The 57671-nt window shown below is 45.5% G+C and carries 50 protein-coding genes and 2 pseudogenes (2 of these 52 only partly in view); 24 read left to right on the top strand and 28 right to left on the bottom strand.

The window, feature by feature from the left end; genetic code table 11:
- The 5 genes and pseudogenes from RJD38_RS16200 to RJD38_RS16180 form a co-directional block, all read right to left on the bottom strand.
- A protein-coding gene (locus tag RJD38_RS16200; protein ID WP_065546582.1) for a hypothetical protein crosses the window boundary here: on the bottom strand, positions 1-38 show its 5' end (the start). 337 nt of this gene lie to the left of the window's left edge; the window shows 38 of its 375 coding nt (coding positions 1-38); the start codon lies at positions 36-38; its stop codon lies off the left edge, out of view.
- A 35-nt stretch (positions 39-73) separates the two neighbouring features.
- Positions 74-970, bottom strand: coding sequence for a GntR family transcriptional regulator YhfZ (gene yhfZ / locus RJD38_RS16195; RefSeq protein ID WP_065546581.1), 897 nt, complete (start codon positions 968-970; stop codon positions 74-76).
- Between the two features lie 183 nt (positions 971-1153).
- Complete coding sequence (locus RJD38_RS16190; RefSeq protein ID WP_065546580.1) at positions 1154-2041, bottom strand: LysR family transcriptional regulator; 888 nt, start codon at positions 2039-2041, stop codon at positions 1154-1156.
- 34 nt (positions 2042-2075) lie between these two features.
- Positions 2076-2711 carry an SGNH/GDSL hydrolase family protein gene (locus RJD38_RS16185; RefSeq protein ID WP_065546579.1) on the bottom strand — a complete coding sequence of 212 codons (636 nt, stop codon included), beginning with the start codon at positions 2709-2711 and terminating at the stop codon, positions 2076-2078.
- A gap of 53 nt (positions 2712-2764) precedes the next feature.
- Positions 2765-3051 (bottom strand): annotated as a pseudogene (locus RJD38_RS16180) (UTRA domain-containing protein); the annotation flags it as partial.
- 188 nt (positions 3052-3239) lie between these two features.
- Between RJD38_RS16180 and RJD38_RS16175 the strand changes: the two are divergent.
- On the top strand, positions 3240-3986 hold the full coding sequence (locus RJD38_RS16175; protein WP_065546578.1) for a methyltransferase: 747 nt from the start codon (positions 3240-3242) through the stop codon (positions 3984-3986).
- A 148-nt stretch (positions 3987-4134) separates the two neighbouring features.
- Positions 4135-5526, top strand: a complete 1392-nt coding sequence (locus tag RJD38_RS16170; protein WP_005597760.1) for an MATE family efflux transporter — start codon at positions 4135-4137, stop codon at positions 5524-5526.
- Between the two features lie 81 nt (positions 5527-5607).
- Here the strand turns inward: RJD38_RS16170 and RJD38_RS16165 are convergent, their stop codons facing one another.
- Positions 5608-6225, bottom strand: coding sequence for an HAD family hydrolase (locus tag RJD38_RS16165; protein ID WP_065546577.1), 618 nt, complete (start codon positions 6223-6225; stop codon positions 5608-5610).
- 92 nt (positions 6226-6317) lie between these two features.
- Positions 6318-6770: a GNAT family N-acetyltransferase gene (locus RJD38_RS16160; protein ID WP_065546576.1), complete on the bottom strand. Its 453-nt coding sequence runs from the start codon at positions 6768-6770 to the stop codon at positions 6318-6320.
- A gap of 191 nt (positions 6771-6961) precedes the next feature.
- On the opposite strand from RJD38_RS16160, the gene RJD38_RS16155 reads away from it, so the two are divergent.
- On the top strand, positions 6962-7393 hold the full coding sequence (locus tag RJD38_RS16155; RefSeq protein WP_065546575.1) for a hypothetical protein: 432 nt from the start codon (positions 6962-6964) through the stop codon (positions 7391-7393).
- 22 nt (positions 7394-7415) lie between these two features.
- Here RJD38_RS16155 and RJD38_RS16150 read toward each other — a convergent pair whose 3' ends face one another.
- Entirely contained in the window at positions 7416-8063 is a 648-nt protein-coding gene (locus RJD38_RS16150) for a MurR/RpiR family transcriptional regulator (RefSeq protein ID WP_005597764.1), read from the bottom strand.
- A gap of 175 nt (positions 8064-8238) precedes the next feature.
- Between RJD38_RS16150 and RJD38_RS16145 the strand changes: the two genes are divergently transcribed.
- From RJD38_RS16145 to manA, 5 genes are all read left to right on the top strand, one after another.
- Complete coding sequence (locus RJD38_RS16145; protein WP_005597765.1) at positions 8239-9642, top strand: PTS fructose transporter subunit IIC; 1404 nt, start codon at positions 8239-8241, stop codon at positions 9640-9642.
- A gap of 85 nt (positions 9643-9727) precedes the next feature.
- A complete protein-coding gene (locus tag RJD38_RS16140; protein ID WP_065546574.1) occupies positions 9728-12409 on the top strand; it encodes a glycosyl hydrolase-related protein in 2682 nt (893 codons plus the stop codon).
- 24 nt (positions 12410-12433) lie between these two features.
- Entirely contained in the window at positions 12434-14140 is a 1707-nt protein-coding gene (locus RJD38_RS16135; RefSeq protein WP_065546573.1) for an alpha-amylase family glycosyl hydrolase, read from the top strand.
- A gap of 12 nt (positions 14141-14152) precedes the next feature.
- Positions 14153-14755, top strand: a complete 603-nt coding sequence (locus RJD38_RS16130; RefSeq protein ID WP_065546572.1) for a fructose PTS transporter subunit IIA — start codon at positions 14153-14155, stop codon at positions 14753-14755.
- Between the two features lie 264 nt (positions 14756-15019).
- Positions 15020-16213 (top strand): mannose-6-phosphate isomerase, class I, encoded by a 1194-nt coding sequence (gene manA, locus RJD38_RS16125; protein ID WP_065546571.1) that lies wholly within the window; start codon positions 15020-15022, stop codon positions 16211-16213.
- A gap of 133 nt (positions 16214-16346) precedes the next feature.
- Here the strand turns inward: manA and RJD38_RS16120 are convergent, their stop codons facing one another.
- The 9 genes from RJD38_RS16120 to RJD38_RS16080 form a co-directional block, all read right to left on the bottom strand.
- The gene (locus RJD38_RS16120) at positions 16347-17483 is read right to left on the bottom strand and encodes an iron-containing alcohol dehydrogenase (protein WP_065546570.1); all 1137 of its coding nucleotides are present in this window, start codon (positions 17481-17483) and stop codon (positions 16347-16349) included.
- A gap of 259 nt (positions 17484-17742) precedes the next feature.
- Complete coding sequence (locus tag RJD38_RS16115; RefSeq protein ID WP_065546569.1) at positions 17743-18555, bottom strand: hypothetical protein; 813 nt, start codon at positions 18553-18555, stop codon at positions 17743-17745.
- 132 nt (positions 18556-18687) lie between these two features.
- Positions 18688-19011 carry a cupin domain-containing protein gene (locus tag RJD38_RS16110; RefSeq protein ID WP_065546568.1) on the bottom strand — a complete coding sequence of 108 codons (324 nt, stop codon included), beginning with the start codon at positions 19009-19011 and terminating at the stop codon, positions 18688-18690.
- Positions 18992-19636 (bottom strand): HAD family hydrolase, encoded by a 645-nt coding sequence (locus tag RJD38_RS16105; protein WP_065546567.1) that lies wholly within the window; start codon positions 19634-19636, stop codon positions 18992-18994. Before RJD38_RS16105 ends, RJD38_RS16110 begins: the two co-directional genes overlap by 20 nt.
- Positions 19633-19977: a MazG nucleotide pyrophosphohydrolase domain-containing protein gene (locus tag RJD38_RS16100; RefSeq protein ID WP_006713965.1), complete on the bottom strand. Its 345-nt coding sequence runs from the start codon at positions 19975-19977 to the stop codon at positions 19633-19635. Before RJD38_RS16100 ends, RJD38_RS16105 begins: the two co-directional genes overlap by 4 nt.
- 111 nt (positions 19978-20088) lie before the next feature.
- On the bottom strand, positions 20089-20925 hold the full coding sequence (locus tag RJD38_RS16095; protein WP_065546566.1) for an arylamine N-acetyltransferase family protein: 837 nt from the start codon (positions 20923-20925) through the stop codon (positions 20089-20091).
- 9 nt (positions 20926-20934) lie between these two features.
- Complete coding sequence (locus RJD38_RS16090; RefSeq protein ID WP_065546565.1) at positions 20935-21483, bottom strand: flavodoxin family protein; 549 nt, start codon at positions 21481-21483, stop codon at positions 20935-20937.
- A gap of 191 nt (positions 21484-21674) precedes the next feature.
- Complete coding sequence (locus tag RJD38_RS16085) at positions 21675-23378, bottom strand: leucine-rich repeat domain-containing protein (RefSeq protein WP_065546564.1); 1704 nt, start codon at positions 23376-23378, stop codon at positions 21675-21677.
- A gap of 163 nt (positions 23379-23541) precedes the next feature.
- The gene (locus RJD38_RS16080; RefSeq protein WP_065546563.1) at positions 23542-24063 is read right to left on the bottom strand and encodes a DUF2867 domain-containing protein; all 522 of its coding nucleotides are present in this window, start codon (positions 24061-24063) and stop codon (positions 23542-23544) included.
- A gap of 237 nt (positions 24064-24300) precedes the next feature.
- Between RJD38_RS16080 and RJD38_RS16075 the strand changes: the two genes are divergently transcribed.
- Entirely contained in the window at positions 24301-24804 is a 504-nt protein-coding gene (locus RJD38_RS16075) for a hypothetical protein (RefSeq protein ID WP_065546835.1), read from the top strand.
- A gap of 54 nt (positions 24805-24858) precedes the next feature.
- The gene (locus RJD38_RS16070) at positions 24859-25569 is read left to right on the top strand and encodes a lipoate--protein ligase family protein (RefSeq protein WP_065546562.1); all 711 of its coding nucleotides are present in this window, start codon (positions 24859-24861) and stop codon (positions 25567-25569) included.
- Positions 25570-25649: 80 nt separating this feature from the next.
- Here the strand turns inward: RJD38_RS16070 and RJD38_RS16065 are convergent.
- The 5 genes and pseudogenes from RJD38_RS16065 to RJD38_RS16045 all read right to left on the bottom strand — a co-directional run bounded on the left by RJD38_RS16065 (position 25650) and on the right by RJD38_RS16045 (position 31753).
- Positions 25650-26883 (bottom strand): annotated as a pseudogene (locus RJD38_RS16065) (glycine betaine/L-proline ABC transporter ATP-binding protein).
- The gene (locus RJD38_RS16060) at positions 26876-27775 is read right to left on the bottom strand and encodes an ABC transporter permease (RefSeq protein WP_005597786.1); all 900 of its coding nucleotides are present in this window, start codon (positions 27773-27775) and stop codon (positions 26876-26878) included. Before RJD38_RS16060 ends, RJD38_RS16065 begins: the two are co-directional and overlap by 8 nt.
- A gap of 96 nt (positions 27776-27871) precedes the next feature.
- A complete protein-coding gene (locus tag RJD38_RS16055; protein ID WP_065546834.1) occupies positions 27872-28861 on the bottom strand; it encodes an ABC transporter substrate-binding protein in 990 nt (329 codons plus the stop codon).
- 236 nt (positions 28862-29097) lie between these two features.
- A complete protein-coding gene (locus tag RJD38_RS16050; protein WP_065546560.1) occupies positions 29098-30849 on the bottom strand; it encodes an SgrR family transcriptional regulator in 1752 nt (583 codons plus the stop codon).
- A gap of 286 nt (positions 30850-31135) precedes the next feature.
- Positions 31136-31753: a DedA family protein gene (locus RJD38_RS16045; RefSeq protein ID WP_005597792.1), complete on the bottom strand. Its 618-nt coding sequence runs from the start codon at positions 31751-31753 to the stop codon at positions 31136-31138.
- 487 nt (positions 31754-32240) lie between these two features.
- On the opposite strand from RJD38_RS16045, the gene potE reads away from it, so the two are divergent.
- Both potE and adiA read left to right on the top strand, forming a co-directional pair.
- The gene (potE, locus tag RJD38_RS16040; protein ID WP_065546559.1) at positions 32241-33557 is read left to right on the top strand and encodes a putrescine-ornithine antiporter; all 1317 of its coding nucleotides are present in this window, start codon (positions 32241-32243) and stop codon (positions 33555-33557) included.
- 63 nt (positions 33558-33620) lie between these two features.
- Positions 33621-35912, top strand: coding sequence for an arginine decarboxylase (gene adiA / locus RJD38_RS16035; RefSeq protein WP_065546558.1), 2292 nt, complete (start codon positions 33621-33623; stop codon positions 35910-35912).
- 177 nt (positions 35913-36089) lie between these two features.
- Here the strand turns inward: adiA and RJD38_RS16030 are convergent, their stop codons facing one another.
- Positions 36090-36611 (bottom strand): NADPH-dependent FMN reductase, encoded by a 522-nt coding sequence (locus RJD38_RS16030; RefSeq protein WP_065431374.1) that lies wholly within the window; start codon positions 36609-36611, stop codon positions 36090-36092.
- A 135-nt stretch (positions 36612-36746) separates the two neighbouring features.
- Between RJD38_RS16030 and RJD38_RS16025 the strand changes: the two genes are divergently transcribed.
- Positions 36747-37649, top strand: coding sequence for a LysR family transcriptional regulator (locus RJD38_RS16025; protein WP_005599755.1), 903 nt, complete (start codon positions 36747-36749; stop codon positions 37647-37649).
- Positions 37650-37781: 132 nt separating this feature from the next.
- Here RJD38_RS16025 and RJD38_RS16020 read toward each other — a convergent pair whose 3' ends face one another.
- Complete coding sequence (locus tag RJD38_RS16020; RefSeq protein WP_005599757.1) at positions 37782-38990, bottom strand: NupC/NupG family nucleoside CNT transporter; 1209 nt, start codon at positions 38988-38990, stop codon at positions 37782-37784.
- A 608-nt stretch (positions 38991-39598) separates the two neighbouring features.
- Between RJD38_RS16020 and RJD38_RS16015 the strand changes: the two genes are divergently transcribed.
- The 4 genes from RJD38_RS16015 (at position 39599) to RJD38_RS16000 (ending at position 45930) form a co-directional block, all read left to right on the top strand.
- Positions 39599-41164 carry a DEAD/DEAH box helicase gene (locus RJD38_RS16015; RefSeq protein WP_065546557.1) on the top strand — a complete coding sequence of 522 codons (1566 nt, stop codon included), beginning with the start codon at positions 39599-39601 and terminating at the stop codon, positions 41162-41164.
- 861 nt (positions 41165-42025) lie between these two features.
- Positions 42026-43546 carry a putative glutamine/gamma-aminobutyrate antiporter GadC gene (gene gadC / locus RJD38_RS16010; protein ID WP_081467399.1) on the top strand — a complete coding sequence of 507 codons (1521 nt, stop codon included), beginning with the start codon at positions 42026-42028 and terminating at the stop codon, positions 43544-43546.
- A gap of 14 nt (positions 43547-43560) precedes the next feature.
- Complete coding sequence (gene glsA, locus RJD38_RS16005; protein ID WP_005599760.1) at positions 43561-44520, top strand: glutaminase A; 960 nt, start codon at positions 43561-43563, stop codon at positions 44518-44520.
- Positions 44521-44535: 15 nt separating this feature from the next.
- Positions 44536-45930, top strand: a complete 1395-nt coding sequence (locus RJD38_RS16000) for a glutamate decarboxylase (protein WP_005599761.1) — start codon at positions 44536-44538, stop codon at positions 45928-45930.
- Positions 45931-46034: 104 nt separating this feature from the next.
- Here the strand turns inward: RJD38_RS16000 and RJD38_RS15995 are convergent, their stop codons facing one another.
- Complete coding sequence (locus RJD38_RS15995; RefSeq protein WP_175422461.1) at positions 46035-47066, bottom strand: IS630 family transposase; 1032 nt, start codon at positions 47064-47066, stop codon at positions 46035-46037.
- A 76-nt stretch (positions 47067-47142) separates the two neighbouring features.
- On the opposite strand from RJD38_RS15995, the gene RJD38_RS15990 reads away from it, so the two are divergent.
- From RJD38_RS15990 to RJD38_RS15980, 3 genes are all read left to right on the top strand, one after another.
- Positions 47143-47757, top strand: coding sequence for a trimeric intracellular cation channel family protein (locus RJD38_RS15990; protein ID WP_065546556.1), 615 nt, complete (start codon positions 47143-47145; stop codon positions 47755-47757).
- A gap of 328 nt (positions 47758-48085) precedes the next feature.
- Positions 48086-48628 carry a DinB family protein gene (locus RJD38_RS15985; protein WP_065546555.1) on the top strand — a complete coding sequence of 181 codons (543 nt, stop codon included), beginning with the start codon at positions 48086-48088 and terminating at the stop codon, positions 48626-48628.
- Between the two features lie 41 nt (positions 48629-48669).
- Positions 48670-48888 (top strand): DUF6500 family protein, encoded by a 219-nt coding sequence (locus RJD38_RS15980; protein ID WP_005599766.1) that lies wholly within the window; start codon positions 48670-48672, stop codon positions 48886-48888.
- 32 nt (positions 48889-48920) lie between these two features.
- On the opposite strand, the gene RJD38_RS15975 is transcribed toward RJD38_RS15980, so the two are convergent.
- A complete protein-coding gene (locus RJD38_RS15975; RefSeq protein ID WP_065546554.1) occupies positions 48921-49841 on the bottom strand; it encodes a DMT family transporter in 921 nt (306 codons plus the stop codon).
- A gap of 236 nt (positions 49842-50077) precedes the next feature.
- Between RJD38_RS15975 and RJD38_RS15970 the strand changes: the two genes are divergently transcribed.
- The 4 genes from RJD38_RS15970 (at position 50078) to RJD38_RS15955 (ending at position 55006) form a co-directional block, all read left to right on the top strand.
- Positions 50078-50662, top strand: coding sequence for a YbhB/YbcL family Raf kinase inhibitor-like protein (locus RJD38_RS15970; protein ID WP_005599771.1), 585 nt, complete (start codon positions 50078-50080; stop codon positions 50660-50662).
- Between the two features lie 299 nt (positions 50663-50961).
- Entirely contained in the window at positions 50962-53703 is a 2742-nt protein-coding gene (locus RJD38_RS15965) for a DUF2339 domain-containing protein (RefSeq protein WP_065546553.1), read from the top strand.
- A gap of 202 nt (positions 53704-53905) precedes the next feature.
- Positions 53906-54346 (top strand): hypothetical protein, encoded by a 441-nt coding sequence (locus RJD38_RS15960; protein WP_065546552.1) that lies wholly within the window; start codon positions 53906-53908, stop codon positions 54344-54346.
- A 342-nt stretch (positions 54347-54688) separates the two neighbouring features.
- The gene (locus tag RJD38_RS15955; RefSeq protein WP_065546551.1) at positions 54689-55006 is read left to right on the top strand and encodes a cation diffusion facilitator family transporter; all 318 of its coding nucleotides are present in this window, start codon (positions 54689-54691) and stop codon (positions 55004-55006) included.
- A gap of 103 nt (positions 55007-55109) precedes the next feature.
- On the opposite strand, the gene RJD38_RS15950 is transcribed toward RJD38_RS15955, so the two are convergent.
- Together RJD38_RS15950 and RJD38_RS15945 are read right to left on the bottom strand one after the other, a co-directional pair.
- The gene (locus RJD38_RS15950; protein ID WP_005599782.1) at positions 55110-56447 is read right to left on the bottom strand and encodes a serine dehydratase subunit alpha family protein; all 1338 of its coding nucleotides are present in this window, start codon (positions 56445-56447) and stop codon (positions 55110-55112) included.
- Positions 56448-56761: 314 nt separating this feature from the next.
- A protein-coding gene (locus tag RJD38_RS15945; protein WP_065546550.1) for a diguanylate cyclase domain-containing protein crosses the window boundary here: on the bottom strand, positions 56762-57671 show its final stretch. The gene runs 1034 nt beyond the window's last position; the window shows 910 of its 1944 coding nt (coding positions 1035-1944); its start codon lies beyond the right edge, outside the window; its stop codon occupies positions 56762-56764.

The raw sequence follows: 57671 nt of genomic DNA, 5'->3' as shown, positions 1-57671 counted from the left end.
ACTTCGGCCTGAGTCAGCAAGGCCAAACGTTGTTGCATAGTGCATCCTCTAATTCTGTTCACTCATGTGTCGATTAATAGCTGGGTGTCAGTTGCCCGTTTACCACAGCTTGTTGATGCTGAAGCAGAGGCGTGATTTTCAATAATTTACGCAGTAATAACGTAATGTGTTCGGCATTGCCGTTGACTAACATGACCGCTTCTGACGCTTCAATACAAGCTGGTAAGTGGCTTAGTGATTGCTCTGCAAGGCCATATTTTTCCATGTCGATCGCCTCTGGCAACCACACCACCGCATCGATATCGCCATTGGTTAAATGGGTTAAACTCTCGCCATAGTGAATTTCAACAATCTCAATCTGCTTATCTTTAAATGCTTGGCTGGTCAGAATTTTTTGGTCTGGTGAGTCTGGGTCAACGCCGACCCTACGGATCTGCTCATACTGCCCTTGACGGAAAATTAAACGGTGCTCATGGGAATAAGTATGAGCGCCTAAGTCAATCGCGGTAACTAAGCCTGAAGCCAACTCTTTCGCTGCAAGTTTTGACATGATCGCTACGTCATAGGTGCCATTTTTCAAACATTCGGCGCGAACACTCGCACCACGCATGTGGGCAAAATAGAGCGGTAAGCCGCCAAGCTGCGCTTTTAAACCACTGGCTAAACCTTCATAGTGGCGGGTGTAGGGTAGTGGCATGGCACAAACCACATTATTAATGCCAGCACAACTGACGAGCTCACGATAATTGAGTTGGCTGATAAAGGTACCGTTACGTCCCTGTTTTGATAAGACGACAGCACCTCGCTGTTCAATGGTAGTCAGTGCTTTTTGAATGAATCCGACTGAGACAGAATAATCATCAGAGAGAGAGTCGATCGTGCGTAAACGGTCGCCTTCTGTCGTGGTCATTAAATATTGGGCGATGTTCATGATCGCCGCACCTTCTTTACTAATATATTGAACTGACATAATTTTTTATCTTCATTATTTTGAAGATAAGTTAGCAGTTAGAATGCTTAATAAAAAGACAGCGTTGATTAAAGTGTGAACTAGTTCGATAAAAAGCGGACAATAAACACTCAGAGGTGAGAGGCTCACGGCTGAGTGTTTATTGTTGATAGCGGCGGAGGGGGCACGGAGTAATGGCTATTTTTAGCCCAGTTTTTCTTGCAAAAAGGTTTTCAGTGCCAGCAATGCTGGAGTTAATTGGCGCTTATCAGTCACGACCATGTTGAGTGGGATATGATCGCCTTGCCAATCTTCAAATAATGGGATGAGTTTACCGCTATCAATATCGGGTTGCGTGTCGAGACGCGTTTTATAGCCAATGCCTTTCCCTGCCAACATCCAGCGTCTTACCACATCGCCATCGTTGGCAAAGCGATTACCGGTGGCGATCACTTCGCACTTTTCCCCTTGTTTACTAAAGCGCCATTTGGTGTGGTATTTGACGAGCGTGATAAAGTTGATGCAGTTGTGATTTACCAGCTCTGATGGGTGCGTTGGTTTACCATATTTAGCGATATAGTCAGGTGAGGCACAAGCGATGCGATCATTATTGGGGCTGATCGGTAGTGCCACCATGCTGGAGTCGGGTGGTGTGCCATAGCGAAAAGAGGCATCGAGTGGTCGGGTGTAAAGATCGACCACAGTGTCGCACAGTTCCGTCGATAGGATCAGTTTTGGGTGCAAATCGAGAAACTCATCCAGCAGCGGTAACAGAACGTTGCGCCCCAAATCGGAAGGCATGGCTAGGCGCAAATGGCCAGTGATTTGGTTGGGATCGTGTTTGACTGACTCCACACCAGACTCAATCGCATCAACCGCTTGCTGGCATTTTTCCAACATCAGTTGCCCTTCAGATGTTAGGCGAATACTGCGTGTGGAGCGGATAAACAGTACGCAGCTAAATTGGCTTTCTAAACGTTTAATCGTCGCGCTTACGGCGGCGGGCGTGAGATTCATGATATTAGCCGCTTGGGTGATACTGCCTTGTTTTGCGGTTTCGATAAAAACAGAAAAATCCTGCAGTACTTTCATAATACGCCTTTGCCAAATGGTCAGTGAATATAGATTAAGCGATGATGGTGCGAATGCGCTGATAAAGCGCGTCAGCGAACAGTGGCAACTGATCCGCAGGCCAGTGAACCCCCTCGCTTGCACAAGCTTTCACAATACTACCAGCATTGAAGTAATAGCAACCCAGCTCTTCCGCTTTCGTGCGGTAATGGTCGTCAAATTGATGTGACTTTTCTTTTGCACCCGTAAAGCCGTGAGCGGCGAATCCGATCTCATCAATGGGTGTCGGGCAGACGAGCAATATTGCACGCGCTTTGGTAGGGTTGTGATTAGCAAAATATTGCGCGTATTTGACCAACTCCCCTGCACCAGAAGCGATGTCATGGGCAGTTAGGCCAAATTGGCTCTGCAAATCATTGGTGCCGAGCATGATCACCACCACGTCAGGTTGATGTTTCTCTAAGCATGGCAAAAAGTAACCTAAACCTGAATGCGGGTTATGCAGTGATTCGTGAAAGCCGGTCGTTCTACCCGGTAGCCCTTCATTTATCACGCGCCAATCGTCAGGTAACTGATTCTCGAGCAGCGTTGTCCAACGCACTTCATGTTCATAGCGCCCTCCGTGTAATGGAATATAACCCCACGTATTGGAGTCACCAAAACAGAGCACAGACTTCTGACTTGATTTCATTACTTAACCTAGCGATTGAATGAATACAGTCTGATTGTATTACAAGACTCTGGTTATGAGCGATGACGTTTTGCGGTTAACGTAAATTTGTAATCACTTGATTTGAAATAGTTTCGACTGTATTCAAAAATTGTATCGTCGATTAAGTGGCTACGAGTACGTTTTTTAATGATCAGTTAAATCCGGAAATATCTCAGTTGGCAGCCAAGTTTCTTCCACCGTGAACGGGTTGTCATTCACATAGCGCACACGTTTAACATAGAAGATACAGATCGCCTTCGGTGATGTCTAAATGCTCTGTTATGGCCAGTGATGCACTTTGGTGCTCAAATGCCAACATTCAGGCTGACTTAAGTTAGCGTTTGCCTGCCTTTATTTATTTTGCTTCCGAATCTCATTCTTAAAATGATAAATCCAATGGAATGGTTTTTAAGTTATTGAAAATTAATGTACTTAAACTTGGTTTGATACTTGCTCATAGTAGAAGGTTGATGGATTAACGATAACAAAATGAGACTAGGTGATTGCATGGCTGATTCCGTAAAACTCCTCTCTAGCGAACAGACGCAAGCATTTGATACTGAATATGTCGATGATTCGATGTTTGATTTGGTCATCGAGGCTTTAGATAAGTATCAGATCTCTCAAGCGCCCTTCAAGTTAATGGATGTGGGCGGTGGTAATGGTAAATATGTCGACAAAGTGCTGAATCATTTTGCTCGCGCGTCGGCGATATTAGTGGAACCCGAGCCATCTTTAGCGCAAAAAAATCGACCGGATGAACGTAAGCAAGTGCTGCAATCGACCTTTCAGAGTTTGGCATTACCAAGCCGATTACAGGCGGTTCAGTTTAATTGGGTTCTGCACCATTTCGTTACCGAAGGTTATCAAAATACTTGCCGTGTTCAGCAACAAGCATTGCGAGATGCCTACAAAGTTCTCGCTCCGGGCGGTATTGTGCTGATATTTGAAAATTTCTACGAAGGCGCGCTGATTGAAGATCTACCCAGCCAACTTATCTACCATCTTACCTCGAGTAAAGTGCTGGCGCCGCTAACTGAAAAACTGGGCGCGAACACCGCCGGTGTCGGTGTTTGTTTCCATTCCGCCCGTTTTTGGCGACAACAGTTAACCCAAGCCGGTTTTGCTAATATCAGCGAGCAGCATTGTTACGATTTTAGCGCGCTTTCTCGCCTAAAACGGATCGGTTTAACGTTAGAAAAACAACGGGTAGGTCTATTGGTGGCACAAAAACCACCGCTGCGAGCCTGTTAAGTAAAAATGCGCGAGGTAAGCGGGATTATTAGGCTTTACTCTCAATCATAAGCTGTTTATATTATCGCCGCCTAACGGGCACACCCTAAAATGCACACCCGCTATCCTGCCATCATTGGTGCATTTATATTGGTGTTGAAGAACCTCCATGCATACGACTCCTCGTCCTTTTTCTCGTTTTACTCGTGAATCGGGTGCTTTGATGCATCTGTCGATTCCTATTATTTTGACTCAAATTGCCACTCAAGCGATGGGCTTTGTCGATACGACAATGGCCGGCCAAGTGAGCCCGGCTGATTTGGCGGCAATCGCACTCGGTGCCAGTCTTTGGATACCGGTACTGCTACTGTTACGTGGTGTGATTATGGCGCTCACGCCCGTTGTTGCTTACCATCGTGGCGCGCGTGACTTTGACAGCATCTCAGTGGAATTTTTCCAGATGGTTTGGCTGGCCTTGATCGCCAGTGCCTTGCTTATTGCTTATCTGGTCAGTGCTCAGTCGATTCTAGAATGGATTGGTGTTGCTTCCGAAATCATCCCGATCGCCAGTGATTATGCTTTCGCTCTTGCTTTTGGTGTTCCGGGGATTGCGCTTTTCTATACCCTAAATGGTTTCTGTGAAGGGATGAACAATACCAAGGCTCCGATGATCATTTCGATGATTGGTTTATTGGTTAATATCCCTGTTAACTACGTGCTGATTTACGGCCATTTTGGTTTCCCTGAAATGGGCGCGGTGGGTTGTGGTTGGGCGACCAGTTTGGTTTATTGGCTAATGTCAGGTTTGCTCTTCAGTTACATCAAAGCGCATCATCACTATAAAACCATCATTCGTTTTTCTGATGCGAAACCAAGAGCTGCAGCGATGTATCATCTGCTCAAACTTGGCTTACCGATTGGCATGAACATCGCCATCTGTGGCAGCATTTTTGCCGTTATCGCGCTGCTTATTGGCCGTATTGGTGCTGAAAACGTCGCCGCCGCGCAGATCGCGCTTAACATCTCTAGTATGACCTATGTGATCCCGATGAGCATCTCGTTTGGCATCACGATTCGTGTTGGTTATGCTCTGGGTGAAGGCGATGAACTGGGCGCAATTGATCGCAGTAAAATAGGCATCATTGTTTCAGCTTTAGTGTCACTTATTTCGGTGGCGACTTTCTTGCTGTTTCCGGAATGGATTATTCGCCTCTACACCAGTGACCCGGTTATCAGCGCTACGGCGGCAACGCTGCTTGCGATGACTGCATTGTACCAATTTAGTGATGCGCTACAACTGGGTGCCAATGGCGCACTACGTGGTTATAAAGACACCAAGATCCCGATGTTTTTGGCCGTCGCTTCCTATTGGGGGCTGGCTTTGCCACTGGGCGTGGTGTTAGGGCTGACAGATATCATCGTGCCTGCAATGGGCGAGAAGGGCTTCTGGGTGGGCATTTTGACCGGTTTAACCGTGGCCGCTGTGTTGATGTTACTGCGTTTGCGTTACGTGATTAAAAGCCGTTCGTCATTGCCAGAAAATGCCATTCCGGTCACTTAAGAAACCAAAGATATTAGCAGAGAAAAGCGCGTTATTGTTTTATAGCAGTAACGCGCTTTTTTGATCGGAATGTGTCAGTGATTAGAAACGCAGACCGAGCTTTTTTAACGTCTGCTCACATTGGCTTGAATTTTCAAACTGAATGCCTGCCATGCCAACCGCTTCAGCACCGGCGACATTGTAGGGCATATCATCAATAAACACGGTTTCAGAGGCTTCAAGCGCAAACTGCGCCAGTAATGCTTGATAGATTTCAGGCTGTGGTTTTAATAGAGCGACCTCAGCCGAGACGATCGCGCCGTCAAATAACGGCCAAAATGTGTAGGTTGATTTCAGATGGGAAACGATTTCATGGACGTTATCGGTGAGTGCATACACGCGATAGCCAGCGGATTTTATTCGCTTGATAAGATCCACTGATCCATAGATAAGTAACTGAGTTTGCTTTACGTAGTAGAATAGGCGTTCGCATTCAAGAGCGGACAATCCTAGCGATTGCTGATACTGGCTTGCCGCTTCGCTCTCTGATATAAGCCCTTTATTGAGTTTTAACCATGTTTCAGATTGGAAAATAGCTCTTGCTTGGTCTTCAAGGCCATCAATATCACCAAAAGTCAGCCGAGCAATTTCTAGCGGCGCCCATCGGACAACCACATTACCAATGTCGAAAACCACGTTGTGAATCTTGTGAGACGCCATTATTACTCCCTTGTTTGTGCCTTTCGGTATGTTGCATGGATCTGAGTTAAGAGGTTACATCATCTGGCGTTTTGAAATGCCGTTCAACGTCTTTATTTTACAAACTCAACCGCTAAGCACAGTTCTATTTCGCGCCCTGCGACCAGAGCACCGGTGAGTTCAAAACCGCAGCTTTGATAAAATGCGATCGGGCTATTTTCCCCCGTGACCACGCTGGTAAATAGCTCAGAAATACCAAACTCACCTTGCAACGCGTTAGTGAGAGCACTTATCGCAAGACGCCCATAGCCTTTGCCTTGTTGTGATTGGTCGAGCATCAGTCGCCATAAAGAGAATTTTCCTGTCGTAGTATCGGCATCCACGAGGATAAATCCGACCGGTTGATTATTTGCGTAGATTGCTCTAAACCAAGCAAACGGCATGAAGTTCGCTTCGGCTAATGAGATGGCATTGCTATCAACCTGATTAACCTGCTCAGGCGAAACTACAAGCTGGCAGATTGCATAGAAGTTATCGAGTGTGATCGGTCTTAACTCTATGTTCATGTGGCTGAATTCTCGTTGAAAAATTTTAATATAGAGCAAATAACAATCAACGTGAAGTGTCCGAGGCGCCAGCGAAAGACTAAGAAATCCTTAAATTTTGAATCAATGTGGTCAATATCACAGCGGAAGATTTGTAGGTGGAGCTGAGGTTGGTAGGATGTTGAGTATGACATGTATCTTTAGGGACAAAGATGAAGAAAGGAATCGTTGTTGGTCTAACTTTGGGTATTGGCGTTGTGATGATGGTGGCGAGTAAATATCAGGTATTGGGGTTGGGCAATGCGGCCGCTTTTCCGAAATTACCTGATACCCCCGGCTTTACTGTGTCGACTGAGTTTGATGGTGAATGGGCTGGAAGACGAATCGATGTCTCTAAAAACTGGATCTGCGATAACACAACCATAACCGGAACGGTGGTCGATGGGTTTGCTCATCTAACGTTAACGTATAATGGTACGCCACTGAAAGGGTGGATTGATGAGCAAGGCACGTTAACGCTGTATGCGAGCAATGAACGCTGGGATTATCGCTTCAAAGCCACCGTTTCGGGCAATCAAATACAAGGTGACTGGTTTCTTACCAATGGTCCATGCAAAGGCTCTTGGTATGTTGAGCGAAGTTGATTTGTGCTACACGCCTAATCTTCTAATCTTCCAACAACGCTCTACCAATCACATCGATGGTCTTCAAAATCTGAATCTGCGATTCGCGGCTGTAGGGTGAAATACCGTCAACTTGCTCTTCCAAATCTAAGTTGGTATTGGCGATCGCCGCCAGTGTTGAGCCAACATGGCTGATCGCTAGAACCTTCAAACCTTTGCGCTTAGCGTTGTGCGCCATATCGACCACCGCTTGCGTCTCGCCAGATTTACTGACTAACACCAAGGTGCCTTTTTCTGCTCGTGCGAGCTGGTGAATATCGCTGATCACTAAGTGTGGAATATTGGCCAGCGATAAAAAGCGCGATAGATAAGTCACGCTAACAATCGATGCGCCGCGTGAGTAGAGATAAACCACCGGTGATGCGTTGAGTACCTGTGCTACTTGTGAAATACGTTGTGATTGCGACGCTTCCTCTTCGCCCACGACTGTCTGCTTTCTCAGATCTTGCACCAGCTTGTAGCGCAGTTCGGTATAGCTGGCGTAGCCCATTTTCTTGCACACGCGATTAACTGATGTTGTGGTGGTTAAGGCTTTATTGGCAATGGTTTTGGCCGCGATTTCGTGCAGCTCATTGGCATGAGTGATGAGGTATTCGTAGATCGCTCGTTCAATGCCTTTAAAGGTGTTCATCCAAGGTACTTATTTAGAAAATGGCTAGGGCGCTATTAGGCGTGAAAATGACGCGATTTTCCTTGATGAGGTTCACAAAAGTATCGTCATACATGGCTTGTACGAGGAAACAGTATCTTGATACATAACCGGAAAATATACTGCGCTAGTCAAATAAATATAACGGTGAAAAACCATGGCAAAGAAAAAGATAGTTGCAGTGACCGCTTGCCCTACAGGCATTGCACACACCTTTATGGCGGCGAAGAAAATTCAAAGCTGGGCCGAGAAACACGGCTATGAAGTGAAAGTAGAAACCCAAGGCAGTGATGGGGTTAAAAACAAATTAACCGCACATGATATTGCGACAGCGGATGGTGTGGTTTTAGCCATCGATGTGCCAATCATGGATATGGAACGTTTCGACAATGCCAATCCAATGAAAGTACGCACCCAAGAGCTGATCAAACGTGTCGATGAGCTGCTACCGAATGTGTTCAATTTAGGCAAAGAGAAGAGCGAAGGCGGCCCGCAAGTGGTCGAAGAAAAACGCTCTGCTTACCAAGTGGCGATTGGTCATATCATGACCGGTATCAGTTACATGCTGCCAGTGGTGGTACTGGGTGGCCTATTGATGGCGGTGGCGAAAATCACTGGCGAATTCATCGATATCTCTGGTACGCCAATTCAAACTCTCGATAAGCTTGGTTTCATGACCATCAAGTTTATGTACCCAATTTTCGCGGCGTACCTAGCTTATTCAATTGCTGGTAAACCGGCGTTAATCCCGGCCTTTATTGGCGGCATCATGAGTGATGAAGTGTATAAACGCTTCTTCGATCTTGAAGGTTGGGCACCATCGGGCTTCTTTGGTGCGATTGCGATCGGCTTCTTAGTCGGTTACCTAGTTCGTTATCTTAACGATACCATCAAGGTGAAAACCGAGCTGACCACGCTGAAAACCATGTTGCTTGTTCCGGCAATTACCGGTGTTGTGATGGTGCTGACAATGGAATACGCCATCAACCCATTCTTTGGCGCGTTGAACATTGCCATGATCGATCTATTCACTCAAGCGGGTGATGCTGGTCGCGGTATCTACTCAATGGTTATCGCAGCCGGTACGGCATTTGACTTGGGTGGCCCAATCAATAAAGCCGCGGGTTCGGTAGCGCTTGGCCTAAACGGCATGGGCGAAGGCTTTGACTTGCTGGCTCGTGAGTTGGGTATTGTTATTCCACCAATCGGTGTGGGTATTGCGGCGCTGCTTGATGGCAAATTCCGCAAACCAGTGTTCTCGAACGAAGAGCGCACCGTAGGTAAAACATCGCTCATGCTGGGTATGATCGGTATTTCAGAAGGGGCAATTCCATTCATTCTGAAGAACCCGAAAATGATCCCAATTATGATGCTGGGTGCCATCCTTGGTACTCAAGTGGGCGTACTACTCAACGTATGGCAAAGCCTACCATTGCCAGCGGTTTGGGGTTGGTTCCTCTCTTCTGATCCTATTAGCTACATCATCTCTGTCGCTATCGGTTCTGGCTTTATTGCAGTGGCACTGCTGCTGTGTACTAAGCCTGACAACGCAAACGCATAACACGTCACTTGGGGCGAGCTACTCGCCCCAAAATCATCGAAATAAGTCACAGACCAAATAGTCATCGTAATAAAGAGAGTTTCCCATGGCGAAAGTACATGTCATTCCGCACACTCACTGGGATCGTGAGTGGTATTTTACCCAGCAAGACAGTGACGTGCTTGCCACTTATAACTTCACTAAAGTGATCGAAACGCTAGAGAACCAAGCGAGCTACAGTTGCTACCACCTTGATGGTCAATCGGCGATTGTAGAAGATTACTTAAAAGTACTACCGCACATGCGTGAGCGTCTTGGCAAGCTGATCAGCGATAAAAAGTTGTTTGTTGGCCCTTGGTACACGCAGACGGACACTTACAACGTTGGCGCTGAATCAATCATCCGTAACTTAAAATACGGCATGCACATCGCTGAAGAACTAGGTCATAGCATGAGGGTGGGTTACCTGCCAGATACCTTTGGTCACAATGCACAAATGCCGACGCTGTTTAAAGGCATGGGGATTGATAACATCATTTTCTGGCGTGGTATCGATTACGATCAGCAAGTGCAAAAATCGCATTTCCATTGGCAGTCCGCTGGTGATGACACTATTTACGCTTACAACCTTGTGCATGGCTATGGCGCGGCGAAAAACATCGTGCCGGATGCGGATCATTTGGATAAGAAAATCTTCCCAATGATTGAGAAGATCAAATCACTATCGGGCCTAGATGAAGTATTGATCCCATCGGGCGGCGACCAAGTGAACATCGACCCGAACTTACCAGCAACGCTTGCAGCGGCAACAGAGCGATCGCCTGCGAAGGATATTTATACCATCTCGTCGATGGAGAATTTTGTTAACTATCTGCGCCATAACAGCGAAGAATTTGAAACCTACCGTGGCGAATTTAAAGCGCCGCGTTATACCCGTATTCACAAAACCATCGGTTCGGTGCGCTACGACATCAAAAAGCTCAATTTTGAAATTGAACAGTTCTTGGTGAAAAAGCTTGAAGTGGTAATTGCGATTGCAAAAGCGCAGGGTATCACCGTCCATACGGAACTGGTGGATATGGCATGGAAGAAGATTTTAGAGTGCCATGCTCACGATAGTATTGGTGGCTGCAACAGTGATGCGACCAATGCCGATATTATGCACCGTTTAAAACAGGCAGAAGAGATCTGTCATGGCTTGTACAACTTGGTGGTGAAAGAGATCGCCAGTAATGCGTGCCAAGATAACGAAGTGATGATCTTCAACTCACGCCCAATCCCATACTCTGGTGTGGTGCAAGTGGTGGCTTTTTCTAAATATGAGCAGATTACGCTATGCGATGGTGAGCAATCACTAACATGTGAAATCATCCGCCGTGAACGTTTAGATGGCGGCAAGATGATTGAAGTGACCAAAGATGGTGAGCGTGAAGTGGATGTGCCGCCGTATTACCGCTTTGAACTGAATGTTATCGTGAGTGACATACCAGCACTTGGCTATCAGGTGTTTCAGGTGCCATCAAGTGACACTGTCACTGCAATGCAGCGTGTTGAGAAAAATCCAACAGCGAAAGAAGCTCAAATTGAAAGCCAGTCACTTGCCGTGCGTTTTGTTAATGGTCACTTGAGCCTTGAAGATAAAGCGACGGGTCGCGTTATCAATCAACTGTTGAGCTTTGAAGAACAGGCCGATGACGGTGACTCTTACGATTTCTCGCCGTTAGCTGGTGACATGCCGCTGGTGTGCCGCGAGATGACATGTCTATCCGTGCTACAAGGTGAGCTAGAACAGCGCATGACATTGCGCGCAGAATTGGCAGTACCGCATGATCTCGAGTCGCGAATTGCGGGAGAGAAAGCTGCGCTGGCGAGCTTTGATATTGAGCTAAAACTTATCCATGGCGATCAGCAATTGCATGTTGATGTCACGACGGTTAACCAAGTGTGCGATCACCGCGTGCGTGTAGTGATTAACTCAGATGTGAATACCCAACAGTCATTAAGTACTCAGCCATTTGCACTAATGGCACGCCCAATTGCCCCTGCGGTAGAAGGGTGGCGTGAGCGCTTCCGTGAATGTCCAATTGATATTGAAACCACCGATGGTGCGGTGGCCATTGCTGAAGCTGGCAAGGCGATGATCATCAATGGACGCGGTATCAAAGAGTTCCAAATTTTGCCCGCGACTGATACAGCAGCAGGTGATAAGTCGAACGCGATTGCTCTGACGTTGTTTAAAGCGACAGGTCGCTTAGGCAAAGATGATCTGCTTTGGCGTCCGGGCCGTGCTTCGGGCATCAACAATACCGTGGTTTACACCCCAGATGCCCAGTTGCAAAAATCGATGACGTTTGGTTTTTCGATTGCGCTAACGGTTGATGCGAGTCACCAAACCGTGCGTAGTACAGAACAAGCGTTTCTTGATGCGCCATTTAGTTATCAAAAACAAGCACTCAACAGCTTTGAAAATCGCTTAGAGCGTTTCCAAGTGCGTTTTGATTCACGCCAAGTTGCCAAGCGTTTTGGCTTATTTGAGCTGCATCAAGCGCTTCAACTATCCAGTATCGGTCACTCGTTCTATCACGATAATGCGGTGATAGTGCGCCTTTACAACCCAACAGAGCAGGCAGTGCAATTGGACATCACACCATTTGTTCATTTTGCTGAGGTAGAGCGTGTTAATCATCGTGAACAAAGCCTTGAACAACCCTTTGAACAAGGAATGGCTCAAGAGTGGCAAGTGAAGCCGAATAACTGCATCGATTTACGAATCAGTTTTAAAATTTAGGTCGCAGGTTAGGAATAATAAGAAATGATAAGAGAACAAATCTATACCAAAGTGGCTGCTCTTTACTGCGATGAAAATGGCGATAAAGCACAAGCAGAATCGATTACCGAAGATATTCTAGCGCTGATTGAAAAGTGGCGTGGCAGCGCGCCTCAGTACCCTCAGTGGGTGGATCAAACCACTTCATATCTGATTACTTACGGCGACAGCTTTAGCCGTCAAGGCGAGCCGACGCTGCAAACCATGAAGTGCTTTGCCGATAAGTATCTTAAAGATGCGATCAGCAATATCCATATTCTGCCAATGTTCCCCTACACCTCAGATGATGGCTTTAGTGTGGTTGATTACCGCAAGGTTGATGAGAATTTGGGCGATTGGACAGAGCTCAATGCGCTGGCGGATAACTTTGATTTGATGTACGACTGCGTGATCAACCATATCTCGAAAAGCAGTGATTGGTTCCAAGGCTTTTTAGCTGGCGACGAAGCATATCAAGATTACTTTGTTGTCTCTGATCCTGAGCTTGATTACTCAAGTGTGACACGTCCACGCGCTTTGCCTTTGCTTACGCCATTTACCAAAGCCAACGGCGAAACGACGCATGTGTGGACGACCTTCTCAGATGACCAAATTGATATCAACTTCCGTTCGCCAAAGGTGTTGCTGGAAAGTATCGATATTTTGCTGATGTACGCGGCGAACGGTGGTCGTTCGGTTCGCTTGGATGCGATTGGTTTTATTTGGAAAGTGTTGAATACCAGCTGTATTCACCTGCCAGAGGCGCACGAGATCATCAAACTATGGCGTATTGTGCTAGATGAAGTGATGCCGGGTAGCTTGCTAATAACGGAAACCAACGTGCCGCACAAAGAGAACATCTCTTACTTTGGTGATGGCGATGAAGCGCACATGGTGTACCAGTTCCCGCTACCGCCATTAACGTTGCATGCCTTCCTATGCCAAGACAGCCAAGTGTTGACCGAGTGGGCTAAAGGTTTAACCGTAGAAGCGATGGCATCGTTGCAAGAAGGCCGTAAAACGACCTACTTTAACTTCCTGGCTAGCCATGATGGTATTGGTGTGCGTCCTACCGAAGGCATCTTAACCAATGATGATCGTCAAATGATGTGCGAGCAGGTAGAGCGCAAAGGTGGCCGAGTTAATTACAAAGACAATGGCGACGGTACGCAATCGCCATACGAGTTGAATATCAACTATTTGAGTGCGATTACTGAGCCAGAAGACGATGTGGCGACCAAGGCCGATAAGTTCTTAGCGGCGCAAGCGATTTTGTTGTCGTTTGTGGGTGTTCCAGCGGTTTATTACCATAGCTTGCTCGGCAGTGAGAACGATGTGCAAGGTATGGTGGAGTCGGGTATTAATCGCCGCATCAACCGTGAAAAATTTGAACTTGAGAATCTAGAAGCTGAATTGGCAGAATCAGGTTCGCTGCGTAACCGCATTTACACTGAGATGGTGCGTCTACTGGCCCTGCGTAAGCAGCAAACCGCCTTTGCTCCAACGTCCATGCAACAGGTACTTGAGTTGTCCCCGCAGCTATTTGGTTTGCAACGTGGCGAGGGTGAAGAGAGCATTCGATTTGTGGTCAATCTGTCGGCGACAACGCAAGAGGTATCACTCTTGGCTGGTGGGCGTGATCTTATTTCGGGTCACGAGTTTGCCGCGCAATTTACTCTAAACCCATATCAATTTGTTTGGCTAGCGAACTAACAGGAGCCGATGATGAAATTAGCACAACTTACTTCTCCAGATTTGATCATGCTTGATGCGGTATTTACAGACCGTTTTGCTGCGATTAACGCGTTGACCGACCGAATTGATCAAGCGGGTAAACTGACCAACCGTCAGCAGTTTTTAGACGCCGTGTTATTGCGTGAAGAAGAAGGCCCAACGGCACTAGGTGAATACCTTGCTGTACCACATGGCAAGTCTATTGCGGTGAAAGAGCCGGTGTTTGCTTGCGCATTGGTTAAAGAAGAGCTGCAGTGGCAAGGCTTAGATGGCGATGAGCCAGTGAATATGATCTTCTTATTGGCGATTCCGCCAGCAGAAGCTGGTTCAACGCATATGGCAGTGCTGACCACGCTGACTTCATCGCTAGTGGAAGATGATTTTCGCGAAGCGCTGCTCAAAGCCAACACGGCTGATGAAGTGATGGCGCTGTTTGGGGAAGGTGAAGAAGAGGCCGAGCAAGCCGATATCGTCCGAGAGGTGATTGAGGAAACCGCGCAGCCTGAGATGGCACGAGACATCAGTGCACAAGCTTACCCTATGGTGCTAGGGGCTGGCTTACTCGCTTCTGCGATTTTGTTCTTATTACTCTAATTATTAGTAGACAATCAATTAATGCTGAGGTGATCTCAGCATTAGTTGAAACATTGCGCGAAAATAGAGCGAATTTAACGCAGATTATTTCTCGTCAATCAGTGTGGTATTTCAGCGACCGCTATTCTGGTTGTGTTGATATAAGCGGCGTGGATGGAAAGTAATATTATGCATCCTCGCCACATATCATTGGCATAACTCTCTCCCTAAAGCGTTATCTCGAGTGCTGAAATCATCTCAAACGAATCTAAAGAGAGCCTCTTCATGAGTCATGCTTTATACAAACTTGATAATGTTATTCAAAACTACATCTGGGGTAGCCAAACGGCGATCACCGAGTTGTTTGGTATTGGCAATCCAGATCATCAACCCCAAGCGGAAATTTGGATGGGTGCGCACCCAAATGGTTGCTCAAAAATTGCCAGTAACGGCATGCTACTGTCTGATCTTATCGCGCAAGATCCAGTTTCGGTATTAGGTGACTACACGGTTGAACGTTTTGGCGAACTACCATATTTATTTAAGGTGTTATCGGCAGATAAGCCATTGTCAGTTCAGGTTCATCCAAGCCGCAGTAAAGCGATCCAAGGTTATCAAAAAGAAAACTCGCAAGGTATTGAACTGGCGGCTGGCAATCGTAACTACAAAGATGCCAACCATAAACCGGAACTGGTTTATGCATTAACCTTCTACAAAGCGATGAACGGCTTTCGACCAATCAATGATATTGTGGCGCTGTTTAATCAAGCCAATATAGAGACGCTGCGTGGTGAGATTGATGCGCTGCAAGACAGACCAAGTGCGGCAGGTCTGCGAGCGTTTTTCTCTGTGGTGATGAACTTATCTGGCGAGCAAAAAAAACAAGCGCTGAGCGAGCTACATCAAGCCATTGAGAGTAAAGCGAAAACCAGCAAAGCGCGTGAAGCGTTTGCCTTAATTGCTGAGTTTAGCCACGAGTACGCTGATGATATTGGTTTGTTCTCGCCATTAATGCTGAATGTCGTTGAGCTGGAGCCGGGTGAGGCGATGTTCCTTCATGCTGAAACCCCGCACGCGTATGTGAAAGGGACGGGGCTTGAAATTATGGCCAACTCTGACAACGTACTGCGCGCAGGTTTAACACCTAAGCATATGGATGTAGCGGAGCTGATTGACAATACCAAGTTTGTGTCGGTCGATCCTACGCAGATCAAACTGACCCCGTACCAAATGGAAAACAAAATCGGTTACCCAATTCCTGTCGATGACTTTGCTTTTGAAGTGTTGAAAGCAGACATCGAAGAGAAAGCCCAATATGTGCGCGGCGCTGAAATTCTATTCTGCGTCGAAGGGCAAGTGACGGTACGTGATAACCACGAATCGGTGACGCTAAAAGCGGGTGAGTCGGTGTTTGTTTGTAGCAGCGCGAAGGTGTATCACTATCAAGGTGTCGGCACCCTAGCTCGCGCATTTAACTAGTTATTCTTATCTTTAATTTTGCATAGCAGCTCGCCCATGGCGGGCTGTTTTTTTATCTACAGCTATTGTGCAATGGCAACAAAAAAGCCTCTGCTTGGCAGAGGCTTGATTAGCACTTTATTCTCGCTTTTGCTTAACCAAAGTAAGCACGGCGGTAGATCTCTTTTACATCCGCAGCTGTTGGCGTACCAGGGTTGGTCAGGGTACAAGGGTCGTCAAACGCGTTTTGGCTCATACGATCAAGTACGGCAAGGAAGGCTTCTTCGCTGATCTCAACTTCAGTGATTTCTTTGAAGGTAAGTGGGATGTCCAGTTTGGCATTCAGCGCACGTAGTTCGTTTTCGATGCTTTCTAAGCCTAAGTAGCGCTCAATTTCCGCGTATTTATCGGTTGATTGCTTGTTGTATTCGATGATGTACGGCATCAAAATCGCGTTAGCAAGACCATGGGTTACGCCAAATTCACCACCAATTTTGTGTGCAAGCGAGTGAACTAGGCCCAGTGATACGTTAGAAAATGCCATACCCGCAAGTGTGGAAGCATTGTGCATGTTGTCACGCGCGGCCATGTCATCGCCATGTTTGTAAGCCGTTTCAATGTTCTCAAATACCAACTTAACCGCACGCATTGCCAGTGGATCGGAGTAGTCGTTGGCGGCGATTGAAGCAAAGGCTTCGAGTGCGTGGGCCATGACATCCATACCGGTATTCGCCGTAATATGTGGTGGCATTTTTGCAGGTAGAGCCGGATCGATGATCGCCACATCAGGCACGATATGCGCAGAAACAATTGGGTATTTGATGTGGTTTTCTAAGTCGGTGATCACCGAGAATGCAGTGATTTCAGAGGCTGTGCCGCTGGTGGATGGAATCGCGACAAATTTGGCTTTAGTGCGTAGCGCGGGCATTGAACCGACCGGAATAATATCGGCAAAATCAAGCTGTGGATGTTCGTAGAAACACAACATGATTTTCGCCGCATCAAGTGCTGAACCGCCACCAATCGCAATAATCCAATCCGGTTCAAAGTCACGCATCGCTTGTGCGCCTTTGACCACAGTTTGCACGGATGGGTTCGGCTCTACTCCGTCAAATACCAAAGAGTCAATTCCCGCTTCGCCCAGTAATTGCTGAGTTTGGGCAATGAAACCAAACTTCTTCATTGAGCTGCCGCCGGTTACGATCACAGCCTTCTTACCTTGCAGAGTTTTCAACGCTTCCATTGCGTTTTCTCCAAAGTAGATGCTTTCAGGGATCTTAAACATGTTCATGTGATGCTTCCTAGAGTCAAAATAATAAAACAAACTGCGGAAATATTACCGTTAAGTGTTGCGTTAAATTTGATCAGCATCATGGAGCGATTAGGCTCGGATTTGCCTTAGCGTTTTACGTACGGTTTTAGGAGTGTACTGACAAAAATGATGAAACGAAGTGCAACGCGCTGAGTTTATTTCGGCGCAAAAGACCTATTTACTCAACTGTTATAAATGCTAATTATTGTTATAAGATATTGATTATTGTCTATTTAATTCAGAGGTTTGAGTCTAATTTTTCTGCTAATGTATGGGCAAACTCTCTCAGTACACGCGCGTTGTCGCCATTTTCTGCATTCCCGCAAACCTTGGCTCGGTAAGTGGTTTCCGGATTGGAATAGATGGGCAAGATTTCATTTTCGTAGCTCATTACGGTGCCAGCGGTTCCACATTTGTAAGCCCGAGCATAAGGTTTTAAGTGATGTTGTAGGTCGGGGGATGTCGTCGATTGGAGCCACTTACCTAAATTGGGAATGGGGTGACCTTCCAAGTGTTCAGCCCAAGCGAGATGGCCAAGTTCGTGCTCTAAGGTAAATAGCGAGCTATGCATTGTCAGAGCAAAAAACTGCTGGCTGAGGTTCGTTTCAGTCATCCCTGAGAAACCCGTAATGTCCTGATACTTCTTCTCTAAGACGAGCCCGTAGTATTGGTTAGGCATTGGAAACAATTGATGCAAATTGTCGGTGTTGAGGCGGTTTTCGAGTTCGCGATGGATAGTGTACATGTCATGAATATTGTCTTTGTCGATCTCGACATAAGTGATGGTACCGAGAGATCGCGTCATCGGAATGCAGGAATTGGTTAGAATGAGATTGGATTGTTTGATAGAGCGAGTAAAAAAGTCGCTGACTTCTTGCTTATTTGATTGCTCAAGCACGTCATTGTCGACAAAAAAATGCACTTCTGTATCGACGATCGGTTGTGTGTCGCATGATGGGAGTACCAAGCCTTCAGAGTTTGGTTTGGTGGCCATTGAGATAACCGTAACGCTCACCAATGCTGCAACAACCAATAAGGTTTTCTTATTCATACTTAATGCTCCATCAATCCATGAGAGCATCTTATGTTATGCAATTGGCTGTCTCATATCGAGGGAGGCTCGGTTAAAAATCAACGTGAATCGAGAGATCCATCGCAACATCCATCGCAACATCAAATAATCTTAGAGAACAACTGGATAAAACATTGCGAGCCACACAGTAGGTTCATCGGCAGCGGTCTCAATCACGCGATGTTTTTGCTGCGCAGGAATATTGAGATAGTCGCCATGCTGCAAATGAAACACTTGGCCATCATCATATTCAATCACGCCAAAGCCTGATAACACCAACACCCATTCATGTTCTGCTTGATCATACCAGCCTTGTTCCGGCGAGGTGTGCCCATGAGAAATAATACGTTCAATCCGCACGCCTGCGGTATTGATGATCTCTTCAAAGACTTCCGTAGGTAATGAGGTAGGAATCTTACTCAATAGATTGTTCATGGGTTCTCCTTGCATGAGAAAGGCCATCAGTGGATTCGATCTTGCGCCATTGAAAGTATTTTTCATCGGCAAGATTTAACATCGGGAGATCTTCATAAGTATCGCCATAGGCATAAATTCGGCTGTAGGTGGTTAAATCTAACGTCTGTTTAATTGCCGTGACTTTATTGTTTAAACTGCAATCGCCATACAGATAGCGGCCCGTATATCGGCCTTGTTTTTCTTCTAGGGTGCTGCATAACAGCTTCAATCCATGTTGTTGGCACCAGATGGCAAGGTACGGGCTTAGAGAGGCTGAAACGACGTAGATTTCGTCCCCTTGTTGTCGATGCCAACAGATTTTCTCTAATGCTTGTGGGCGAATGACGCTGGGCAAATAGTCGCGAACAAATCGCGCGGCAAGGGCGTCGACTTCGGTTGTTTTACGGCCACCAAAGGCCATTTTTGATAATACTGGACGGGTGTATCGCGCCGGTAGTAAGCCAAGTTTGTACAAAGCGATGACGGGGGAGGTGAGCAAACCACCCAAAATAATCCGCCGCTTAGACGTGGCGTAGAATAGAAATTCGGTATAGACATCTTGGTGGGTGATGGTGCCATCAAAATCAAACAACGCGAGATTCATGGCGCTGTTTTGCCATTTTGGGCGGGTTGCCAAGTGCGTTGCTTGTTTTTGACTTCTTTGGCTAAAAAGGCTTGTTCAAGATCGATATCGTAACGATTAGCGATGGAGCACAGATAGATGAAGATGTCTGACAGCTCATCCCCAATTTCGCCCACTTTTGCATTCGGGTCGATGGCGATGCCTTCTGTTTTGCGTATCGCTTGAAACAACTCCCCAATTTCTTCACCCAGTAATAAACACTTTTCTAAAACCGGTTGGTCAGCGAAATTGCGTTCCACTTCTAACTCAGCAACATAGTGCTGAAAATCGGCCAAAGTTGGACTTGGTTTTAGATCGGGCATTGGGCTTCCTTAAAAATCAACGATTGACGGTGGTCAGAGCCTATAGCGTATCGATTTAAAGTGAACAATGCTACCGACGTGAGCAACTCCCAACGTCGGTTAGCACCGCTGTTAAGCTTTCGAGGCGAGGTAATTCAATTGGTGATTAAACAATTGCTGAGCCTCCTGTTCACTAAAGCCAAGCTGGAAAGTCTCGTTCAATAGCTGATGCAAGTGGGACGCGCTGGTGATGCTTTCAATATATTGCTCGCCCAGTTCATCATTGTAGCGATGAATGTCTAGGTTTTTGATCAAGTGACGCTGAGCATGGGTGATCTTGGAGACCACCAAATTATGATAAAAGCCGCTATTTGGACTCTGTGATGCGTAGAAATGGCCAATGTCACAATCCATTTCGGTGACTTCACTCAAGTCGAAGCGATACAGCGCTTGCCAGTGATCTACTTGCCAAATCTCAAGCCGAAAGTTTTGTGGACCTTGCTGCTGGAGTCGAAATTGTTGGGTTAAATGGCTAAAGCTATGGGGTTTTAGTGGAATGGCCATGCGCGGCGTTTGTACACCAAAGCCGACGTCAACCAGATATTGAATGCCATCGATTTCCACCAATGTTATGCGATGGGTTCGGCCGTTTTGTTCATTGCCATTTAATAATACACGCGCTAACAAAGGACGCACGTTGAAACCAAGCTCGGCCAGAAGAATTTGAAAGAGCTTGTTATGTTCATAACAGTATCCGCCTCGCTGCTGTTCGACTAAACGCTGAAAGACATTATCAGGATCCAAACTTAACTCTTTTTTGAGTAATACGTTGGCACTGCAAAAGGGCAGATGCTCAAGATGATGCGCGACTAATTGGTTGATCAACGTTAATTCTGATGAGTCTGCGTTGAGTGCGGTGGTGATACCACTATCGATAACATAACGATCAATAAAGTGTTGTGTAGTCATTGGTGACCTTTAAATAGAAGTGATTGATGTAGCGTTGTTGCATGGTCGCTTGGCGGCATCGAGTTGCTGAGCAAATTTCAATAAGGCATTGCTATCGATATTGGCTTGGCCTGATGAAAAATCACCATGTAAGTTACCTTGGTAACTCATATCATAATAGCGGTACATTTTTGCAAAAATGCTTTCAAAGATGGGACAAACTTCGGCCTGAGCGGAGCTACTAATAATGAATCCACGTTTATTCGCCAGCGCACGCGCTTTGGGTTTTAGATGACTCACATCCAATAGCTCGGTCATACGATCCATGAAAGCTTTCATTTGCGCGGTTGGGCAGTGCCAATAGATTGGTGAGGCAAAAATGATATTGTCGGCGCTTAGTAGTGTTTCCACGAGGGGGTAAAAATCATCTTGTGGGTATTGATTAGCATAGTTGTAGGGGGTGATGCTCAGTTCATCGAGGTTGATGACCTTTAAGCTAACCTGTTGTGCTAATGCTTGTACCACTTGTGCGGTATTGCCTTGTTTGTTAGCGCTGGAGAAGAGAACCACACTGCTCATAAAGATGTCCTTTTTTTTAGGTTTGAAATCACAATGTCGTCACTGTAAAACCTCAACCTAACTTCAGGTAAAGCACTTTTTGCGGTGGTAGTTATCGCGCCAAGAATACACATGGGCCACAAAGCAAATGAAGGTATTGCTCTTGCAGCTAATACCTTCATTCTGTGGTGGTGATAAAGTCGCGTCTTTAATTATCGACAATCATATTTGATGAGCGACTGTAGCTTCTCGTTGCTTAGCACGCTGGTGATCTTGGTGGTTGTGGGTACGTAGTACAAACAGATCTCCTTTAAGTTTGGCACCTTGCGAATAATTAGAGTTTCAAGTGGCGCTTGGAATATCTGAATTTTTTCCAACGCAGGCATATCTTCGAGTGTTAAGTGGCGTAGATCGGAATGGACAACCTTAATCTGAGTCAGTTTTGGTGACTGTTGCATCTTGAGTTCAGGTGCACTTACATCGTTGAGTTCTAGCTCTGTAAGGCTAGGTTGTGGTGCGATGGTGAGCGTTTCTAACTCGTTTAAACTCTTAAGCTCAAGATCATTGAGTTTGGGTAAGGTCGGTATAGTGAGCGATTTGACCTTGCTGGAAGTAAGATAGACGGTTTCGAGTGCGGAATTACTTGGCCATTTCAGAGTGTCCAGATTGTAGATATTGGCACTGAGATGTTTAAGATCTTCTAAGGTCGATAGATCCAATAGGCCATCATCAAATTCAGCAGTGAGTTCCAGTAATTCGAGGCTATTGTATTGGCTAAAGTCACCACTTTCGGCGACGTTACCATTCGTATTGCAATATATTTCCGTGATCTCTGCAATGTAGGGGAGTTGTTCTCCTGCGGAAACGCAATAATAGAGATGGGTGTTTTTAGCAAACTGATCTTCAACTTTAGCCAATGGATTATTGCCTAAAGAATAAGAGGTAATGCTGGGAATGAGCTGAAAATCAAACGATGTCAGTTGGTTATTATCCAAACCTAACACCGAAATAAAATTGGGTTGTGCGTACTGTATGGTTTTAAGTTGGTTTTCTTCTAGATACAGATTAGTCAACGCTGGTAACGTTCGCCCGTCAAACGAGGTGATTTGGTTATTGTTAGCATCTAAGTAGTGCAATGCCGGTAGATTAGTGACTGTTAGTTCCGAGAGTTTGTTGTCGGATAACCTGACTTCAGTAAGATTTGGCATGTCAGCTAACGTCAGTGATTTTAGCCCGGTTTTTACGACCTCTACGTTTTCTAATTGATGGCTGTTGTTGAGTGACAGAGACTCTAAACCGGGAGTTTGAATAAAGAGTCTAGTCAATGCAGGCAAATCAAGATCGAGTTTTAGCTTTGCGGGTAAACTGTGATCTTTTTCAGTATCGATTATGCCCAAATCACGTAACTTCTGGTGTTGTAGTGACAGAGTAAAATCGCCTTTAATCGGCGTACCGATAAAGGACAAGTCTTCAAGGCTAGGTAACTGCTTTTCAAACGTCGCAGGCGTGATATCGGTTTTTGTTAGATTATCACCGTCGAGCGTTAAATAGGTAAGGTCAGGCAGCGTACCGAAAGTAAGAGATTCAAGCCCCTTTTTTGATAGCTGCGCCCATACCTCAAGGTGCTGCAATTTTTGGTTGGTGCTGACATCCAGTTGGGAAAGTAAGTTGCTGTTAAGATCTAGGTAGTTTAATTGCGGGAAATACTCAATTTCATCAGCATTTTCAATATCCATACTCGAGCATTCAAGGCGAGTAACTTGATCTAATTCTTCAATGCCTAAATCTAAGACACATTTTTCAAAATTGTCATCAGAAAAACGAATATCAGAGACTTTCTCAGGAGGAGTACACCCGGCGAGGCCTGCTAACATCGAGAATCCAATGGCGATTTTACCTAGTTTATATTTCAACATAACGATTTTGCTAACTCACTACTTATGATGTGTACGATCCATATCTCGTCAGCATACTATGTTGTTTGCATACATTTCACTCTGTTAGTGATCAAATTTAGTTATCGCGAGTACATAAAAATCAGCAAAAGTAATATTCGTTAATCGCTTAGTTAAGAATCGTTTAGTTAGGGATACGCTGCGTTTTGAGTGCTTGCACAATACAGTAGCGAGCTATGATTTTGTGAAATGGTTTGATGATGACCATATAGGCACGGCCCATACGGGTCTTCAGATTTACCAGAGAAGAGATGGCGTATTGCCCCGGCGTGACTTCAAGCACCGAAAGCCAAATATCCATATTCTTTTCGCTCGCAAAGGTTACCACTTCGTTTGGCGTGACAGTTTCGATGGTCAGAAAACCAGCTTTGTTGCCTTGTTTGATTTCTTCAATCGGCAATGCGATTTCTGTCCCTGCGGTTGAAAATCCCAGCCATTTCACGATCGAATTACGTACTTTCATCGCATAGACTACCGTTTTTGGTAAATAGCCAAAGATGGCGTGATACACCTTGGTCGCATTGAGATCGGATGATTGGCAAGTATTAAAAGCAAAGGTATCGCGATAGTAATGCCCGGTTTCCTTGCCCGCAACGGTAGAAAAGGTTGGGAACTCAATCTGAGTGACGGCTGATTGCTTGGGCATAGGATTTCCTTATGAGTTATTCACGTTCTGTTTGTGTATTGTCGGAGCGATGAAAAGGTGAAAGATATGCATTCCTTGGCATACGTGGTAAGACTCAGTTTTCTATAGTAGACAACGAATGTCAAATACGTGCTACAAGGTCGGCTTGTTTTTGATAATGATGAAAAAGTAAACCTCTTCCACGGCTTGGTAAAAGGGTCTACTATTTCAATTATTAACAGTTTGATAGAAACGGCTATGCACGTTCAAAATATCCCACAAGTAAAAGGCGCAGAGAACGATGCGTTGAAACAAATTATCGCCGCTTACGATGGCGAAATTTATGGCATTGCTTTTTTTGAATACTTTGCCGCAAATTATGCCGATCCATCGCGACTCACATTGTGGCAAACCTTGATTGAAGTGGAGACATTAACCGCGCAACAACTGCAAGTTGGCTTGACGGAGTTAGAGGCTAAATTTGTGATTAACAGCAGCGAAATGCAGCAAAAAGGAGTTAATGATGCGCAAAAATGGGTTGATCTTACTTGGCCAAAGTTGACCGAAACGCTGCTGCCTTGGATTGCGCCTTATGAAGAGAAATACCGAGATTGGGCGTACCTTGCGGCAAGTCATCACTCACTATTTGCGTTGATTGCTGGTCATGAAACGGCCATTTATCAATGTTGGCAGCACGAGCAAAGTGGTCAATCGGGCATTCCGATTTTACAGGCATTTTTGCAGCAGTACCGCGCAAGTTAGCCTCTTTACCCCTTCTAAGTTGCCAGCTTTATTGGTTACGGTAGGTTTATGTTTATGACACATTCTTCATCAGCGCAGCGCAATAAATTGATTCGTTACCCTTCTATCGAAGCGGATGTCTTGTTTGCTAAAGAAGCAGATCTGATTGCACAGGTACAAGCTGGTATCCTCGATCAAGTGCTGTTACTTTGGCAGGCGAAAAGCCCAACCTTAGTCTTGCCCGCAGGTAAGAAGTGGCCAATCAGTGTGGAATTGACTGAGGCCCTGGCTGAATCTGGTTGGCAACTTACCGCGCGGAAAACCGGTGGCGCACCCGTCCCTCAATTGCCAGGCATCATTAATCTGTCGCATATTTACCAATGGCCACAAGATACGCCATACGACATCAAATCAGCGTACTTAAAACTGTGTGATGTACTCACCGATTTCTTTGCCCAGTTAGGCGTGTCGGTTGAGGTGCATGATACTCAGGGATCTTATTGCGACGGGCAGTACAACCTTAATATTGCAGGGCAAAAAGTGGTTGGTACCGCGCAGCGTGTATTACTAAAGAAGGGCGGCGGGCAAGTGATTCTTTCGCAGGCATGTATCATTATTGATGCTGACGTCGATCAGATCGTTGAACCGGTGATTTTGTGTAATCATATTTGCCAGCATGATACGCAGATCAAAGCGTCTGTGCATACGCCACTGTATGACCATATTACTGAGCGCCCATCGGTCGATCAGCTTTTTCAGCGGTTAACCAGTGCTTTTTTGGCTTAATGGTCATTGGGTTGTAAAGAGAGAGCGCCAGCTTAGGCTGACGCTCGTTATTTAGAGACTGTTTACACGGATGGACGGAGTTAACTGGCTTTTTCTGCCGAGGGCTCTAGAGCGCTTTCATCACTGGCAGTCGTTGATATTGTTTCTGAAAACAAATCCGCCACCGCACTTCGTTCTAGCTCACCTTTCAAATTACCCTCTTCATCGACCACGGGTAGTGAGTAATCACTGGAGATGGTCTCAGTCAGAACCGTTTCAATGACCGCATCAGGCGAAATCGATGGTACCGGTTCATAAGTGACATCACTCAGTTCATCAATGCTTGGCTCTTTGGCTGCATCAATCAATCCTTCTTTGGTGATTAGGCCTTGGTAGCCATCGTCAGTAACGTGGTAGCCATAATCTTGTTTTGACTTCTTCATTTGACTAAGAGCTTCTTCAATCGTTGAAGCCGTAATGCGTAGCGCTGGTTTTTGCATTACTGTTTCAACGGTTAGCGCACGGGCGCGGTTGACGTCTTTAACGAAGGCTTCTACGTAGTCATCTGCCGGATTAAGCAAGATATCATCTGGTGTACCTTGCTGAACTAGCACACCATCTTTTAAGATTGCGATGCGATCACCGATGCGCAGTGCTTCATCTAGATCATGGGTAATGAAGATAATCGTCTTGTGTAGGGTCTCTTGTAATTCAATTAGCTGATCTTGCATTTCACTACGGATCAATGGGTCAAGCGCTGAAAAAGCTTCATCCATTAACAGGATTTCCGCATCAGTTGAAAGTGCGCGTGCTAAACCAACACGCTGCTGCTGACCACCAGATAACTGGGCTGGGTATTGCTTTTCATAGCCTTTAAGACCGACGGTTTCAAGCCATTGAGTCGCGCGTTGAACACGCTCTTCTTTCTCAATGCCTTGGATTTCTAGACCATACGCAACGTTATCCAGCACGGTGCGGTAACAGACCAAAGCGTTGGAATACCATCGACATTTTATGACGGCGAAACTGCTCTAATTCGTCTTTCGACAGCTTCATCACATCAATGCCTTCAACCAAAATTTGTCCTTCAGTTGGGTCAATTAAGCGGTTGAAGTGGCGAATAAGGGTCGATTTTCCTGAGCCAGATAAGCCCATAATAACGAAGATCTCACCTTGTTTAATGCTGAGGTTGATGTCTTTCAAACCCACCGTATGACCGGTGTTTTTGAGAATATCATCTTTGCTATCGCCACGTTTTACTTGCTCCATTACTGAGCGAGGATTACGGCCAAATACCTTGTATAAACCGCTAATTTCAATCAATGCATCAGTCATGTTTTAAATCCCCTAAGTGAGCTTGAGTTCGTTTGGCATACGCTTGAGAAGCACGATCAAACAAGATGGCTAGGGCAACGATGGCAAAGCCGTTAAGAAGACCAAGGGTGAAATATTGGTTGGTGATCGATTTTAGTACCGGCTGGCCAAGGCCTTTCACCCCGATCATTGAGGCGATAACGACCATCGAAAGCGCCATCATAATGGTTTGGTTGATACCTGCCATAATGGTGGGCATTGCCAAAGGTAACTGAACGCCAAGCAGGCGCTGTTTGCTGCTTGCACCAAAGGCAGTGGCGGCTTCCAGTACTTCTTTATCGACCAAACGGATGCCTAAATTGGTTAGGCGGATCACGGGTGGGATAGCGTAAATAACAACTGCAATTAACCCTGGAATCTTACCAATACCTAATAACATGACGACAGGGATCAAGTAGACGAAGGCGGGCATGGTTTGCATCACATCCAGCATGGGTGTGACGATCGACTGTACGCGGTTTGAACGGGCCATCGCAATACCAATCGGGATACCGAGCACGATTGCCAACATGGTACAGACTGTGATGATACTCAGCGTGCGCATGGTGTCGTCCCACATGCCGAAATAACCAATCAGCATGAGTGATGCAGCACAGCCTACGACCAATTTCCAAGAGCGGCTCGCGGCGTAAACTAACGCGCAGCAACCCGCGAGAACCAGAAACCATGGGGCAGAGAGAAGCAGTTTTTCAAACCACACTAAAAAAGAAAGTAGTGGGTCAAAAATGGATTCGATGAGATCACCATATTCGCGTGAAAAGTCACGATAGGCGCCATCTAAAGTTTTGCGAATGGCTCGAAGATCGGCGCGTTCCATTGCGGGAAACTCGCTGAGCCAGCTAGTGTCAGACATGTTAATTTCCTTATCAATACTGAAGCGGCTCCTGCCGCTTCAGAACTACAGATGTGTTACTACAGAAGTGCGATTAGTCTGCGGTACTAGAGGAGGTTAGATGGCGTCCGCGACTTTGTCTGCAACCGCTTTTGGTAGCCATTGCTGCCAAATCTCAGGTGATGTTTCTAAGAAATGGAACATGGTATCTTCGCCACTGGCTTGGTTGTCTTCCATCCATGCTAATAGTTGGTTCATTTGCGCGTTAGTGAAGCCACGTTTGTTTAAATACTCTTGTACTTCAGGAGCACGAGAGGCGAACGCTTCCGTCACAATGGTATGCACTGGCGATGGCGGGTACATAGTAGCTTTAGGATCTTCACAGCCATCACGTGAGATACAGTTTAAGTATTCGTCTGTATCCACGCCGCTACCGAAATCGACTTTAACCATATCAAACTTACCGAGAATCGCGGTCGGTGCCCAGTAGTAACCGAACCATGCTTCTTCACGGGTATAGGCTTTGGCTAATGAGCCAGAAAGACCGGCACTCGAACCCGGGTCAACGACAGTAAAGCCTGCTTGGTCGAGATCCATGGCATTAAATAAGTTACCGGCACTGATCTGACAGTTCCAACCGGCTGGACAGCTATAGAATGCACTGGTATCGGGATCTTCTGGGTGTTCAAACAGTTTTGCGTGTTTTTTCACGCCTTCGATGGTGGCAATTTCAGGGTATTGCTTCACAAGATAAGCGGGAACCCAAAAACCTTCTTCACCACCTTCAACCAATGCTTTGCCTGCATAGCGTAGACGCTTATCGGCAACACCACGATCAAGGGCTTCTTTGAGACTGTTACTCCACATTTCAGGGGCAATATCGGGCTGACCTTTCTCTATCATTGAGGTGCCCGTTGGCATCGTGTCACCTGGGATCAGTTCGGCATTGCAGCCGTAGCCTTCATTTAAAATGAATTGATCAAGGTTGGCTAGAAAGCTGGCTGAACTCCAGTTCATCTCGGCGATGGTGACGTTACCACACTCGTCTGCTGAGGCTTGAGTAGCGGTTAAACCCGCCAAAATAAGAGTGGCTAATTTTAGTTTCATTTCGATTTCCATTCTAATGAGTACTCCATAAGGTTATCGAAATATTTGTTAGAGTTCAAACTATTGTTAAAGTGCGTATTTGCCAAATTATCTCGCTTAGATGGGCTGTATCCCCCGAAATATAAGCGATAAGAGTATTTTTTACAGCGATTTATCTAATTTGAGAACGGTGGAATTTTAGGCGAACGATTTTGTATCTAAATATTTATCTTTAGATATCTAAGTAATTATCATATTCAGTCTGCTGACCACACATTACGGATATCTGGCCAGCCCCAGTTGGTTAGGGCCACGTCTTTAAGCACGCCATGAAAACGCAGTGTTTGGCTGTGGTGAAAAAGTGGCAGTAACCAATATTGATTAATAAGCGCAGCAGCAATGGGCTCTAAAGCATTTAGATACTGGTTGAGAGGGGTCGTTTGGCGCAGTGTTTTCAATGATTGTATCAGCCAAGTTTCTGCTTCAGCACTGATGCTGCCATGTAATATAGCGTTATGAAAAAGGTTGTTAAATGCGGAGGCGTGACGGTTGTCATCAAGGTTGATATTGGTCAGTACCATGGTCTCCTGTAAACGCTGTTCAGCGCAGAGACTATTTAACTCACGGTAAGAGTAAGTGTTCACTTTTACTTGGATGCCGAGCTGATTAAGTTGGTCTGCAACGGCGGTGGCGCAGTTAACCAGCGCATTGTAATCATAGACGGCAATTGAGATCTGTTTTGGCAAGGCACAAATAGGCGTATCCGGGCGGATCACTTTGTGCCAAATAGGCAGCAGATTGTAGGCATGTTCACTACCAAAATTTTTGCCACGGTGCTGTAAATGCTGATAGACGGTTTCTGGTGTCACTAGGCTGGAAAAATAACGTCGCTGTTGCTCATTTAACCCATCACCACTGCGCTGATTAAATAGGACGAACATGCAACCATCTTCGATGCGAGTTTGTTGAATCGCTTGTGAATCAGCGGCTTGTGTCTCGGACGTTAAGTAGTAGTGACAGGCCTGTTCTCGCTGTTTTTCGGGATGATTGGTTTCAATCTGTTTTTGCTTCAACTCGCGTTCGTCAAGTTGCCAAATCGTGACCATATCGGTCAGAGCACGGCAAGCATAGTAGCGATCGAATGCTTGCATACACAGTTTGGTTTCTGAGTGTTCAACGACTTCAAATACACCGCTGCCAGTAACAGCCCCTTGAAACTCAGGTTGCAGTTGATTTAGTGGTTGAATGGAATATTTGATCCCAGAGAGCAAGCCACCAAAGCCAAAATCGGGCTCTGAAAGATAGAAGGTGACTTTGTTGACCATTGGCGCTTGCACTTCAATCAAGTGATTCAATTCTTGTTGATAGTTTGTGTGCTGCTTGAGTTTTTGAAACAACTCTGCGATATGACAAGCACCAATGGCATTGCCGTTGTGAAAAGTGAGCCCCGGCCTTAGGTAAAAAGACCATTCAGTCCCGTGTTCATTGTGTTGCCAATGATGAGCGAGTTGTCCTTCGAGCATGCCATGGCGATTACTGGTGACTAAGCAGCAATACACCTGACGGATAAGATAACGTTCACTCGAACGGTGCAAAGAGTGGGGCAGCAATTTTTCAAATGGGCGCTTATAGGTGAGCTGAATGTGTAAGCGCCCTTCACGGATAGAGGCGCCGGAGGTGCTTTGCAGTAGTTGGCCAAAGGCGCGCTCATTGTTGTCGAGTATCGCAAGGGCTTTTTCATATTTACCTTGCTGGATGCGCTTAGTGGCAAGTTGCGCTTTGAGCTCATCTAAATCTAATTGCAACATTAGGCTAGAGCGTTGATTACGACCAACTTTAGGTTGCCAGCTAAGCCATTGTTGTTTTTGCATCTCACCGAGTAAATTTCTGGCATGACGAGGGCTGGTAAATAAAGTCTCGGCAACGTCTGATAATGCCGTTTTGATTTCGTTGCCTACGCCAAGTGGCGCGAGGCGGGCATAGTAGCGAAGCAGGTTTAGATCAGACATATCGTTAGGCTCTTGTGACCAAATGAAGCAATGAATTGGATGATGATTTCCGCAATTGGTTCATTATACGCACAATTTTGCTGATTTATGCCGGATTTAGTTAAATTGAGGAACAAGAAATATAAAATTGGTGAGTTTTTCTCTTCCTAATACTGGTTAAGAATAGTGGGGTGAGAAAGTAGAAAAAGCAGTAGTGAACAGAGATATGCTCCTGCACCCCCAGAATGCCTGTTTACTGCTGCTTTTTGTGCTTTTTACCAATGAATAAATAAGGTTATTAAGTGAGTCAGTTTGTCGGTTTTTCTTTATTGGCACGACGACGGACAATCAGGGCAATAAGGCCGATAAACACCAGCGCGGCCGCACACCATACGCCAAGTTGATGAGCAGTGTAGAAAGTACTGATTTGATGGAGATGAGCAAAAGCAACATTGCTCAGCAAGCTAAATACCGCTACCCAAATAGTGGTAGCCAGAGCATTACCCCACAGAAATTCGTGGCGTGGCATCTTGGCAATACCACAAGCAAGTGGCATGAATTGTTTCATTCCTTCGATAAAGCGACTGATCACCAAACATATCGGACCATACTTTTGAATCGCAGCTTGCAGCTTTTGCATTTTACTGCCCGATATATAGCCTTTTTTATCCAGCCAACCTTCAAAGTAATAACCCAATAGGTAGCCGCAACTGTTGCCGATAAAACACGCCAACCATGAAACGATCATTACCGTAGGGAGATTCATCACTCCGCGTGATGCGAGTATTGAGGCGGCGATCATCAGTGACTGACCTGGCATGGGTACGCCAATCCCTTCGAGAAAGATACTAATGACTAAGGCCAGATAGCCGTAATGATCAAGTACCGGTGACATGGCGTTGAGTAATTCGTTGATGTGTTCCACACAAAACTCCCACGAGCTAAAACGTCTAAATACGCCTGTTGTTCGTATCAATCAATTGTCGTCCACGTTTTGAGGCAAAACCTGACGTTGGTCTGATATTAGTGCTGCGAAAGCGAGCAACTAGGGGCGATTAATCATTCGGCTAATTTGATTGCAAGATAAATAATTAATCTAAAAATTAATTTATCAATAAGTGTAGCGGAATTCGTGTCGTGTTTGAGGCTATTTGTTTGACAGGGTGTGGCGCGACATTTTCTGGCAAGTTTTTTACCTAACAGCGATTAGCTGATTATTAATTAAAATAAAATTTGCTAGAACAAAAATTCGCTAACTATGCTTACAAGCATCAATTATTGACGAAAATATCCGTAAGAAGAGTGTGTGATCTGGATAGCTTATTATCGTAGTCGGTAACACCCACTTACTTTGCGGTAGTGGCGAATATGGCTTTAGTCAAAATTTGTCACGCAAGCATAGGTGAGGTTTTATGAGCAATAAGATGGGGTTGATGGGGCTTACAACCATCGTAACGGTTAACATGATGGGGTCGGGGATCATACTGTTACCTTCCAGTCTTGCCCAAACTGGCGGGATAGCACTGCTTGCATGGGGGATCACCGCCGTCGGCGCGTTGTGTATAGCCTATTCCTTTGCCAAGTGTGGTATGTATTGCCAAGAAGATGGCGGTATGTCGGCCTATGCGCAGCGGGCGCACGCCAAATCGAGTTTTTTCATCGCTTCCTATACCTACTATGTTTGTTTGGTGATCAGTGCGGTGGCCATTGCCGTTACTTCAGTAGGGTATTTGGAGTCCTTCATTCCTTGGCTAAAACAGAGCTCTATTCATACCTTTGTTGGTGTGGTTGTGGTGCTTGTTGTTACCCTGCTTGCCAATATGCGCGGTGCTAAAATTACCGGCCGCATCTCAGCGATTACGGTGTGGGGGGTCATTATCCCAGTACTTGGTGTCTCGGTGATTGGTTGGTTTTGGTTCGATAGTAAAATTTTCGCTGAGGCGTGGAATCCGAATAATGTTTCAATCTCGACTGCAATGTCTTCGGGGATTGCTCTGACGCTATGGGCCTTTCTTGGTATCGAGTCTGCTGGTGCTAACTCTGGCGCAGTAGAGAACCCTAAACGCAATGTACCACTGGCCTGTATGCTTGCCACCGTTTTTTCCGCCGTGACCTACATTGCTTCCACAACCGTGATTCAAGGTATCGTACCGAATGCTGAGTTGGCTAAATCAGATGCGCCATTTGGTTTGGTTTTTGCCGAGATGTTTGATCCAACCATTGGCCAAATCATTACTGCAATGGCCGTTATAGCCTGTATTGGTTCATTGCTCGGTTGGCAGTTTACCAATGCCCAAGTTTCTAAAGCGGCAGCCGATCTTAAACTCTTCCCCAAAGTCTTCAGTGACGTAAACCGATTTGATGCGCCTGTGAAGGGCATGTTGATCATGCTAGCGCTGGAAATTGTTCTGGCCGTCATGACTATATCGCCTACGCTGATCAAGCAATTTAACGTACTGGTGGACCTCGCAGTATTCATCAATATGGTGCCATACATCCTATCGTTGACGGCGCTAGGGGTTATTTTGCGCCAAGCGAATGTGGGTGAATCTGAATACAAGGTTTCAATTTTCGTGGGTTCAATCGCAGTGCTATATAGCATTTATGGTGCTTATGCGACAGGGCAAGAATCCATCTTCTACGGCACGCTCATTACATTAGTGGGGTATTTCTTCTATGGCTTTATTGCCAGTCGAGATGCCAAGCCAGTATCGGGTCCACAGGGATAAGTGCACGACGATTTATTACTACCAATCCAATAATCAATGAATTAACGATAAGGTACGATAGCTATGAGGAAGTACGGTAAAAAGAAGCACGCTTTAATTTTTAACGATACTGTCAAGGCGGGCGTGATTGAAAATGCGCTTAACCGGTTGATTGAGGAGTTTGCCAACGAAAGCGTTGAAGTGACGATTGCGACGTCATTTGATGATTGTTATTCGATATTCAATGCCAATACTCCGGTAGACTGCTTTATGTTGACCTCGCAAATGACGGGTCGACAAGCCGATGAGAACGAAAAATTCTTTAAATTGATTGATAAGCTCAATCGTCGCCAGCAAGGCGTGCCGGTCTTTCTTTTAGCCGAACGGAAAAAGATCACGCTTTCTGTGAGTCGTGATTTAATGTCACGGGTTGATGAGTTTGTCTGGATTATTGAAGATACACCAGACTTCATCGTTGGTCGTGCCGTTGCCGCGATGGAACGCTATCGCGATCAACTGTTGCCACCATTGATGGCGGCGATGATCAAATACGATGACGTGCATGAATACTCTTGGGCGGCGCCAGGTCACCAAGGTGGGGTTGGTTTTACTAAAACCCCAGCAGGGCAGCGTTTCTATCAACATTATGGAGAAGCCCTTTTCCGTTCTGATATGGGTATCGAGCGTGGTTCACTCGGCTCTTTGCTTGATCACACTGGCTATTTTGGTGACAGTGAAGCTTTTGCTGCTAAGGTGTTTGGCGCGGACAAATCCTATTCATTGGTGACGGGGACCTCAGGGGCAAACCGTACCATCATGCAAGTGTGTATGAAGGAAAATAGCCTTGCGATTTGTGATCGTAATTGTCATAAATCGATCGAACAAGGCTTGATGCTGACAGGGGCTCGTCCTGTTTATATGCTGCCGACTCGTAACCGTTACGGCATCATTGGGCCTATTTATCCAGAGCAGATGGAGCAGGCCGCGCTCAAGCAGCGTGCTGCAGAAGGGCCATTAACCAAAGATTTTGCCAATCAAGATCCGGTTTACGCGGTGATCACCAACTGTACTTATGATGGGCTGTGTTACAACGCTAAGCGCGCTCAAGAGATTCTGGGTAAGAGCAGTAACCGTATCCACTTTGACGAAGCTTGGTATGGATACGCACGTTTTAATCCGATTTATACCGATCACTTTGCCATGCGTGGTGAGCCAACCGAGAGCGAAGACGAGCCAACCGTATTTGCCACTCACTCGACGCACAAGTTACTCAATGCCTTATCGCAAGCCTCTTATATTCACGTGCGCCATGGTAAAGATGCGATTGATTTCCAGCGTTTTAATCAATCCTACATGATGCATGCAACCACTTCTCCGCTGTATGCGATCAGTGCATCGAACGACATTGCTGTATCGCAAATGTCGGGTAATCGAGGTTACTCTCTGACTCAAGAAGTAATTCATGAAGCGGTTGATTATCGTCAAGCGATGGGCCGCCTGTATCGTGAGTTTGAGCAAGATGGTGACTGGTTCTTTAAACCATGGAATGCAGAAACCTTCACTGATCCCAATACCGGTGAGACAGTGCCGTTTGAAGAAGCTGATCCGCAACTGCTGGCCTCAACACAAGATTTTTGGGTGATGAAGCCGGGCGATGAGTGGCATGGTTTTAAAGATATGCCGGAAGATTGGTGTATGCTCGATCCGATTAAGGTCAGTATTCTTGCTCCAGGGATGGGGGATGATGGCACCTTGCTTGATACGGGGGTTCCCGCGGCGTTGGTGACTCAATATTTGACCCGTTATGGCATTGTGCCAACACGTACTACCGACTTCCAAGTGATGTTCCTTTTCTCTATGGGGATCACCAAAGGTAAGTGGGCGACATTGGTTAATACCTTGCTGCATTTCAAGCAGCATCACGATCAAAACACACCATTGAAGAGTGTTTTACCCGAGTTAGTCGAAAATTATCCTGATGTATATGGTGAGATGGGTATGAAGGATTTGAGTGTGAAAATGTTTAATTACCTTAAACAGCACACGCCTTCGGACAAGCTTAATGCGGCTTATTCAACCCTACCAGAAGCGGTAATGACGCCACGAGCGGCGTTTGAATCTATCGTTGAAAACAATGTTGAGATGGTGCCATCGACCCAACTACAAGGACGCGTATCTGCCAACGCCGTTATTCCATACCCACCAGGTATTCCTATGCTGATGTCAGGCGAAAGTTTTGGCGATAGCACCAGTCCGCAGATCACTTATTTGCGTAGCTTGGAAGTATGGGATAAAGAGTTCCCGGGCTTTGAACACGAAACGGAAGGTACAGAAGTAGAGAACGGTATCTACCATGTAATGTGTGTGAAGAAATAGTGCTTATAGAGAAAGCTGAGAGATAGGAAAAAGAAAAAGCCCGCTAAATAAGATTTAGCGGGCTTTTTGATACTGAATCAATGGTGTTTCCAATCAAGATAGCTTTCTGAGCATGATGGTGCAAATGGCTGATCAGTGACTCTCTCGATTGTCATTAGGCAAATGTATGTTTATTGATTACAGCGTTTCAATCGCATCAAGTAGCTGACGATTAAATTCTTCTGAGGTGACTTGAGCCGTTTCCATATCAAAGTTGTCGTAGAAGCTTGGTAGAGAGATGCTCGCTTTTACGTCGGCTGCAAAGTACGGCGCTGAACCTGATGCTGCGGCAAGGACACTACCTGCACCACCTGGGCCTGGTGACGTTGCAAGCATGATAACAGGTTTACCTTGGAACACTTTCATGTCGATGCGGGTAGTCCAGTCAAAGACATTTTTGTATGCCGCGGTGTAAGAGCCGTTGTGCTCAGCAAACGAAATAACAATCAAGTCAGCCTCGCTGATCGCTTGGAAAAATTGTTTCGCTTGCTCTGGTTGGCCTAGCTCTTTTTCACGCTCATCGCTAAAGATAGGCATTTCGAGCTGGTGGATATCCAACATGGTGATCTCAGCGTTTGGAACTTGTTTTGCTGCGTAGTGAGCCAGTTGTTGGTTGATTGAATTTTTGTTGTTGCTTGCGCCAAATGCTAAAACTTTCATGCTCTATTCCTCAATGCAGTGCTTACTGCTGTTGCTCAATTCGGTTGATGTAGAGAGTTTAGTTTGATTCCATAATTTGATTAATAGGGTAAATGTGTAATTATTATTTCCATATGACTTGTAATTAGGTGAGACATGAGCCTTTCAGATACGAACTTACTCGATGGTATGGTGATTTTTACGACGGTGGTTGAGCTGGGGAGTTTTACCAATGCAGCCAATAGTACCGGCCACTCGACTTCGTTTATCAGCAAAGAAATTAACAAGCTTGAAGAGCGATTAGGGGTACGTTTGCTCCATCGGACAACGCGCACGTTAAGTTTAACACCAGAAGGGCAGCATTATTTTCAGCACAGTAAGCAACTAATTGAAAGTGCACAAGAGCTTGAATTGGCGATCAGTGGCCAACAACAAGAGCCGACGGGGGTACTGAAGATTAGCTGTCCGGTCAATTTTGGCGCGGCTCAACTTAGCCCTGTATTGGCTAAATACATGCAGCTCTATCCGAAGGTAAAAGTGGAAGTATTTGCCAGCGACCATAAGGTGGATTTGATTGGCGAAGGTTATGATGTGGTGTTGCGTTCATCGTCAAGCGCTGCTGACTCTAGTTTGATTAGCCGTCTTGTTCAGCGCTCTTGCACTCGCACCGTTGCTGCACCGAGTTATATAGAAAGACATGGTATGCCCAAACACCCGAGTGATCTTAGCAAACACAAAATGATTTGTTATAGCAACCACAAGCAGCCTTATGTGTGGAACTACATTGATCACGATGGCTCACTACTGCGTATTGAGGTGAGTGGAGTGATGACGACCAACAGTCCAGAAATGTCCCTCAGTTTAAGCACGTTAGGGCAAGGCATTTGTCGCTTGCCTGAAGCATTGGTATTAGACAGCATTGAGCGAGGCGAATTGGTCGAGTTATTTACCGATTTTCCGGTACATAAAATCGAAATGTGTTTGGTCTACCCAAGTCGTAAACATATGTCGACTAAGGTTCGTCGCTTTATTGATTTGGTGGTGGAAGAGTTAAAGTAGTGGAAGAGTTAAAGTCGCTGAGCGTGCAAAGCGGATTGTGAATAGTAACAAGCCCACTCAATGAGAAAGAGTGGGCTTGTTCAATTTAAGCTATCGTTTTAACCCGAGTTTCTTCAGGTTTTGGCCGAAAACCTATAGCGCGATAAACAGACCAGCTAATGCTGCGCTCATCATGTTCGCTAGCGTTGCGGCGGTCACTGCGCGGAAACCGAGCTGTGCAACATCTTGACGACGCTCTGGTGCCATTACACCGATAGAACCTAATTGAATCGCAATCGAACCAATGTTGGCAAAGCCACACAGTGCGAAAGTGATGATCACTTGGCTATGGGCAGACAAGGTTTCTTTCACACTAATGAAATCCAAGAAGGCAACAAATTCATTCAGAACTGTTTTTTGACCAATCAATGCACCCGCTGTTAGCAGCTCGTTTGTTGGGATACCGGCAAAGAAAGCCAGTGGTGCAAACAGATAACCAAAAATCAGTTGTAATGATAAGTTATCAATACCAACCCAGTTACCTACGTTCTCAAAACCTGCGTTAACCATGGCGATGACACTGACAAACGCCAGTAGCATTGCGCCGACAGCAACCGCTACTTTTACGCCGTTCATCGCACCAGAAGCCAAGGCGTCGATGATGTTAGCATCGGTACTTGCTTCCAATTCAATTGGGTCGTCTTGGCTTAGTTTTTCACGTTCAGGAACGAGAATTTTTGCCATTAATAGACCACCCGGTGCTGCCATAAAGCTGGCTGCGATTAGGTATTTTAGTTCGATACCAAGAGCGGCGTAGCCACCAAGAACAGAACCCGCGACTGATGCCATACCACCAACGATCACTGCGAAAAGTTCAGAACGGGTCATTTTCGGTAAGAACGGACGCACAATAAGCGAAGCTTCACTCATCGAAAGGAAGATATTGCTGGTTGCAGCCAGAGATTCAACCTGAGAAGTGCCGAGTAGACGGGCAATCGCACCACCAATCACTTTTACTAGCTTCTGCATGATGCCAAGGTAGTAAAGCAGAGAAATAATAGAAGACAGGAAAATGATCAGCGGTAGGACGCGAATAGCAAAGATGAAGTTACCAGAAGCGAGATCGCCAAAAAGGAAGCTAATCCCCGCATCAGCAAATGCGAGCAGACCTGATACACCGTCACTGACTGTCACCAACAACGATTGACCCAATGGGAAATAGAGAACTAAGGCAGCAAAACCTGCCTGAAGTGAAAATGCACCGATGATAGTACGCCAGTTAATATCACGGCGACTGTCTGAAAGTGCGTAAGCACATGCCAATAGAGCCAATATGCCGGCCAAGCTGAAGATGATTTGCATTATGTTGCCTTGCTATGTGTCAGTCTTAAGGCGGGTAAAGAATTACACGCACACAGGCGTTGGCAACAGGGCGGTGTTGTTTCGCCGTGTTGGTTTGCCCGATAGCAAATTCAAGACCCGTAAACGCTCACAGTTACGCTGGGCCCGATTCCTTGGGGCAAATATCCATGTTTCAGTCGATTGAAAGCCGGTTAATGACCTAGCCATACAATTGCTATTGCGTGAGTAGGCTTCATATCTAACCGGGCGCGGAGTATACGCAGCCTTTTTCGTTGTGACAACGATCACTTTTGTTAAAGTTTTTATAGAAAGGAAAACGTTAGCGCAAACGGTTGGGTTTTGTGTGCAAAATAGCAGCAAGGCTTGATGACTAAGGGCGCGATGGAAAAGCGGCAATCAAATAAAGATAAAAAGAAATATGAGTGTTACTTATTGATATTAAAGCACTAGCCTCGAGTGATTTGGCTCTATCTGGCGTGATAAGGTGGTTATTTGCATTGATATGTTGATACCGAAGGGTAAAAGCCTCAGAATGTCGAACTTTTCTACCCGAGCCAAACAAAAATGTCTTGCTCGGCAAGAACCACTATATATTGAGAATCAAATTTATGGGTTTTACCTCGCTCGCTCTTTCTGCTCCAATCCTTAAAGCTATTCAAGAGCAAGGATATGATACGCCGTCGCCAATTCAGGCTCAGGCTATCCCTGCAGTTCTTGAAGGACAAGATGTCATGGCAGCAGCCCAGACGGGTACCGGTAAAACAGCTGGCTTTACGCTTCCAATCCTTGAACTACTAAGTAAAGGTCAAAAAGCGAAGAGCAACCATGTTCGTGCTTTGATTTTAACGCCGACTCGTGAGCTTGCAGCGCAGATCCAAGAGAACGTGCACAACTACAGCCGTTACCTCGATCTAAATTCTACCGTGGTATTTGGCGGCGTAAAAATTAACCCACAAATGATGCAACTGCGTAAAGGCAGCGACATCTTGGTGGCAACTCCGGGTCGTCTACTTGATCTTTTCAACCAGAAAGCGGTGAACTTTTCACAGCTTGAAGTCTTAGTCTTAGATGAGGCTGACCGCATGTTGGATATGGGTTTCTTCCGCGACATCAGCAAAATCCTAAACTTGCTACCGAAAAAGCGTCAAAACCTACTGTTCTCAGCGACGTTCTCACCAGAGATCCGCGATCTTGCAAAAGGTTTGGTAAACAACCCAGTCGAAATCTCAGTTGCACCGGCTAACTCAACCGCAGAAAAAGTAGAGCAGTGTATCTACCCAGCGGATAAAGGTAAGAAGCCAGCGATGCTATTGAAGTTGATTACCGATGGTAATTGGCGCCAAGTATTGGTTTTTAGCCGCACTAAACATGGCGCAAACCGTCTTGCACATTACCTAAATGAGCAAGGTGTGACTGCGGCACCAATCCATGGCAATAAGAGCCAAGGTGCGCGTACTCGTGCATTGGCTGATTTTAAATCTGGTGATGTGCGCGTATTAGTTGCAACCGACATTGCTGCGCGTGGTATTGATATTCCTCAGTTGCCACAAGTCGTGAACTTCGATCTACCGAACGTATCAGAAGACTACGTACACCGAATTGGTCGTACTGGACGTGCTGGCGAAGCGGGTAAAGCCGTATCATTAGTGTGTGCGGATGAAACCGATGAGCTATTTGGTATTGAGCGTCTAATTCAAACGCTACTACCACGCATGGAGTTGGAAGGCTTTAAACCAAGTAATCCACTGCCAGAATCACGTTTGGATACCCGCCCATTCAAAGCGAAGAAACCAAAGAAAGCGAAAAAGCCAAGAACAGGCCATGCTGATGGTCAACGCTCTGGTGATAACGCGCGTGGCAACAAGCCTGCAAGCAAAAATAAACGTCATTTTGGTCCTAAATCAGCGGATGGACAGAAAGCTCAAAATGGTAAGCCAAACACGGGTTCTAAGCCTGCGGGTAATGGTCAAAAGCCTGCGGTGAAATCAGGTGGTAATACTGGCAGCGGCAATACTGGCGGTGGTAATAACGCTAACCGCAACGGTAACGCCGGTGGCAATCGCAATGCGAACAATAGCGGTAATCGCTCGCGCTCTGGTAGTAACGCAAATAGTGCGGGCAAGCCACAGCAAAACCGCCGTCCTCGCCCTGCCGCAAATAGCAACCGTGGCTAATTAATGACAAGATAAAAAAGTCGCTAAATTAAAGGGAAAGCCAGTGATTCGTCACTGGCTTTTTTGTGTCTATACAATTTGAAAGCGTCTGATAAAGGAAATTAAAATTGGTCAAAAGGGGGATATTTAACTTTTATAGTATGGCAATCCTTAATTTGAGCGGTTATTTTTCGTGATCAAAGCAAAAAAAATTAAAAAAAATCAGTCTGAAAAATGACCGTTTTTGACGGTTTTTCCATTGATCTTACAGTGTTTTTCTCTTTCGCCGTAAATGTAACTAAATGTAAGTGCTGCTGTGTGTTTGATGTACTCTAATCAGTATCAGGTGAGTTGCCATTTCAGCCTCTAGGCTAAGTCAGTTATAGCTTTGTCATTCAAATATCAACTAAATGAGACGCAAATCACGCTTGCTTGTCGGTGTAAATCATTACTTTTAAGGTCTAAATAACAAAATTCATACTACTTATTTAAAAGTTATCAATAAGTCGTATTGGATTGGGTTGGAATGGCTTATCAAGTTAAGTGATAAATCATTGCTTACATCTATATTTGGCGACTTACTCACTAAAATGATGCATTTCTGTCTGTTACGCGATAAATGCTGTGCTACAGCAATTATATTGCGCTTTACATAGGCAGATAAAAAATGATTCCTTTCTCATGTCGCACGTTGTTTCACAACCTCTATCTACGCAATATTAAATTGTCCGTTCTGGAATATTCAGTCTAGTCTCATAGTGGTACTTTGCGGGCATTGGGTTTCTCCTGTCTCCATATAATCCCGAGCAATCATGTGGTTATATGCCTACTCGCAGTACCTGACCTGTCTAAACTAAACATGATGAATATGAGGTTGGTAACATGGCAAAAACGGACACTATCAAAAAAGGGGGCATAGGAATATTTGCCCTCGCCATGCTGAATATTGTTGCTGTGGTGAGTTTAAGAGGCCTTCCAGCAGAAGCTGAATATGGCCTTAGTTCGATTTTTTACTATATATTTGCTGCGATAGTTTTTCTTATTCCCGTTTCACTGGTTGCCGCTGAGCTGGCGACGGGGTGGTCGGAAAAAGGCGGTATCTTTCGTTGGGTTGGTGAGGCATTTGGTCCTCGCTTAGCACTAGTTGCGATGTTCATGCTATGGATTGAAGTTACGGTGTGGTTCCCAACCGCATTAACCTTTGGTTCAGTCTCGCTTGCGTTTGTTGGTCCTGATCAATCGTGGGACCAAGCATTAGCACAAAATAAGTTCTTTGTTCTTGGCATTGTGCTCGCCATTTATTGGATTGCGACCTTCATTGCTCTGCGTGGCACTGATGCATTTGCAAAAGTAGCCAAATGGGGCGGCTTAATCGGTACCGTTATTCCAGGTATCGTGCTTATTGTATTAGGTTTCTCTTACCTATTCTTCTCAGGTAAACCACCTCAAATCGAGCTCTCTTGGAGTGAAGTGATTCCTGATTTCTCCAACTTTAATAATGTTGTGCTGGCCGCGAGTATTTTCTTGTTCTACGCCGGTATGGAAATGAACGCACTGCACGTTAAAGAGGTAGACAACGCAGCTCGTAATTATCCTCTAGCCATAATGATTGCGGCCATTGGTACTGTTAGCGTGTTTGTTCTCGGAACGTTGGCGATTGCCTTTGTTATTCCACAACAAGACATCAGCTTAACGCAAAGCTTGCTCGTTGCTTATGATGAAATGTTTGCATGGGCAGGGATTAGTTGGGCATCACCGATTATGGCAAGCTGTTTAGCGCTTGGCGTATTGGCGATGGTTGTTGGTTGGGTTGCAGGTCCTTCATCGGGTTTATTGGTTGTGGCGAAAGGTGGGTATCTTCCTCGTTTTTGGCAACAAACTAACGAGCATGGCATGGCAACACACATCATGATGGCGCAAGCGTTACTCGTTACCATGATTTCAACCGTCTTTGTTGTATTACCTTCGGTTCAAGCGGCTTATCAGATCTTAAGTCAGTTAACGGTTGTGCTTTACCTCATCATGTACCTATTGATGTTTGCGGCGGCTATTCACCTACGTTACAGCCAGCCTAACCGTCCTCGTCCTTATCGTATCCCTGGTGGCAACATTGGCATGTGGCTAGTGGCTGGCCTTGGTTTCATTGGTTCATTGATTGCATTTGTCTTCTCGTTTATCCCACCAAGTCAAATCTCGGTAGGTAGCCCAGAAGCTTATATCGGTATTCTTGTTGCACTAACGGTTATTTTTGTTGCGGTACCATTTGTAATTTACCGCGCACGTAAACCGCACTGGCGTGACCCTGCAGTGACAGACTTTGCACCGTTCACGTGGGAAATTGAAGATATGCACCCAGGTGTCATCAACACTTCAGACAAAGTTACGCATACATTGAATTCGTAAGGTAGGGTTTTGTAATGTCACAACGTGATACCTCTAAATCTAACGACGAGCTTGCTGCAGTTATGCAGCAAGCATTGGAAAACAGCGTGAATAACCATGATGGTGAAAATGCTTCATACATTCCGTTCTTAGCGTCAGTTCCTTCACAATTAGCGGGCCTAGCCTTTGTCTCTGTTAAAGGTGAGGTCATTCAGCTGCAAGATGCGGAGTACCCATTTGCGATTGAATCAATTTCGAAAGTGATGACTCTAGGGCTAGTGTTAGAACAATCTGGCGCCGATGAGTTACATAGCAAAATTGGTGCAGAGCCGACGGGTATGCCATTTAATTCGGTGTTGGCGTTGGAGCTTCATCAAGGTAAACCGCTTACACCGTTAGTCAACGCCGGTGCTATCGCTACCGTGAGTATGGTTAAAGCGATGGATGCAGAAGATCGTTGGCAGCAAATTCTGGCCTTCCAGTCTGCGCTTGCCAATAGTCAGATTGTGCTCTCTGATGAAGTAAACCAGTCAGAGCAAACCACCAATACCCATAACCGTGCCATCGCATTGTTACTTGAATCAGCAGGCTGTATTTATTCTGATTCGATGCAAGCCTGTGATGTGTATACCCGCCAATGTTCAACTTTGTTTAATACGGTTGAGCTGGCGACGGTTGGCGCAACGCTCGCAAATGGTGGTAAAAATCCATGCTCTGGTAAACAACTTATTCAACCAGAAAATATCCCGCATATTTTGGCCGAAATGGCGATGGAGGGGCTTTATGACACCTCTGGTGACTGGGCGTATGACGTTGGTTTGCCGGGTAAAAGTGGTGTCGGTGGCGGTTTAGTCGCGGTTATCCCAAATGTCGGAGCTCTAGCAGCATTCTCCCCACGCTTAGACCAATTCGGTAATAGCGTACGTGGCCAACAAATGATCAAACAAATCGCTCAAACTATGGGTTGGAATTTGTTCAGTAGTCAGCAACATTAAGGTAGGAAGAAAAATATGGCACTTCATAATGTAAATCCAAACAATGACCCAATTTTTGGCTCGGAAGATATCCATAGAGTTGCGGCTGCGAAAAAGCTTCCACAGCAAGAACAATCACCAACTGTCATCTACCAGATGATCCGTGATGAGCTTTACCTTGATGGTAATGCGCGTCAAAACCTGGCGACTTTCTGCCAAACATGGGAAGAAGATGAAGTTCATAAGTTGATGGATCTCTCCATCGATAAGAACATGATCGATAAAGATGAATACCCACAATCGGCAGAAATTGAAGGCCGTTGTGTGCACATGCTAGCCGATCTCTGGAATGCACCGGATGCAGTGACAACCGTCGGTACCTCAACCACAGGTTCGAGTGAAGCATGTATGCTGGGTGGTTTGGCTGCGCTATGGCGTTGGCGCGATCGACGTCGTGCACAAGGTTTATCAACAGACAAACCGAATATGGTGTGCGGCCCTGTACAAGTGTGTTGGGAAAAATTTGCACGCTACTGGGATGTAGAAATTCGCCAAATGGACATGGAAGAGCACCACTACTTCATGCAGCCAGAAGATATGCTGAATATGGTGGATGAAAACACCATTATGGTGGTACCAACATTCGGTCAAACCTTTACGGGTCTATACGAAACCGTCAAACCTCTTGCAGATGCATTAGATGGTTACGAGCGTGAGACAGGTATTTCAATCGATATCCACGTTGATGGCGCGAGTGGCGCTATGCTAGCTCCATTCTGTGCGCCTGACATTGATGCATGGGATTTCCGTCTAGAGCGTGTGAAATCAATCAGTACTTCTGGTCATAAATTCGGTTTGTCACCAGTGGGCGTTGGCTGGATCATTTGGCGTAGCAGTGAAGACCTACCAGAAGGCTTGGTGTTCCACGTTAACTACCTTGGTGGTGACATGCCGACTTTCGCGTTGAACTTCTCTCGCCCTGCGGGTCAGATTATTGCTCAGTACTACAACTTCCTTCGTTTAGGCTTTGAAGGATACCAACGTATTCACTCAGCAAGCTACGATGTGTGTGAGTACCTAGTTCAAGAACTAAATAAATTCGATCTATTTGAGTTCTTATTCGATGGTAACCGCGAGAAAGGTATTCCAGCTATCGCATGGCGCTTAAAACCAGGTGTGAAAGTGGATTACACACTTTACGATCTAGCGGATCGTCTACGCACTCGTGGTTGGTTGGTGCCAGCTTACAGCTTGCCTGCAAATATTGAGACAATGGTCGTGCAACGTATCTTAGCAAAACAGGGTCTAACTATTGATTTAGCGAACCTACTGATTGCAGATTTCAAACGCTCAATCGAGTTCCTAGAGAAAAATGGTTCAACCAATTGTACTGCGGAAGATTCAAGTTCATTTGATCATAGTGGTCACTAAGCCCGAACTGCCGTCTATACGGTATAAGGTGCAATACTAAAATAAAGGCCGATTGTGTATGCAGTTGGCCTTTATTGGTTTTATGTCTAGCCAGTTATACCGAATCAACTTGAAGATGCAGGCTTGAGAACCTGAAAATTATCATTAATTCGAGATGCCAAAGAGCCTGCGATCTCTGGAAGTGTCACAGTAAAAAATTGGTCTATTGCCGCCTTGAAGTCCCGTTTACTTTTGAAGTAAACGTTGTTCCTCGACTTCTCATTCATTACTTTCCAAAGCCGCTCTATTGGGTTGAGGTTTGGGCTGTAAGGTGGAAGATAATGCAGCTCAATATTAAGGACAAATGCCGCATCTCTGACCAAGTCACTACGGTGATATCCCGCACCATCTAAGATGATATGAAGCTTATGAGCTAACGGATAACTCTCTCTTAACTTACAGAAAAAACGAACTATCGTTTCACTGTTAATGCTCTCATAATCATCAACAATAGTAGCTCCGATATCTGACAGGTTCAGTGCGCCAAGAATGTTCAATCGACAGCGATTTCCCGTTGTTTCAATCACTTTATCTTGACCAGTTCGTATCCAGCCATGAGATATTTTTGTTGATAGGGTTGGGTGAACAGCATCGATAAAGACTATCGATTCATCCTCGCCACAACTTGCCTTTAGCGCTTCGTAAGCATCAATGAAAGCTTGTTGTTTTGCTTCATCAAACTTATGTGGAACGCCTTTCGGTTGCTTGTAGCTAAAACCGTTATGGTGAAGCCATTTGTTCATACCAGAGACAGTGTAATCAAGTCCAAAAGTCTCTTTAACGTAGGCGACAATTTGATGAGTATGAGGATAGGTTTTCTCAGTCAAATGCTCGATTAGGTGCATGGTTTGAGTTGCAGAAAGCTTGCTTTGACTTCCGCCATTTTCAGGCTTAAGTTTTTCAGAAAGAACGTAGTCGCTAAGGTGACGTGCAACGGTGGATTCATGAATCCGAAGAGCTTGTGAAATCATAGTCTGATTCCAGCCTTCAGAAGCCAGCAAAACAGCCTTAATACGGTCGCAAACTCGACTATCACGTTCAATATCGTGCATTTGTTCGAGTTGCAGTTTCTGTTGAGGAGTCAGTGTAATTTTCATGGTTCGTAGCATGATCCTGATTCTAAAGAAAATCAAGCATCTTCAATGATCACAGGTATATAAGAGTCTGAATCGTATGTTTGTCCATATTACTGAAATTATCTGCATCTGCGCCTTTGCACTCAGTGCGGTGCTCAGTGAAGCCAATAAAGGTAAAGATATTATTAGTGTATTAGTGCTTGGCTTAGTGACAGCGTTGGGTGGCGGGACAGTTAGGGATGTCATTTTGTCTACCGAGCAAGTTTTTTGGATTCAATATCCGGACTATTTTTGGGCGGCTATTATCAGCTCACTGGTCGGTTTTTTTATTGCTGCGGAATTGAGAAAGCTTAAAGCGGAACGACTTATTTTAGTCTTGGATGCGATTGGTATTTCAATCTTTTCGATCTTGGTTGTCAAAAAGATGGTTCATCAAGATTATGCGGCTTATGTAGCCATTACAATGGGGGTGATTACCGCCGTCTTTGGCGGTGTTGTTCGTGATGTGATCGTTAACCGCCCAACCATGTTCAACAACACTGAATTTTACGCTACCCCGGTTATTATAGGTTGTACGGCGTTTGTCGGCTTCTCGCACCTAGATATGAATGCTGATGTGAACACCATCCTCTGCATTGCCTTTATCGTCATATTTAGGATTTATATCGTGGTGACTAAGAAAAGCTTCCCAAGCTACCTACTGCTTAAATAGCCAAAGTGGCAGAACGACTCCTCTTCTTTTGTATATAAACCAGATTTCTGCCAGCGCAGGAGTTTCTCGTTCAAGGCCATTCATATAATTACCTGCGAAAATGCGAGCTTTGTTGAATTAAAGACCATCGCCAATTATCGGTGCTTTTTAGCGCCAATGACCCATGCTAGTTTCCACCTGAAGTGCGAGGAATGAATTTGAATTGCGTGACAGTGTCGCTTTAATATGGGGTGCGTGTGCTTCCATTTGCTCGTAAGGTGGCGTTATATCTGTGGTAAATGATTCGCAGTTTAATATGGCCTTAGATCTTGAAAAGAAAGGAACCTCTATGTCGCCAGTACAACACTACTTACTCTTTGCTGAATATAACCAGCGAATGAATGGGCAACTGTATCAAACGATAGAACCGTTATCGACCGAAACTATCAATCAAGATCGAGGGCTGTTTTTTCAATCGATTCTCGGCACTCTGAACCACCTTTTGGTCGGTGATCTTATTTGGTTACGCAGATTTGGTCATTTTTCAGAACGTTACGTCTCACTCGCGTCGCTGGTGAGTTGGCCAGTGCCAACGTCTCTAAGTGATATCCTCTATCGAGATTTTTCTGAGTTAAAACAAGCAAGAGAAAGCCTTGATAGATTGATTGTTGAGTGGCTAACGAATGAGGTTTATAGCGAGGATTTCATCCACAAATTGGTGTATGCCAACACGGCTGGTGTGGTCAGTGAACGGAATTTTGGCGCGTTAATCAGCCATCTTTTTAATCATCAAACTCACCATCGAGGTCAGTTAAGCACGGTACTCAGCCAATTAGGAGTCGATGTCGGCACAACGGATTTCTTATTGGAGATCCCAGACGATAGAATTTAGTGTCGACGTTAATGTTTTAACCAATATGCATAAGGAGAGGTATGCGTCATTCGTTACGAGATAAGATTATTCAGGTCTGCAATAAAAAAATCGCCCAGAAGGGCGACAATGTTGGCGTGTCGTTTTATGCCTTCTTCGCCAATAAAAACGATGACCCTCAATTGTTGATGGAAGCGGCCACATGGTGGATACACACGCACCAGCTTGATCATTTTGAGAAAGCGCACAAAATCATTGCGATGATTGAAGCGGGTAAATGAGCACAGTTGATTTTTGAGTGACATCAGACGGCTTAACACTTGGTCTTGAGTAACCGCCATAAACGCCCATCAATAGCTGATAAGCCTAGTGCGATCAATGCCATGCCAACGAAATGGATGGTTTGCAGTGTTTCATTTAAAAATAGCGAACCCAATAAAATAGCCGAAACAGGCACCAATAGTGTTACAAGTAATACGTTGGTCGCGCCAGAGCGTTCCAATATTTTGAAATAGAGGATATAGGCTACGGCGGTTGAAATGATCGCAAGCCCTACGATTGCTCCCCAAATATTGCTGCTAACGTTGGCGATGTTTGGCACCCCTTCGACAACAAAGGTGATCGGCAATAGCACTAACGTGGAGGCTGTTACTTGCCCTGCCGCCGTTAAAATGGGATTGATGCCAAACCCTTTGAATCTACGGCCGTATACCCCCGCAAAAGAGTAAGAGAGCGCAGCACCGATGATGGCCAGTTGAGGTAGCACGTTGCTGACATCAGAACTGGCTGGCACGCCAATCATGACCACCACACCAACAAAGCCGAGTGCCACTCCGAGACATTTTAATGGTGTGATCCGTTCGTCTGGTAACAATATACCTGCAACGACGACGGCGAAAATAGGCGTCGCCGCGTTTAAGATAGAAGCTAATCCCGAAGCTATTTGAGTTTGCCCCCACACAATCAGTGCAAAGGGAATCACATTGTTGAGTAACCCCATACCAAGAAAGGAACGCCAAACTTTAGGACCAGAAGGAAGACGGATACCACTCACCAAGACCACCAACCACAGCGTAATAGCGGCAAGGCCAACTCTTAGTGTCACGATGGTTAGCGGAGGCAGTTCTTGGACAGCGACGCCGACAAAGAAAAATGAGCCACCCCAAAGCAGAGAAAGACCGAGCAGCATCGCCCATACGCGCGCGTTCATTGAGGTATCGATGGTGGTCGTCATAACATTCGCTTCAGTAATAGAGATTGAACTAAAAGCATATTCGTTGAGGGTGAAATAACCAATTACGGTTTGATAAAGTGTTATCTCACCAGCTTTATTTGCTAGCGGTTCGCCATTTTTTTACTGATATTTTATTGATGATGATGCGATTATCGTCAACCGATCCTACGCTTAGTGCTGTTAATTGATTGAATTGTTATTTGAGCAGTAGTTTCGCTCGTAGCTGAGGAAAGCAGATGAACATGATAAAAAAATTGTCGACGGTTTCACTGTTGATGACTATTCCGTTGTTTGGTGTCAGTAACGTATTGGCGGCTGATTCTGGCGACACCATGACACTAACCAGCCCTACCGTGACGAACGGAGAATCACTCACTAAAGCCCAAGTATTTAATAGCTGGGGGTGTACAGGTGAAGATATTTCACCCAAATTAACTTGGTCAAATATTCCTGAAGGTGCAAAGAGTTTTGCGGTGACCATGTATGATCCTGATGCGCCTACGGGTAGTGGTTGGTGGCATTGGATGGTGATTAATATCCCTGCGAAGGTGCATATGCTTGAGGCTCATGCTGGTAACGTTAGCAATGAGTTCTTACCGGCAGGAGCGTCTCAAGTCACCAATGATTTTGGTGTCAAAGCATTTGGTGGCGCTTGCCCACCAGAAGGTGCGCAGCCACATAATTACACCATTACCGTTTATGCATTAGATGTGGAGCATATCGACCTGCCTGCCAATGCGATGCCTGCTTATGGTGGCTATTTGATTCATCAACACGCCATTGCAGAAGGAAAACTTGTTGCTCCATCTTCTCTACGTTAACTCTGTACTTGTAAGAGCGTTAGCGAAGTATTTTGGCGAGTTGATTTGCTCAACCACAAGTGTTGAATAATAAGAAAGGTAAACCAGCGGTTGGTGATGGAAATCAACCGCTGGTTTATTTTTTCAGCTGAGTGTTTTGCACTTTTTGTTGCCTAAAACGAAAGGGAGTACATCGGACGTCATAAAATTATGTCGTTCATTTCATATATTTTTCAGGCATTTTTCGCCACACTGTCACCATTAAGAGCAATGCCTCGTCAAAAAGAGAGCTTGTTTGTCTGCAGCAGAGAGGCGTATAAATGGAACTTCTAGTGGTTGTGCTGGGGCTTGCCGTCATAGCGACCCCCATCATTGCTTTGGTGGCTTTTCTTAAGGTGCAATCCCTTGAGCGGCAAGTATCGATATTGACGCAAAAAGTCGCTGAGTTACGTTCTGTTGGGGTGAACTCGTCATCGAGTGAGGTTCATCATGAGAATAGTGCGTCAAACACGATGCATGACATCGCGGCGGAGCCTTCTAACACTAAGTCGCAGACTCAAACTGACGATAAACCGTCAATAGCTCAAGCGACTACTCATTCTCACTTAGAACAGCCCCAATCAGACTATTCTTCTATTGCGAATGAACCGCTAATTGTGGTGAATCCAGATAGCGGATTGCCATTACCCCCAACTAAGCTAAAGCCGCGTTCCCCACAAACGAAAGTAAATACTTCCGATGTTGTTACGCAATTATTTGACCGCTGGCTGGCACATGTAAAAGAAAATTGGCTGGTTTGGGTCGGTGGCGTAGCGATGGTGATCGGTGTGGCGTATTTGATTGAAACGGTCGGAACTAACTTCACTATTCCATTATTTGCTCGCGTTCTGATTGCGATCCTTCTTTCTTGTTCAATGATTGGTCTTGGTGAGTGGTTACACCGAAAAATTACCGCCATTGATGGTGAATTTCTCCACCAAAAGGCTGATGCCTATATCCCTGCGGCGGTGTATGGCGCGGGAATGAGTGGGCTTTATGGCACTGTGATATTCTCTGCGGTGATCCATGCGTTTCTTCCTCCGGCGCTCGCGCTTGGGTTAATGGCGATATTAGCAGCAGCAGCGCTTGCATTAACGCAGCGGTTAGGGCCTCTCATGGCCGTACTGGGTTTATTTGGTGGTTATACGGCACCAATATGGATTGGCGGTACTGAGCCGAATTTCATTTTGCTTTCTTGTTATATCACGAGCATTTCGATTGCGGGGATGTGGGTTCAGCAGCTTACGCGTATCCCATGGCTTACCTACGGAATTATTGCGTTACACAGCTTATGGTTATTCGCAATTGCCTATGCGCTTCCGCAAGCGGATTTGTTGCTGTGGTTTGTACTGTTTGTGCCAGTTTCATGTTACTTGTTGGTGTTTGTACCACAACTGGGTTGGTCACTGGGCTTCCAATGTCATTACCGTACCCGTCCGCCATTTTTTAATGCGACGATTCCCGCGGCGATTCTTGCTACTCTCAGCGCGTTTTTACTTGATAAGACGCCTGTGTTGGGCTGGTGGTCTTTAATTTATTTTGTATTGCCAGTACTACTGTTGATATTCCCTGCCTGTCGTCGAGGCCGAGCGCCAAGGTCGTTCGCTTGGGTCAATGTGGTTGCAGCGCTGAGTATTATCGTAACGGCTTTGATGCTCATGGAATCTCAGCCAGACATCATAGTGGGCATATTGGTTGTTAGTGGTGAGTTAATTTTGTTGCTACTGCTGAGAACCATTATGCAATACGAGCGAGGTGATAAATCCAGAGTGAGTGGTTGGCAGGCGGTGATTTTAGCTCCGCTGCTTGTCGTGTTGTCGCTATTCTATATTGACCATTATCAACCTGAATATCGCTTAACGACGACCTTCTTTGCGGTGGTGTTCATGCTACTGTTGGCTTGGCTAGCGATTAAGTTTGTCGCCCTTAGAGCTAATTTGTCGGTGGCGATACACGCTTTATTGCTGACCATCGGTATTATTTACAGCGCAGGCGGTGAGTTAACACTGTTTATTGCCGCGCAAATGTTGTTGATGGCGATGCAGGTTCAACGCAATTGGCTAGCGCCAAATCTAGCAGCTTTTAAGGCATTGGGCAGTTTGCTTGTGGTGCGCTTGTCACTATTGCCATTTTTTCCTGAACTACAAACATTGGCGACTCCGCAATGGAGTTGGTTATTGCTAACGATAGTGCCAAGTGTGTTAGTTTTTGCTTGGATTCGCCACATGTTGCGTCAGCGCCAACATGGTATTGCCGAATGGTTTGATGCCGCAATGCTTCACTTATTGGTGATATTAATTTTCGCTCAAACCAATTACCTGCTGCTTGGTTATTTCAACTTCCTTTATCAATTTGAATTTGAAAATATCGCCATCTTTGCTGGCCAGAGTTTAGCGTTGATGGGCGTGTATCAGTTCAAAGCGTACCATAGCCAGTCTTTGCACTTTTTCTATCGCTGTTACAGTCTGCTCTTGTTAGCGGTGGCTGTTCTATGTGCCGTGATCCTAAATACGGTATTTCAGCCTTTCACTAGCCTTTATGTACTTGGTAGTGATTGGCCAGTGTTGAATTGGCTCAGTGTTGGTTGGCTGGTGCCTGCGCTGATTCTTGTGGTGATTGCGCGTTTGCAACTGTATCCAAATCGAACTCGTGAAGTATTTGGCGCCGCTGCGACGCTTATGCTGCTGTGGGTGATGTACAGCATTCGTCAGTTCTGGCAGCAAGGGCCTTTGACGCTCGATATGCCAACCAGTATGGCGGAGCTATTTAGCTACTCAGTGGCGCTGATTTTGCTTGGTGTCGCGATAACCTATTATGCGTTACAGCACGAGCAGCGTATTTTACAGAGCATCGGTTTTGCCATGTTAGGTGTCGCGGCGTGTAAAGTCTTCTTATGGGATGCTGCGGCACTTGAAGGGTTATGGCGAGCCATCAGCTTTATGGGGCTTGGCGGTTGTTTGATCGGCTTAGGATGGCTATTTCAGCGCTTACAGATCAAAACGGCCGAAAGAGAAAAGCTCTGATTTGAATGTCATCGAACGTTGGGAAAAGGCCTGTGATTATTCATGGGTCTTTTTATTGAGTTAACGGGAGATCTTCCTCTTATTTCAAAGCATTAACTTTGTGACCTGTCGCAATGAGTTACGGATCCTTTCTCATTAGAATGACGACCTTTCCGGCTGCGCAGGATATGCGCACCCAATATAACGATTGTGAGAGGCGACAATGCGCTGTTTTAATCATCATGAAGTGGATGCCGTGTGTTCTTGTAAGTCTTGCTTAATCTTTTTGTGCCCTGAATGTGCCATAAAAATTGAATATGGTTATGTGTGTTCAGAAAGTTGCCGAGAGAATATCGAGGCTATTGAGCAACACCATCAAATTGTGTTGCAAGAGCACAAAAATATTGATCGAGCGAATGAGATAGTAATGCGTGCGATGCTGGCTAGGAAGAAGAATTATAGCCACTTTATAGGCTTTTATATTTTGATGGCTTTAGTGACGTTAGCATCAGGTATTGATCGTGCGGATTACAGTTATTCGGTCACGTTTATTGCGATATTTGTCATTTTAATCTGTTATTGCGCAGTCAGAATTCGTTCTCTTAATGTGAATATGGACGAGTTGCTCGATGACGCCAAAAACAGAAAAAGTGTTGGTGAGTGAGTAAACGATTTAAAATATTGTTAGATAAGCCATTAGAAACTGCTGGGTAATGACTTCTGAGTATATCGACAAAATTGTCTCAGAGAGCAGTCTTTATGGCTGGTTTTTTATCGATAATTTTCTGCTTTGATTTATTTAAACGAGTTTATGCAGGGGGTACGCCTGTCTCGCGATGATTTCAACACTCATTAATGGGTATTATCTTTGGTTGATTCGTCATTGGCGACGGGCTAGGAGAGGAGTAAGTTCAAGTTACACAAGAACGAGTTTGGTGGTGGTTGTCTCTTAAATTTTCCCCGAACTTGCTTCATTACTCCCCCCTCGATTAAGGATGTAATTATTATGAGTAATATAAAAGAACAACAAGCTAATCAAGCGATTCATGGTAAACAACATGGTGCAGAATTTAATCATGAAAAAATGGATCGTCGTTATGGTAGCGACGTAGAGCATAAACATAATAAAGATCATCACCAAGTTCGTGAGCATGAGAAAAGTCACCCACACATTCAACATGGTGGTGAGCCTGAAGGGCACAAACATCCTCAGCAAACTCACCAAGACCGTCATGAGCATGATGAACACCGCCATCATAAAACCAAGCAACATGACCATAAAGAGCATTCACGTGAACATCATAAAACCGCTCATAATATGTAGGCTTTAAACGTTGACGTTAATGCGCTTATTTATCGGATCTCAAAACGCAAAAGAGTTGCCCTTTTCGACAACTCTTTGTGATTTTATTTAATCTTATCTGTCGCTATTTCTGCACCATGATCTCAAGTATTTGCACGTCAGTTTGTGTCATCGCGCCATTGGCTAGCGCTGACATATTGCGGATTGTGGCATCTACGTCTGTATCGACAATACCTTCTGCTCCTGAGACGCGAATGCCATCGAGCGCCATCATCGCGGCTTTAATGGCCGCACTTGCAGATGACGACACCTTCATCGCGCAGCTTGTTTTTGCCCCATCACAGATGATGCCGGTGATATCGCCAATCATGTTACAGATCGCGGAGCTGATGTGAGTAAATTGTCCACCGAGTAGCCATGTCATCCCTGCTACCGCCCCCATTGAGGCAGTGGTTGCACCACAAAGTGCAGAGAGCTTATTTTGGTGGCTCTTGATATAGATCGCCATTAAATGGGAGAGCATTAAAGCGCGGATCATGGTCTCACGATCGACTTTTAAATGTTCTGCCACAACCACGACCGGCATGGTAGCCGCAATCCCTTGATTCCCTGATCCAGAGTTGCTCATCGCCGGCTTCATTGCACCATCCATACGGGCATCAGAGGCTGCCGCAGTTCGGCGCATAATGTCGGTGAGCAAGTCTTGGCTAAGTAAGCCGCGATCAATGTTACGTTGGAATGTGGCACCAATTTGCAAGCCGTAGTTTCCGGTTAAACCTTCGACGGAGAGGGCGTTATTCAGCAAGTAAGCTTGTTCAATAAAAGCAATATCTTGCAGCTCTGCATGAGTGGCAAACTCAAAAATGTCGATAGCGTTAGCATCGGCAAAGGGGTGGTCTTGCGTGGTTTGAGCATTGCTTTGCTCTAGGGGTGACTCAGCACGATAAATAATTTGATCGTTTTCCGTAATCTCAACGACTTGCGTATGTGTGTCAGCAATAGTGACGGAAGTAGAATATTGCTCAAGAGTGACGGTTACTTGTGCATAGAGAATGTGGGAAGTTGTGGCAACACCGACAGACACGCGTTGTTCATCAAGCAGTACTTTTGCGCGACTGACATCATCGCTTGAGATGTTCTTTAACACTTCTAAACCGGCATCTGCATCTCCTGCGAGAGCGCCTACCGCAGCGGCGATTGGCAGGCCAACCATCCCGGTTCCCGGCACGCCCACGCCCATGCCATTTTTCATCAGATTCGGTGAAACTAGGACATCAATACGAAGATCTTGGTGTGGTAAGCTCTGAACTGAATCGCTTGAGTTAAGGTTGTGCATTGCCGCAAGGCGACGTATTGCAATTGCAGCGCCAAGTGCGACAGAGACTGGCTCAGTACACCCCAGTGCCGGCACGACTTCTTTTTTTACGACATTGATAAAACCATTCCACAAATGTTCTTTCACGTTATCCACTCACTATAGTGTGCTATCAGCTTGTTATTTAGCGCTGATGAGCTTATTCGTCTGGGCATAAACCCTTGGTTATTATGTGGTTTAATATAGCGCTGGCGTGAGGAAAAAGGTTTGCTTTATTGATTATAAAGCGCGGCACTTAGAGAAAAATATTCTACTAATATCGGTTTTATAGTGCAGACTTTCTCAATGCGTGGTTTGTGATTGCAAGGCGATGTTTTCATCGAATAAAAAATTCCCGCCGGGGCGGGAATCTTGAGTACCAAGCTATCGCAACCGCAGACAAAATGGCTGCGAACCAGAGTTTATGCGGATTGTCCTACCTCAGTTTCATTGCTTCGAGCATGGATATGATCTAAGCAGTAGAACTGATTTTTGCCTTGGCGTTTAGCGATGTACATTGCTTCATCCGCCTCGGTGATTTTTTGGTCTAGGCTAGTCGTGTCAGTGGCTGGCCAGTAGCTGATACCTAAACTTGCTGTCACTTGGCATGCGACACCATCAATCATAAACGGGGTTGAGAGCTTCTCTACCACTCGGTTGAAAATAGAGGGTGAAGAGCACATGCCGTTAATTCCCAACAAGAACTCATCACCCGCAAGGCGAGAGACGATGTCTTCTTGTGCAAGACAACTGGTGAGTCGTTTACCTACCATACAAAGTAATTGGTCACCGACGGCGTGTCCGTGTTCGTCGTTGATGGCTTTAAAGCCATCTAGATCGATGAAACACACCATTTGCGACTCACCATTGTTGTGTGACTCTTGCAAGCGGTGAACGGCATTAGCGCGGTTTGCTAGGCCAGTAAGTTGGTCATGGTTAGCAACATAGTTGAGTCGTTTCAGCTCCAGTTCGACACTTTGATCGATGAGCGTGAATACCAATGCTTCTACTTTGCCTTTGGCATTACGCAGGCTGCGCACCGTAAGTTGGCAGGGTAACCAATCAGTCTTACAGCGTACTTTTGTCTCTAATGACAAACGACCGTTTTTAAGCAGCGTTTTCAGTTGTTTAAGGTTGTTAAATTTGTTGTCAAAAGCCAAGTCGTATAGTGAATCTAACGGCCCAAACCATTGATGGCTTTGTTGGTTTTGCATTTCAACTTTAAAATTACGAGACACCACTAATACGGCATCTTGGTTTTGTTCAAACATCAGCTCAACCAGTTTACGGCGATGCTCTGCAAGATGGCGCGCAGTAATATCTTCCAGTTGT

The organism is Vibrio scophthalmi, assembly GCF_040869025.1.
Lineage (GTDB): Bacteria > Pseudomonadota > Gammaproteobacteria > Enterobacterales > Vibrionaceae > Vibrio > Vibrio scophthalmi.
Note: the sequence above shows the minus strand (reverse complement) of the source record. Positions and strands in the feature narration are given on the sequence as shown.

Bases quoted from the DNA above. Each gene is read 5' to 3' on its own strand.
- RJD38_RS16055 (WP_065546834.1), bottom strand. From the start codon at position 28,861: ATGAAACTAAAATTAGCCACTCTTATTTTGGCGGGTTTAACCGCTACT.
- RJD38_RS16150 (WP_005597764.1), bottom strand. From the start codon at position 8,063: ATGAACACCTTTAAAGGCATTGAACGAGCGATCTACGAATACCTCATC.
- RJD38_RS16050 (WP_065546560.1), bottom strand. From the start codon at position 30,849: ATGTCTGATCTAAACCTGCTTCGCTACTATGCCCGCCTCGCGCCACTT.
- RJD38_RS16100 (WP_006713965.1), bottom strand. From the start codon at position 19,977: ATGCCCGATCTAAAACCAAGTCCAACTTTGGCCGATTTTCAGCACTAT.
- RJD38_RS16015 (WP_065546557.1), top strand. From the start codon at position 39,599: ATGGGTTTTACCTCGCTCGCTCTTTCTGCTCCAATCCTTAAAGCTATT.
- adiA (WP_065546558.1), top strand. From the start codon at position 33,621: ATGAGGAAGTACGGTAAAAAGAAGCACGCTTTAATTTTTAACGATACT.
- manA (WP_065546571.1), top strand. From the start codon at position 15,020: ATGAGTCATGCTTTATACAAACTTGATAATGTTATTCAAAACTACATC.
- RJD38_RS15955 (WP_065546551.1), top strand. From the start codon at position 54,689: ATGAGTAATATAAAAGAACAACAAGCTAATCAAGCGATTCATGGTAAA.
- RJD38_RS16075 (WP_065546835.1), top strand. From the start codon at position 24,301: ATGCACGTTCAAAATATCCCACAAGTAAAAGGCGCAGAGAACGATGCG.
- RJD38_RS16190 (WP_065546580.1), bottom strand. From the start codon at position 2,041: ATGAAAGTACTGCAGGATTTTTCTGTTTTTATCGAAACCGCAAAACAA.
- RJD38_RS16080 (WP_065546563.1), bottom strand. From the start codon at position 24,063: ATGCCCAAGCAATCAGCCGTCACTCAGATTGAGTTCCCAACCTTTTCT.
- glsA (WP_005599760.1), top strand. From the start codon at position 43,561: ATGTCACAACGTGATACCTCTAAATCTAACGACGAGCTTGCTGCAGTT.
- RJD38_RS16145 (WP_005597765.1), top strand. From the start codon at position 8,239: ATGGCAAAGAAAAAGATAGTTGCAGTGACCGCTTGCCCTACAGGCATT.
- RJD38_RS15985 (WP_065546555.1), top strand. From the start codon at position 48,086: ATGTCGCCAGTACAACACTACTTACTCTTTGCTGAATATAACCAGCGA.
- RJD38_RS16110 (WP_065546568.1), bottom strand. From the start codon at position 19,011: ATGAACAATCTATTGAGTAAGATTCCTACCTCATTACCTACGGAAGTC.
- RJD38_RS16090 (WP_065546565.1), bottom strand. From the start codon at position 21,483: ATGAGCAGTGTGGTTCTCTTCTCCAGCGCTAACAAACAAGGCAATACC.
- RJD38_RS16085 (WP_065546564.1), bottom strand. From the start codon at position 23,378: ATGTTGAAATATAAACTAGGTAAAATCGCCATTGGATTCTCGATGTTA.
- RJD38_RS15965 (WP_065546553.1), top strand. From the start codon at position 50,962: ATGGAACTTCTAGTGGTTGTGCTGGGGCTTGCCGTCATAGCGACCCCC.
- RJD38_RS16020 (WP_005599757.1), bottom strand. From the start codon at position 38,990: ATGCAAATCATCTTCAGCTTGGCCGGCATATTGGCTCTATTGGCATGT.
- yhfZ (WP_065546581.1), bottom strand. From the start codon at position 970: ATGTCAGTTCAATATATTAGTAAAGAAGGTGCGGCGATCATGAACATC.
- RJD38_RS16160 (WP_065546576.1), bottom strand. From the start codon at position 6,770: ATGAACATAGAGTTAAGACCGATCACACTCGATAACTTCTATGCAATC.
- RJD38_RS16120 (WP_065546570.1), bottom strand. From the start codon at position 17,483: ATGAACATGTTTAAGATCCCTGAAAGCATCTACTTTGGAGAAAACGCA.
- RJD38_RS16095 (WP_065546566.1), bottom strand. From the start codon at position 20,925: ATGACTACACAACACTTTATTGATCGTTATGTTATCGATAGTGGTATC.
- RJD38_RS16140 (WP_065546574.1), top strand. From the start codon at position 9,728: ATGGCGAAAGTACATGTCATTCCGCACACTCACTGGGATCGTGAGTGG.
- RJD38_RS16165 (WP_065546577.1), bottom strand. From the start codon at position 6,225: ATGGCGTCTCACAAGATTCACAACGTGGTTTTCGACATTGGTAATGTG.
- RJD38_RS15980 (WP_005599766.1), top strand. From the start codon at position 48,670: ATGCGTCATTCGTTACGAGATAAGATTATTCAGGTCTGCAATAAAAAA.
- gadC (WP_081467399.1), top strand. From the start codon at position 42,026: ATGGCAAAAACGGACACTATCAAAAAAGGGGGCATAGGAATATTTGCC.
- RJD38_RS16025 (WP_005599755.1), top strand. From the start codon at position 36,747: ATGAGCCTTTCAGATACGAACTTACTCGATGGTATGGTGATTTTTACG.
- RJD38_RS16175 (WP_065546578.1), top strand. From the start codon at position 3,240: ATGGCTGATTCCGTAAAACTCCTCTCTAGCGAACAGACGCAAGCATTT.
- RJD38_RS16135 (WP_065546573.1), top strand. From the start codon at position 12,434: ATGATAAGAGAACAAATCTATACCAAAGTGGCTGCTCTTTACTGCGAT.
- RJD38_RS16185 (WP_065546579.1), bottom strand. From the start codon at position 2,711: ATGAAATCAAGTCAGAAGTCTGTGCTCTGTTTTGGTGACTCCAATACG.
- RJD38_RS16115 (WP_065546569.1), bottom strand. From the start codon at position 18,555: ATGAATAAGAAAACCTTATTGGTTGTTGCAGCATTGGTGAGCGTTACG.
- RJD38_RS15995 (WP_175422461.1), bottom strand. From the start codon at position 47,066: ATGAAAATTACACTGACTCCTCAACAGAAACTGCAACTCGAACAAATG.
- RJD38_RS16070 (WP_065546562.1), top strand. From the start codon at position 24,859: ATGACACATTCTTCATCAGCGCAGCGCAATAAATTGATTCGTTACCCT.
- RJD38_RS16170 (WP_005597760.1), top strand. From the start codon at position 4,135: ATGCATACGACTCCTCGTCCTTTTTCTCGTTTTACTCGTGAATCGGGT.
- RJD38_RS16105 (WP_065546567.1), bottom strand. From the start codon at position 19,636: ATGAATCTCGCGTTGTTTGATTTTGATGGCACCATCACCCACCAAGAT.
- RJD38_RS15970 (WP_005599771.1), top strand. From the start codon at position 50,078: ATGAACATGATAAAAAAATTGTCGACGGTTTCACTGTTGATGACTATT.
- RJD38_RS15990 (WP_065546556.1), top strand. From the start codon at position 47,143: ATGTTTGTCCATATTACTGAAATTATCTGCATCTGCGCCTTTGCACTC.
- RJD38_RS15975 (WP_065546554.1), bottom strand. From the start codon at position 49,841: ATGACGACCACCATCGATACCTCAATGAACGCGCGCGTATGGGCGATG.
- RJD38_RS16130 (WP_065546572.1), top strand. From the start codon at position 14,153: ATGAAATTAGCACAACTTACTTCTCCAGATTTGATCATGCTTGATGCG.
- RJD38_RS16030 (WP_065431374.1), bottom strand. From the start codon at position 36,611: ATGAAAGTTTTAGCATTTGGCGCAAGCAACAACAAAAATTCAATCAAC.
- potE (WP_065546559.1), top strand. From the start codon at position 32,241: ATGAGCAATAAGATGGGGTTGATGGGGCTTACAACCATCGTAACGGTT.
- RJD38_RS16155 (WP_065546575.1), top strand. From the start codon at position 6,962: ATGAAGAAAGGAATCGTTGTTGGTCTAACTTTGGGTATTGGCGTTGTG.
- RJD38_RS15960 (WP_065546552.1), top strand. From the start codon at position 53,906: ATGCGCTGTTTTAATCATCATGAAGTGGATGCCGTGTGTTCTTGTAAG.
- RJD38_RS16060 (WP_005597786.1), bottom strand. From the start codon at position 27,775: ATGTCTGACACTAGCTGGCTCAGCGAGTTTCCCGCAATGGAACGCGCC.
- RJD38_RS16000 (WP_005599761.1), top strand. From the start codon at position 44,536: ATGGCACTTCATAATGTAAATCCAAACAATGACCCAATTTTTGGCTCG.